Source organism: Leptolyngbya sp. UWPOB_LEPTO1, from assembly GCF_017302695.1.
GTDB classification, from domain to species: domain Bacteria; phylum Cyanobacteriota; class Cyanobacteriia; order Leptolyngbyales; family Leptolyngbyaceae; genus Leptolyngbya; species Leptolyngbya boryana.
The window spans coordinates 115344-172542 of the sequence record NZ_JAFLCJ010000004.1 but is presented as its reverse complement, the minus strand read 5'-3'; the positions used below and the strand labels follow the sequence as shown (position 1 = coordinate 172542).

Here is a 57199-nt window from a genome sequence, read left to right as displayed (position 1 = left end):
TTGCACTTACACTAAACATGCTCGAAAATCCTCTTTCAATGCTGTTTCATCTAAGTTGCGACCAATAAAGACTAATTCATTTTTGCGCGTCTCATTCGGTTTCCAAGGTCGATCGGGCTTACCATCAAACAACATATGCACCCCTTGAAATACAAAACGATTGTCTTCGCTTGCAATGTTTAGAATTCCTTTCATCCGAAAGATATCTTGTCCTTGATAGCGCAACAATCTACCCAACCAGGCATTTAGCTTTTCTCCATCCAGTGCACCAGATTCAACGATCGCGACTGAAGTTACTGTTTCATCATGTTCGTGAGCATCTTCACCGAGGAAATTCGGATCGATTTCCAAAGCGCGATCGAGATCAAATGCTTTCACACCTAGCAACGCATCCATCTCGATTTGAGCATCTCTAGTTCGATAAATTTTTGCCATTACATTCATCGATCGAATCTTCTTTTCAAGCTCATCGAGTTCTGCTACTGAAATTAAATCGATCTTATTCAGCAAAATCACATCCGCAAATGCAATTTGTTCTTGTGCCTCATCTGCTTCCCAATGATGTGCAATATGCTTTGCATCTACAACCGTTACAACTGCATCTAAACTGGTTAAAGATTGCACATCTTCATCCATGAAAAAGGTTTGAATGACTGGAGCCGGATCAGCTAAACCAGTTGTTTCGATGACAATGTGATCAAAGCGATCACGCCGTTTCATCAGATTGCCAATCATCCGGATTAGATCACCCCGCACTGTACAGCAGATACAGCCATTATTCATCTCAAAAATTTCTTCATCGGTATCGATCACAAGCTGATTATCGATTCCGACTTCGCCAAACTCATTCACAATCACCGCAACTTTCTTGCCGTGTTCGTGGGTGAGAATGCGGTTTAACAAAGTTGTTTTTCCTGCTCCTAAGTAGCCCGTCAAGACGGTGACAGGTACGGCCGTTTCTAGTTCAGTAACCATCGCAACCTTTATAATGATAATCGTTATCAAGCTTATTATTAAAGAGATCGTTCGAGTAGGCAAGCAGGCTTATTGAATTTCAACAAAGCACGATCGAAACTCTGCGCTCAATGCTTCTGTCTTCACACGGCGGGGGGGGGTTATTCTGTAAACATACGACACACGGTTTGAGATCGCACCAAATACTTTGCTTGCTCACGATTCATCAGGAAAGAAAAAGTCTGTTGCGTCCTCAGCTGGAAGAGATTGATTTTGATAGTAAAGTTCTAGTTCTTCTGGGCTGATCGTCTGCCGAGTCGGATCAAGAAAAAAAGCTTGTACTTTCAGATAACGCCGCAATCCTTCAGAACTAGCATCTAAATGAGTTGCATCTTTGAAATCTTCAGGAAAAGTATGACTCACTTTCAGCCAAGCCTCTTGTAGAATCTGCTCAATCTCTTGAGTCGGCGCAATTTCCATCGCGTTCTCTAAGTGTTCGAGAACATCAATTGCTTTTAATAATCGCGTCATCAGTTCCGAATCTGCCATACGCTATCGCAACATTAATGCAACTTCTTTCGCAAAGTAAGTCAAAATTAAATCTGCTCCTGCCCGTTTGATGCTCAGCAATGTCTCTAGAATTACCTTTTTCTCATCAATCCAGCCCTGTTGTCCAGCCGCTTTGATCATCGCATATTCGCCGCTCACGTTGTACGCTGCAACTGGAAGATGTGTATGTTTTCGAACGCGGTGAATGATATCCAGATACGCCAGTGCAGGTTTGACCATGACAATATCTGCACCTTCTGCAATATCCAGTGCCACCTCTTTTAAGGCTTCTTGAGCATTGGCGGCATCCATTTGATAAGTCTTTTTATCGCCGAACTTGGGAGCCGAATCGAGCGCATCCCGAAACGGACCATAGTAAGCAGACGCATACTTCGCAGAATAAGCCAGAATGCTCACATCAATGAATCCACGCTGATCTAGAGCTTTGCGAATGGCTCCAACTCGTCCATCCATCATGTCAGATGGAGCGACCATATCTGCCCCTGCTTCAGCATGTGCGATCGCTTGCTTTACCAACACTGCAACCGTCTGATCATTCAAAATCTTGCCATTTTCGACGATGCCATCGTGTCCTTGATTGCTATAAGGATCAAGCGCGACATCAGTAATCACCACAATCTCAGGAGTCTGCTGTTTAATCGCTCGAACAGTGCGAGGAATCAAACCGTCTGGATTGTAGCTTTCGGTGCCAGCATTATCTTTCTGAGCATCGGGAATTAGAGGAAATAGAGCGATCGCACCAATTCCTAGCTCAAACCCCTCCGCCACTTCTTTCAGCAGAAAATCTAGCGAGTATCGGTAGCATCCAGGCATCGACTCGACTTCAACCTTTTGTCCTTCGCCTTCCATCACAAACAGAGGATAGATCAAATCTGCGACTCGAAGCTGAGTTTCTTGCACCATACTGCGTAAGGTAGATGTACAACGCAGACGACGCGGGCGATTGGTCAAATGTAGACTCGATTCAGCAGTCATAACATTCTAAAGAACGACAACGATTATCATTATGAGATATTTTGTGAAACAATGATAATCATTCTCTAAATTGTCGTATTTCTCATGCCCCAGGAAATTGATATCGCGATCGTTGGTGCTGGAATGCAAGCTCTTACGCTCGTTGCTCATCTGCTTCAGAAGCGCGAAAAGATGCGAAATCGGTTTAGGGTGTTTGATCCAAGCGGCAACTGGATACAGCAGTGGAATCATCAATTTGCAGCGTATGAGATTCCGCATTTGCGATCGCCCGCTGCTCATCATCCTGACCCCGATTCGTTTGCACTGCGACGATTTGCAGAGTCCCGACCGAATCAACTATTTCCGCCCTATGATTTGCCGGGAACTGCTTTGTATGAATCGTTTTGCCAGGATGTGATTCGACGTTGGCAGCTACAAGAGTGTGTAATTTCAGCTTCGATCGTGCGAATTGAGCCTTTAGCGCAACGGTTTCGATTATGGCTTCGAGATGGGCGAACAGTTCTAGCACGAAGAGTCATTATGGCAACCGGAAGTGCTGTGACGCAAGTTCCAAGTTGGGTGAACCAGATTTCAACAGTTTATCCAGACGATCGCTTAGTCCATGCAACGGCAATCGATTTACGCCTACTGAAATTAACTGGAGATCGCATTTTGATTGTAGGAGGTGGATTAACGAGCGGACACTTAGCGATCGGAGCAATGAATCGAGGCGCACAAGTAAGTTTAATGTCACGTCGATCGCTCTACGAAAAGCTATTTGACGCTGATCCAGGCTGGACAAGACCGAAGCACTTAAAAGGCTTTTATCGGGAACCTGATTGGTTCGTTCGCTGGCAGATGATCCAACAAGCTCGCAATGGCGGATCAATGACCCCGGCAATGATGACTCAACTGCGTCGTGCCCGTCATGGTGGAAAACTCACGTTTTATCCTAACTGTCAAATCGCTCAAGCAAGTTGGAACGGTCAGCACTGGAAGGTCGTCTGTGAGGATGGCATAGTGCAGGAATACGATCGTATCTGGTTGGCTACAGGAACCCGATTCGATGTGACTCAAGATCCGTTGTTGGCAGAGATGCTAGAAGCTTATCCAATTCAAATTGTGAACGGACTACCTGTGTTAGATCCATGCTTGCGATGGGCAAGTTCTGAACTCTATGTGATGGGCGGATTAGCAGCACTGCAAGTCGGACCAACAGCCCGAAATATTTCTGGGGCAATGTTAGCCAGCGATCGGATGGTTCCAACTTTGATCAAACCGAGAACCGCACTCGGTCGAAAAATCGCTTGATTGATCAACTAAAATGATAATGGTTATCAAGCAATGCGCTCTAAAGCAATGGCAACCCAAACACGACAAACACGCGGACAGGTCAAAGTCTTGGAAGTATTGAGACAGAGTCAGCAACCGATTTCTGCTCAAACGCTCTTCGCAGAACTGAGACAGCGAGATCAACCCTTAGGATTAGCAACCATTTATCGAGCATTAGAAGCGCTCAAGCGTGAGGGGTTAGTCCAGAGTCGAGTGACTCCGCAAGGCGAAGCCCTTTATACGGTTGTAGCTGACGATCATCGGCACTTTATGACTTGTCTACGCTGTGGCACTTCAACCCCATTAGAAACTTGCCCCTTTGAAACATTAGAACAACAGTGGCGACAGTCTCAAACCTTCCAACTGTACTATCACACGCTAGAACTGTTTGGAATCTGCTGGCTTTGTCAAAACAATTCTTAAGCTTTTTAGATTGAGTGAACAAAATCGCTAGAAGCCTGTATAATTTACGAGAATGATTCTCATTCTAATTATGGACTTCCCGGTAATTCTCGTGGCTGGTGCGTCTGGAACAGGTAAGACAACCTGGATTCAGCAGCAAGGTTTGAATTCATCGATCGCGTATTGTTCGCTTGGTAGCGATGGCATTGCGATCGATGCAACGTATCTGACGACTGAAATGAGCAGCATTAATGTGTTCTCTGATCTGACGGAACTCCTATCTTTGAGGGTTCCAGTCTATCTGGAAGTTAGCGCTCAGTTAGATTTAGACTCGCTGACAATTCCGCTAGGGCATTTCCAAAAGCTTGCGATCGTGGCTCCCAATACGAACGACACAGAATGGCATCGATGGGCAGATCGAATTGTCGTAGGAATTCAAGCTGCAAAGGGTTCACAAATTTGGCGATCGAACTTGTCCGGTCAGGTTCTTGATCCCGCAAGCCTCGATACCTTGTGGGATGAACTGATCGAAGGCGCGTACGGAACCATTCAACGTGCAAAGGGAATCTTTGAAGTCGTTGATGGTAGAGCCTTTCACTTTAACTATGTTCAGGGTCATGAAACGAACTACACCGAATTGAATGTTGCGCGATCGTTCAAAGGTAGACCCGATCGCTTTAGTGGCATTGAGGTCGTTGGGGAAGCCTTTGATCAAACTGCTATTAAGCAAACGCTTCAGGACTGTTGTTTGGCAGACGATGCATTGGCATATTATCAACATCAAATTCGGCAGTCGTTAGAAATCCCTGCTTAGAGGAGAACACAATGAGAACAGCAGTTTTATCCTGCATTCATGGAAACTTTGAGGCGCTGAATGCCGTGCTATCAGATATCGATGATCAAAACGTCGATCGAATGTTCTGTCTCGGTGATTTGGTTGGATATGGTCCGTATCCCAATGCAGTTGTGGAAATGATTCGCTCTCTAGATATTCCGACCGTTCAAGGCTGTTGGGATGAAGATGTGGTTGAAGGCTTGAACGCTTGTGAATGTAGCTATCCATCTTTACTCGCTGAAAAACGAGGACGACAGGCGCATGAATGGACAAACCAAGAAATTCATCCAGAAGTGAGAGCATTTTTAGCACAACTCCCTCATACTTTACGGGATGGAAATCTCTGCTTTGTCCATGGAAGCCCGCATAGTAATCATGAATACTTGCTGCCTGAGATTGATGCATTTGTGGCGATGGAACGCGTGCTATCAACCGGAGCCGATATTCTATTTTGCGGTCATACGCATGTGCCCTATGTGCGATCGCTGGACTCTGGAGAACTCCAAATCAAAGTACAACAGTCGAAACAAGATCAATCCATTCGCTTTACTGCGCCCTTAAAGCGCATTGTTAATGCTGGCTCAGTCGGTGAACCTCGACATGGCAGACCCAATGCAACGTATGTGATTTACGACGATAGTACTGATCAAATTGCGCTGCGAGAAGTTGAATATGACTACCAAAAAACCTGTGCTGCAATTGTCGAAAAAGGACTGCCTGCCATCTTTGCCTGGAGACTCTCAAAAGGGATGGAATTTGCAGAACGCGCCGACGATCCGACTCATATCTGTGAGCGATAATTAAATGATGTCATCTTGGGCAATTTTGAGCGGTATTGAAGGTAATCTTGCCGCCTACGAAGCAGTTCTAAAAGATATTCAGCGGCAAAGGGTTGATGCTTTGTTTGTGTTGGGCGATGTGATTAGTCCCAGAGCCGATAATGAGAAATTGATTAATCGATTGACTTCTCCACGTCGAGGTGAACTTGTCCCACAAGTCTGTCAGGGTTGGTGGGAAGAACAATTACTCGTTTTGCATGGTTTAGGGCGTGTGGGAGAACCAACCGAGCTAATTGGGCGATATGGCATTCAGATGACTAAGAAACTCTGGGATTCTGTGCCTCGTAATTTAGTACGGTGGGTACAATCACTAGAATTTGGCATCTTTGAGCTAGATTGCTTACTGATTCATGGCAGTACAGTCAGCGTCAGCGATGAGCTAACCCCTGAGACTGATCCGATTCAAATGCTCGATCGCGCCATGCGAATGGATGCAAACTATCTCTTCTGCGGTCGCTCTGGACTGGCTTTTGAATACGAGATCGAATCTGGAGGAGTGCTGACTTCAGTGACAACGCTCGATCGACGATCAGAACCAGAGCCAACGAGCCTTCATCCGCGTAAAATTATTGGAGTTGGAAACGTTGGGCGAACTGCGGGACAGGCGATTTACACGATCTACAATCCGAATACCAACGCACTCAAGTTTTGCACCGTTCGGTATGATTCAGGAAAAGGATTTCAGATCAAAAGGTAGTGCAATATGACGACTGGTCGAAGATTTGCGCGATCACATTAGCTTTCTCCTAAAGACTGTAGACCCAGAATGAATGACTTTGCTGCATGTCTGATCCGATTTCTCAGTTTACGCTAAAATGAGAATGATTATCATTATTTTGCTTCTATGGTCAGCCAACTTTCTCGCTCCTTCTCCGGTAATACCTGGCAGCAGAGCGATCCGCAACAATTGCTGAAAATTCGCCATACTTGTGCTCACATTTTGGCAATGGCAGTTCAAACGCTGTTTCCTGAGGCGAAAGCGACGATTGGACCTTGGACAGACACCGGATTCTATTACGACTTTGATCGAGCCATTTCCTTTACTTCAGAAGATTTGGTGCAGATTGAAGCAGAAATGCGGCGAATCATTCGAGCCAATCTTCCCATCATTCGAGAGGTGGTGGGGTATGACTCGATTCGAGCCGAGATTGAGCAGTTGAATGAGCCGTATAAGTTGGAAATCCTCGATCGTATTCCTGCTGGAGAACCGATTACTCGCTACTTTATTGGTAACCCTGATAGTGGACGTGCAACTCAGATCGAACCTTCGCTGATTGATGCGATCGCACTGCCGCCTGATGAATATTGGTGGGATCTCTGTGCAGGACCGCATTTAGACTTTACAGGTGAAATTCATCCCGATGCGATCTCGTTAGAAAGCATTGCGGGCGCGTACTGGCGCGGGGATGAAACCAAAGCACAACTCCAACGCATTTATGGCACAGCCTGGGAAACTCCAGAACAGCTACAAGCCTACTTACAGCAACGAGAAGAAGCGAAACGTCGCGACCATCGTAAGCTCGGACAAGACTTGAAGCTGTTTAGTTTGGAGGAAGATGCAGGCGGTGGATTAGTCTTCTGGCATCCACGCGGCGCAAGAATGCGTCGAATCATTGAAGATTACTGGAGACAGTCGCACATTGATGCAGGCTATGAATTGCTCTACACTCCGCACATTGCGAACCTAGACCTCTGGAAAACATCGGGTCATTTCGATTTCTATCGTGACAGTATGTTTGATCAGATGGACATCGAAGAACAGCAGTATCAAATTAAGCCCATGAACTGCCCGTTTCATGTGTTGACCTACAAGCATGAACTCCATTCCTACCGAGAGTTCCCGATCCGATGGGCAGAGCTTGGAACTGTGTATCGATATGAGCGTTCAGGGGCGTTACATGGTTTGATGCGAGTACGCGGCTTTACTCAAGATGATGCGCATATCTTTTGTCTGCCGGAACAGATTGAAGATGAAATTCTCGGCGTTCTCAATCTCACAGAGCAGATTTTGTCAGACTTTGGTTTCTCGAACTATGAGGTCAATCTTTCCACTCGTCCACCTCAATCGGTTGGGAGTGATCAGATTTGGGAGAAAGCCACGATCGCGCTCCAACAAGCCTTAGATAGAAAAGGTTGGAACTATGTTATCGATGAAGGCGGCGGCGCATTCTACGGACCTAAAATCGATTTGAAAATTGAAGATGCGATCGCACGTCGTTGGCAATGTTCCACGATTCAAGTTGATTTCAATTTACCAGAACGGTTTGAGATGGAATATGTGGCGGCAGATGGGACTCGCCAGCGTCCGATCATGATTCACCGAGCAATCTTCGGATCGTTAGAGCGCTTCTTTGGCATTCTCATTGAGAACTATGCGGGAGACTTTCCGCTGTGGCTTGCACCGATTCAAGTTCGATTACTTCCAATCAGTCAAGACCAACGGGACTATGCCGAAGCGATCGCGCTGCAACTTAAGCAGGCTGGATTCCGTGCTGAAGTCGATCGCACCAACGAACGATTAGGTAAGCAAATTCGCACGGCTGAACTTGAAAAAATTCCAGTTGTCGCGGTTGTTGGCAAAAAAGAAGTTGAGTCTCAAACCCTGAGCATTCGGACTCGACACAAAGGAGAATTAGGAGCCTTGACGCTCTCGGCACTCTGCGATCGACTCCAGCAAGCCGTCTTCAATCACGCAACTCTGTAACCATTGCATCAAAAGGCATCAGGCAATGACAACCTTTCTTCGTTCAATCCCTGAAACTATCGAACTGTTTTGTATTTCACGAGGCTTTAGATGACGGATCATGTCCTGTTTATTTGTCGATCGTGTTCTGTTTCCAAGCACCAGCGAGAACATCTCAAACATCGTGGTGGATTCCATCTGCTAGAACACCTCAAGCAGCAATCTAAAACTTGGGAGATGAATGCACCCTTTGTAATTCGAGAAGTGGAATGTTTGAGCGCCTGTAATCGTCCTTGTGTCGTTGTGCTTTCGGCTCCAGGTAAAACGACGTTGATGTTTGGAGACTTATCACCGTTTGAAAGTGCTCCTGCCATTCGAGAACTTTGCCAGCAGTATTTCCGCAGTGCTGACGGCATTGTACCGAGAAGCGATCGTCCAGACCTTCTGAAAAGAGGCATCTTAGCAAGAATTCCACCTGTGACGTAGATTTCTCTCAAATTAATGTAGAATGATAACCGTTCTCAAAACCTCCTCATACTATGAACGCAGCAACTCAATCCCACCTCGAGATCCCGAAGCGGGGGATGCCCGTTACAATCATCACCGGATTCTTAGGCAGTGGCAAAACAACCCTGCTGAATCAAATCCTGAAAAATCGTGATGATCTCAAAGTTGCAGTGCTAGTCAATGAATTTGGAGACATCAACATTGACTCGCAGCTTCTCGTTTCGCTAGATGAAGACATGATGGAACTGAGCAACGGCTGTATCTGCTGCACAATCAATGATGACTTGATCAATGCGGTCTATCGGATCTTGGAGCGAGAAGATCGAATTGATTACATGGTGATTGAGACGACAGGGGTAGCTGATCCGTTACCGATCGTGCTTACCTTTGTTAGCTCTGAACTCAGAGACTTAACGCATCTCGATTCAATTTTGACGGTTGTTGATGCAGAGACATTCACACCGGAGCATTTTGAGAGTCAAGCTGCAATCAGCCAGATTACATATGGCGATATCATTCTGCTCAACAAAACAGATTTGGCAGGACAAGAGAAAGTTGCTGAACTCGATCATTGGATTCGTAGTACTAAAACAGGTGCAAGAGTTCTACAGACTCAGTATGGCGAGGTTCCACTACCTCTAATTTTGGATGTCGGCTACTTCCAACCCGAAGCCTATGAGGACGAACATCACGAACATCACGAACATCACGAACATCACCACCACGATCATGACCACCATCACCACCATTCCAATCACTTAGCCAATGATGGTTTTGTTTCAATGTCTTACCAGAGCGATCGACCTTTTTCGGTTCACAAATTTCAAAGCTTTCTGGATGAATTACCGATCGAGATTTTCCGTGCAAAAGGATTGCTCTGGTTCAAAGAAAGCTATCTGAAACATATCTTTCAGTTGAGTGGAAAACGGTACGACATTCAAACCGAAGAATGGCAAAAATCTCCCTCGAATCAGCTTGTGCTGATTGGTCGAAATTTAGACACTGAGCAGCTGCGACAACAGCTTGATCAATGCTTAGAGCCGATTCCTTCTAAGCTAGTTGCTCAGTAATTTCAGCTTTCACACTCCATGTTAGAGGTGAAAACCGTCAGTGCAGAACTGGCGTAATGTCCGATTGTCTACCCTTCTAGAAATAGCAACATGAACCCACAATCCTCCTCTGATCTTGTCCTGCCCGATTCGTCTGAAACGTTTGCTGCGCTTAAGACTCAATCAAAGCCACCTGTTTCCGATGCTGAAATGATGCAAGCCGTCAGGACTTTGCTGCTGGGATTGGGAGAAGATCCTGATCGAGAAGGCTTACGCGATACGCCGAAACGAGTTGTAAAAGCCTTGAAGTTCTTGACCCAAGGCTACAATCAATCGCTAGATGAATTGCTCAATGGTGCGGTCTTTCACGAGAATGCCAATGAGATGGTGTTAGTTCGTGACATCGATCTGTTTAGCTCTTGCGAACATCACATCTTACCGATTCTGGGACGCGCTCATGTTGCGTACATTCCCAATGGTAAAGTGATCGGACTGTCAAAAATCGCTCGAATTTGTGAAATGTATGCTCGACGTTTACAGGTTCAAGAGCGATTAACCAGCCAAATTGCAGATGCACTTCAGGGCTTGCTCAAGCCACAAGGCGTTGCAGTTGTCGTCGAAGCATCGCACATGTGTATGGTCATGAGAGGGGTACAAAAGCCTGGATCATGGACGGTTACCAGCGCAATGAAAGGTGTGTTTGCGGATGATGCGAAGACGCGGCAGGAATTTATGGATTTGATCCGCCATAGTCCAAAGTTTAACTAAATGCTTTGTCGAGCAATCCATATCCTTAAGCCGATTGGATTGCTCTTTCCTAATCATTTGAGTGTGCCTGTAATGCCAGAAGAATTGTCCATTCCAGAAACTCGCCTACCTGTAACCATCATTACAGGTTTTTTAGGAAGCGGAAAGACAACACTGCTCAATCAAATTCTGAAGAACTATCAGGATGTCAAAGTTGCAGTTTTAGTCAATGAGTTTGGCAGTATCAATATTGATAGTCAGCTACTTATCTCGATCGACGAAGATATGATCGAGCTTTCAAATGGCTGTATCTGCTGTACGATGAATGGCAATTTAGTAGATGCAGTTTACTCGATTTTAGAACGACGCGATCGCATTGACTATCTCATTGTCGAAACTACAGGACTCGCTGATCCGTTACCGATCGCACTAACTTTTTTAAGCACAGAACTTCGCGATTTTACCCGACTCGATTCGATCTTAACGCTGGTTGATGCTGCAACCTTTACACCTGACCACTATGAGAGTGCAATCGCGCTACAGCAAATCTGTTATGGAGATATCATCATTCTCAACAAAATGGATCTCGTTTCAGAAGATCAAGCAAACGAGCTAGAAGACTTTATCCGAGATGTCAAAGAGAAAGCGCGAGTTCTAAGAACTCAACAAGGGTATCTGCCGCTGTCACTCATTTTAGATGTGAATCTATCCCAAAACAGCTTTTATCAAGGAATCCAATCGGCTCCAGAGAGTTTAGAACAATCAAGGCAATTGCGATCGATTGAAGGATTCACGGCGGTTGCTTTCGAGAGCGATCGACCCTTTTCAGTCAAAAAGTTCCAGGAATTTCTCGACTATCAACTTCCTGAAAATGTATTTCGCGCCAAAGGCATTCTCTGGTTTTCCGAGAGTCCAGCCCGTCATATTTTTCAACTGAGTGGAAAGCGATTTCACCTTGAAGACAGCGATTGGGATGGCAAGCCTAGAAATGAAATGGTTCTAATCGGGCGTAAACTCGATGCTTTATTTCTGACGCAAACCCTGAATAATTGCCTCACCCGATGACAACGATCGATCAAAATTACCTGTGGATAGAACGCCTCAAATTTAACGAAGCAGGGTTAGTTCCAGCCATTGCTCAAGACTATCAAGATAGCTCTGTACTCATGATGGCGTGGATGAGCCGTGAATCGATCCAGCGAACGCTAGAGACAGGAGAAGCACACTACTGGAGCCGTTCTCGCGCTGAACTGTGGCATAAGGGTGCAACTTCAGGACATATTCAGAAAGTCAAAGCATTGTACTACGATTGTGATGCGGATGCTCTTCTGCTCCAAGTTGAGCAAGTGGGAAATGTTGCCTGTCACACAGGGGTAAAAAGCTGCTTTTTTAACCCTGTTCGACTTCGCGTTTAAGGCTGTTGAATCACTAAACTTTTACCCCGCTGCCTAGTCTTTGGGGCAACGCTAAATAGGCGCAAATACTGGCGTGGATATTGATGGAGAAGCTGCTCTAAAGTCGCGATCGCATCGCCTTCATGACGAGTCCTAATCAAACCACAATTTGACCAGGAATTTGCTCGAAAGCGTCTATTATCCGCCTGCTCAATTCCAATCTCTAATCCTTGAGCTAATTGATCTTGAACCCAAGCCAATGTTGCAGAATTCAAAGTTGCAGAATTTAAAGTTGTCGATCGTAGCTTTTGAGCACCATTTTCTGGTTCAGACTGTCCATCCACTTCATTCTGAATTGCAGCAATGCAAGCATTATCTTCAGCACAGAGATAACCTTGACGCAGCTTTTGATTGATACTCACCACATGACGTGCAAATGTTGAATCTGTATCCTGAACAGTTGGTAAGCGATCCGCTTGTTGCTGATGCGTGATGATAGAACCAGAAGCAATGTATCTCCCGGCTGGAATTTGAACATTCTCGATCAGCGCATGAGACATTACAATGCAGCCATTGCCCACACGAGCATTAAACACTGTAGAGCGGAAGCCAATAAAGCAATCTTTTCCCACATAAGCAGGCCCATGAATCAACGCCATGTGAGTAATCGAAGCATTCTCACCAATCCACACTGAGTAAGATTCACCATCCTCTCCCGTGATCCGCCCCTGTTCCAAACCGTGAATCACCGCGCCATCTTGAATATTCACATTTGAGCCAATGTAAAACGGCATCCCTTCATCTGCCCGAATCGAGACTCCAGGCGCGATATGAACCTGTGTGCCAATTCTCACGTCTCCAATCACGTTTGTTAATGGATGGATATAGACACTCGGATCAAGGGTTGGCTCAATTAGAGTTTGTGCCCAAGGTGTGGGTGGAGCGGGAATCGAATGAATGTCCATGTTAATATGAGAACGATTATCATTATGAAGTGTACCTGAAAGTTGCTGCTGTTCACGATCGAACTTTATCTGCCATGAGTCTTACCCTCTACAACACCCTGACGCGCCGCAAAGAACCCTTCACGCCACTCAATCGGGATCAGGTGACAATGTACTGCTGCGGAGTGACGGTATACGATGACTGCCACTTAGGTCATGCTCGTTCTTACATTGGCTGGGATGTGGTGCGGCGATATTTACAGTGGCGAGGCTATTCTGTGCGCTATGTTCAGAACTTTACGGATATCGACGATAAGATTCTGAACCGCGCGAAAGCGGAGAAGCTTGCAATGAAAGACGTAGCAGATCGCTATATTGCTGCCTATTTTCGAGACATTCGACCGTTAAACATTCTCGATGCAGATGAGTATCCTCGTGTTACCGACCATATTCCAGAGATTCATCAACTGATTCAAGCATTAGAAGCCAAAGGATATGTTTACGCGATCGAGGGTGATGTCTATTATGACGTGCGGCAGTTTGCAGACTACGGCAAACTGTCTGGACGATCGCTCAACCAAATGCAAGCAGGCGCAAGTAGACGAGTTGACCCTAACGATCCGGAGCGAAAAAAGCGTTATCCGGCGGACTTCGCTCTGTGGAAAGCAGCAAAATCTGATGAATCTGCTTGGGATTCTCCTTGGGGAAAAGGACGACCTGGATGGCATATTGAATGCTCTGCGATGATTCGGGCGCGGTTAGGAGGCACGATCGATATTCATGGTGGTGGTGGCGATTTAATTTTTCCGCACCACGAGAATGAAATTGCTCAATCGGAAGCTCTAACTGACCAGCCATTAGCTCGGTACTGGCTGCATAACGGCATGGTGACAGTAAACGGCGAGAAAATGTCGAAGTCGCTTGGCAATTTCACCACGATTCGAGATTTACTAGACGGCAAATGGTTGGAGTATCCGCGTCCAATTGATCCGATGGCGATTCGATTGTTTGTGCTACAAGCGCATTATCGTAAGCCGCTCGATTTTACGCCAAACGCGATCGAGGCTGCCGAGAAGGGTTGGCAAACACTCAAAGAAGCATTATCTCTCGATCTTCAGTTGCTTAATCTATCCCCTCAGATTCTCAGTCAGCCTGATTCAGCATCAGTAGAGCAATTTCAAACAGCATTGGACGATGATCTCAACACAGCAACAGCCCTAGCGATGCTGTTTGAGTTGGCAAAGTTACTGAAGCGAGAGTTCTACTTGCGTTACTACTGTGAATCGCATAAACTATCCGACATTCAATTGGTTCAGCGATCTCAAGCCTTAATTCAACTGGCTCAAGTATTAGGTCTGGAAATTCAACAATCTCCAGCTAAATTCGCGATTGATGCAGATTGGATTGAAGCACGCCTTCAGCAGCGGCAACAAGCGCGTCAGGCTAGACAGTATGCAGAGAGCGATCGTATTCGGGATGAATTGCAATCAATGGGAATTACTATAATCGATCAACCTGGCGGATTGACTCGCTGGCATCAAACTTGATCTGGCTGCATCGTAGAGTCAGAGGATGCTTTCGAGGGGGTAGAAAAGCTCTCCGGCGATAAGCTGTAAATACACAAAAAACACAGCAGCAAGAGAGCCATCGCGAACTTGGTTGAAGAGTGGGGAGTGGGGAGCTAATTGATTGAGAATGCTATAACTTCTTGAATTGTGATTGAACTAATTGACCTTGGTTGCAGTGCCCTTGTACAAATATGCGGCAACTTTCGGGGCATTTTCTAAATACAATTCTTGTACTCTAACCTGCTCAAACTGATGTTCAATTAACTCTCGAATATTCCGATTGAAGTGACATCCTCCTGCAATTTTCTTCTGAATCGGTGTGAGTCGATTTTGCCAAACTTGCACATTCGGTTCACAACTCAAGCCATGTTCAACAAAAAAGAATTTTCCTCCTGGCTTCAGGACTCGATATATCTCTGCAAGCGCTTGAGCTACATCAGGAATGCTACAGAGCGTAAAAGTACTCACGACACTATCAAAAGAACAATCCGCCATTGGCAAGTTTTCACCACTGAGAATATGGTGTTCTACGGTAATGGGAGAAGCTGCAATCCGTTTTTGAGCGATCGTATGCACGCCAGCATTTGAGTCAACTGTTACGATTTTACGAACACTCTCGGGATAGTGAGGCAAGTTCAAACCCGTTCCAAATCCAATTTCTAAGATGTCTCCTGTCACACCTGCCAAAATTGCTCGGCGATGCTTTTCTATCGCAGATGCAGAGCAAGATAAATCGATGAGATAAGGCAGAATTCGTTGTTCATAAAAACTCATATAGCCGTCCTAAATTAGTTGAGGAGTGGGGAGTGGGGGAACTTACTAGCTCTCTACTCCCTACTCTTTTTTTAGCATTTACAACTCAATCAGGATTACTACAGTGATGTTACATGCTCGATCGACGAATCAATCAAGGCACATAAACGGGCATCGGCTCAATCCCTAACTCGGCTCGCCATTCTGCAACAGGTTTCTCCCAATGATCTTCCCATTTCTGTGCCAATAGTGGTTTCGCCTTTGCACCCATGCGATAGCCTGATGCGACTCGATCGAGCAATCGATCCAACTGTTCTGGTTGATTGAGCAATGTACTCACAAAAGCTGCCGCGATTAAAATTCCAGCGAGTGGACGACGAGTTTGTGCCAATTCAAACGCTTTTAACCCAATTTCGCCAGCTACATCCACACTCATCCCGGTCACCACATGCCAGATGTCATGGGTCTGCCGCAGTCGAAACAATAAGCAAGACGCATCATCCACAACGTCCATTTTGCGGTAGAACCCTGGATCAAATCCCGAGGATGAAATGTACTGTGCAAACGCATAGCCTAAAGAGTTTGGCGGATACGTCATCAGCTTGACTAACTCTGGCTCAGACGGCGAGTAACGCTCTTTAGCAAAAGCTGCAATTTCAGGGCGATTCAGCATGTAATTTAAAGAGGCTGCCATCGTTTGAGGATGCGATCGCAAGAGCGAATCCTCAATGTCATAAATCGAGTCTGTCTGTGTTGGATCGCGCAACACATTCACAACCGACTTTAAGGTATTTAAGTAATTTAAGTTTAAACGGCGTAATTCTTTGAAATGCATAACGCTCCTGATCAAAGGTCATGCCCACCATAATCGATGGCTTCTCAAACGTCCTCGATTATTTAGCTTTCTTTTTACCTTTTTTCGCTTTCTCATCCAATGCCCCTTCGATTTTGGCATTGAATCCATACACCTGACGGGAGCCAACTAAAGGCACGAGTGTCACTTCGCGATCGTCTCCCGGTTCAAATCGTACGGCTGTCCCTGCCGGAATATCTAACCGCATTCCACGGGCGCGATCGCGATCAAATTCCAAAGCTGCATTCACTTCAAAAAAGTGAAAATGAGAGCCAACTTGAATCGGTCGATCACCTTGATTTGCAACCTGTATTGTGACCGTTTCGCGTCCTGCATTCAGTTCGATCTCGCCTTCTTCAATCAACATTTCACCGGGAATCATCGCTTGCTCCTATCGAATCGGATGATGAACTGTAACTAATTTTGTACCATCTGGAAAAGTTGCTTCGACTTGCACTTCATGAATCATCTCTGCCACACCTTCCATCACCTCATCTTGGGTGAGAAGCGTTGTGCCATAGTTCATCAATTCGGCAACCGTTTGTCCATCTCTTGCGCCTTCCAAAATTGCCGCAGAAATCAACGCCACTGCTTCAGGATAGTTCAATTTCAAGCCTCTCGCCTTACGACGCTCGGCAACCAAAGCAGCCGTGAAAATCAAAAGCTTATCTTTTTCTTGCGGTGTGAGTTGCATCGTTTCTTTCTGTCAATTAAGCCAAACAAAGACAGTTTATCAATCGAATTGCTTTGACCAAATTCTGTAATCTTGTCTAAAGGAAGTTCAACGCATTTCCATCTGCCAAACTCTGGGAATACAGGCTGGACGCTGAAAATAAGACACCCGAATCAACTGCCAAACCGCCAGAAACCATCGGCGGGCTTCGCTGCTGGAATGTCCTCGATATCGGCACAGTAGTCCGATCGATAATCGCGTCACCCCGATCTCACCGGATGATCCCGCCCAGAGTTCTCTCGCTTTCTCGACTAATTCTGGTGTGACCACTTGCCCGACCCAAGCAAAACTTCCCACCACAGGACAACCCGCTAAGCCATGCGGACTCGCAAAATTTTCTTCGCTGCCAGGCATCCATTGACGATCGATCCAAATCGGCTTGCCCGCTTGCCAAACTTCAGTTCGCGATCGCCAATTGCCTTCAACAAATTTCTCACCCCGAGCACTGCGCCCAAATCGGGTAATCTCCCATCCGAGCCAGTTTGCTCCCGGAGCTAAATGAATCTGCATTGTTTGCCGATAGAGCGCTTGGTTAAACACGATCGAGTCAAGCGGCAACCATTCTAAGCAAGCCCCTTCGGCAACATCCACCCGAATGACCTGATGAGCCTCGCGCCCATTGGTGCGGTAAATCTTACTGGCTGCCGGAGTTGTGATCAGTGCTTGACTACCTGATGCAAGGTGGAAGTCAAAGGTTAAACGATCTCCCCCGACGATGCCGCCTGCTGTGTGCATAATCACGCTATGACAAACCTCGTCGCCTTCTGGATAAAAAGGGCGCTGCACTTTTAGGGGAGCTTGCCCCTGGTTCCGAATCAGTTGAGTTTTCCCCTGGCGATATTCAAATCCCAATTGCAGGATGCCATGCCAATCGGTCGGGTTTAAATCAGGTTCAACGAGACGAGGATAATTCACGGAATAGAGCAGCTATTAAGGAGTTCATCCTTAGCTTTTCGTAAAATCGCCTCTTGTCTACAAATTCACCGAGTATTTTTACATTTGCCCCAAGAGTATGCGGTTTGGCACAGATGAATCTCTATCTCTTTTCAGATTTGATCGTTAGTGTAAAAATAAGCTGGCAACTTGTTACAAAAGGTAAAGTGAGGAGAAAAGCTTGTGCAATGGAATGTCTCTCAGTTAGCGCTACTGGCTCTCGGATCAAGTGCGATGATCGCAACGGTCGCTCAAGCCAATCCAACCAGTAACTTCACGGTCGTCGTGGGTGGCGTGCAAAATCAGCAGGGTAGAGTCTGTGTCAGCCTATTTGCCAATAGTCAGGGATTTCCGGATCGAGGAGATCGAGCTGTGCGAGCGCAATGTGTTGGGGTTGGAAAAGGACAGACTGCTGTGACCTTCCAGAATTTGCCGTTAGGAAATTATGGGGTCGCAGTGTTTCACGATCGCAATAGTAACGGAAAGCTCGATCGCAATTTTCTCGGCATTCCCAAAGAAGGATTTGGCTTCTCACGCAATCCAACGATTCGCACAGGTGCGCCGAAGTTTAGTGAAGTTGCTGTTTTTGTCGCAGGCACAAACAATACGGCGCAGGTGCAATTGCAGTATTTGCTAGGCGGCTAACCTTTAGAAGCGATGGATTGAGCAGGCATCTGTGTCAGCGTTGGCTTTTTGGTTTGCCGGAAGTGTTTGGGCAAGAAGTAACGCCAGTTGCCTGCTTTGGTTAAATAGCGTAGGACAACTCCCATGCATTGAACTCGTTCTGCTGGAGTCAGGTCTGCCTGAAAAACCGCTTGCATAAATCCGACTGAACCACGTTCCCAGATCGAACGTTTCCGATTGCCGCTGTGCCATTGTTGCCGCTCTTTTGCTGATTGCATACACGTCGATTGCTTGAGATGAAACCGCCGAAAGAACAGCATTTCGGGAACGTGAACGAGCCGACCTTGTAGGCTCAGTTCTGCCAAGATGACGCGATCGCTGCCATAATTACTGCGCCGTAAATTCAGTTTTTTCAGCGCGCTCGAACGGATCAGACCAAAGATTTCATAAGACCAGAACGTTTTTAATACGATCGCCTCAAACCGTTCAGCCACTTCCCATGCATCGATCGGGCGAGGACTATCCGCTTTCGGAGGTTGCTCGTTGCCTGCCCAATCGATGCGTCCTGCTTCAGAAGTGCAGAGAACGACTGAGAGGTCACGGTCTAGAACTTCGATGCAGCGTTCTAAAAAGGTGGGTTTACAGAGGTCATCATGTGCTGCCCATTTGAAGTATTTGCCGCGAGAGAGTTGAAAGACGCGATCGAAGTTTTCTGCGGCTCCAATGTTGTGATCGTTACGGTAGTAGCGAATTCGAGCATCTTTTGCCACGTAAGTTTGGCAAATTTCTGCGGTGCGATCGCTCGAAGCGTTATCGCAGAGAACGATCTCAAAATTAGTATAAGTTTGTGCTAAGAGAGACTCTAAAGCTGCTTCTAAATAGTCTTCACCATTAAAAACAGGCAGCCCGATCGAAACGGTGGGTAGATTACTGTCCATATTGCTGGATTGTCAAAGAATTAAGTCTTAAATGCTGAGGCGATCGGTCAACGATACGGTGCTGACTCTATTGGAGGGTTGACTTAATTCTCTCAATTTTCCAAGCAATTTAGGTGAATTTACAGAGAACTTTTCGTAAATTCTGCTTGAACTATACAGACGGACTAAATTAATGCACCCCCGCAAGAACTCCCAGATCCGGCGGTGCAACCGAAACAGTGCCGACCTGTGATGACAGTTCGGTTTGTTAAGTTTGCTAATTCAAACGATCGAATATGATTGGTTTCGCATTTGAGATCGAGCATTTGATTAAAATCACAATCATAGAGATACCCATCCCAAGAGATTGAGAGCGTGTTGCGACACATTAATCCATTGACGGTCGCTGGATTAAATGAATTGACCAATAGCTCCATGTAGCCTTGCAGATTGCCAGACGATTCTAACCATTCCAGAAATCGAGAAATTGGCATGTTGTTGAGTGTAATTAAGCGATCGAAGCTGACACCCTGATATTTCTTCAATCCAGCTTTCCATTCTTGTTCCAGTTTTGTTTGTCCACTCGCAAGAAAAGCTCCAACCGGATTGCTCATTAAAGTCAGTTGGCGATTTGGATCACCTGTTCCATATCCGACTGCATTTAATCGTTTCAGTGCCTCGATCGATTTTTCAAATGTGCCATCACCGCGTTGTGCATCGGTATTGCGTTGCCGATAGTGCGGCAGAGAACAGACGATTTCGACTCCTCGTTCTGCGAACCATTTGGGTAAGTTTTGCAGCGTTGGGAGCAGGAGAACAGTGAGATTACAGCGATCGATCACATGTTTTCCACGGGCGACACATTGATCAACGAGATAGCGAAAGTTTGGATTCAGTTCAGGTGCGCCACCTGTGAGATCAACAGTGTGAGCAGAGGTTTGATCTAACGCCTGTAAGCAAAGATCGATAGTTTCGCGAGTCATGATCTCTTTGCGATCGGGACTGGCATCGACATGGCAATGGCGACAAGTCATATTACAGAGCTTGCCAACATTGATTTGAAAGATTTCTAGCTCGCTTGGGTGGAGCGATGCTCCTAATCGTTCTGCAAAGTTTGCATTGTTCAGAGGCAGGCTGTTTAAAAGCGTTTGCTGATACTTGGTGGAGGTAAGCGGCGATTGACGGTTCAGTAACGAAGACATAACTCAAGTAGATGGGCGTAATTCAACATTAGTTCGGCACATTCTTTCGCTTCGTTGCTCACCCGCCCCGGAATGAATTCGGGGCTAACGGTGCGAAGTCCGCTCTGGGACTAACAGCCAATGAAAACGGCTTCTTCAGTGGGTTTCAACCCACTTCGCACGGTTAGCCCAAACTTCTAGTTCAGGGCGAGACGCAAACGAGAGCGACGATCTTCCAATTCATTTCACCTCCCGACTTACATTGCGAGTTTGTTCACTTGATCCAACATTTGCAAACCGTGGATTAATGAAGCTCCACCTCGAATTGCAGTCGCAACATGAACTGCTTCTGTCATTTGTTCTAGGTCTGCACCTTGCTGTAAACATTCTTTGGTGTAGGCATCGATGCAGTAGGGACATTGCACCGTGTGAGCGACTGCGATCGCGATTAACGCTTTTTCCCGCTTCGACAATGCACCTTCTTCAAAAACTGAATTGTAGTAGGCAAAAAACTTTTCTGCGAGTTCTGGATTGCCTTCGCCAATTTTGCCAAAATTTGGTAAGTGTTCAGGATTGTAATAGGTCTGCATTGCAACTCTCGGAAACGGATGAGCTAGGTGATAGACAACTTTTCTGTGCCAAGCGTAGGTTTTCACCCCTCGAACTTGGAGTTGCGCATCACGTTGAGTGTTCTCATCATAATCAGAATAATCAGAGATTTGCAGGTTTGCAGGTTATTGCATTCGATCGATGGTTCGATATTGTATCGCTTCTGCAACATGCTGGGTTTGTAGCTGCTCATCGCCTGCTAAATCTGCGATCGTTCTTGCCACTTTGAGAATGCGATCGCTGGCGCGAACCGATAAGCCTAAGCGTCGAATTGCATTTTCAAGCAGCGATCGCGTTGTCTCATCTAAACTGCACCACTGACGAAGATGCGCGCTTTGCATTTCAGCATTGCAGCGTAGAGAAGTGCCTTTGAAACGAACAGAAGCGCGATCGCGAGCGTGCTGAACTCTAGCGCGAACCGTTGCGGAATCTTCTCCAGTCGGTTGTTGAGTAATTTCTTCTGGCTTGAGACGATTGACCCCGACTTGTAAATCAATTCTGTCCATCAATGGGCCGGATAACCTTGCCCAATATTGCTCTCTCGCTCTGGGCGAACAAGTACAAGCTTGCACCGTATCTGCATAAAATCCACAAGGACAAGGATTCGTGCTCGCAACTAATGTAAACTGAGCCGGAAATGACACAGATTGACGAGTCCGAGAAATCGTGACATTGCCATCTTCAAGTGGCTGTCGTAGAAACTCTAAAACGTCTCGTCGAAATTCTGTCAATTCGTCCAAGAAGAGAATGCCTCTATGAGCTAATGAAATTTCGCCCGGACGAGGAAAGCTCCCCCCACCGACTAAAGCTGTCCCTGAAGCTGAATGATGCGGACTCCGAAACGGTCGAACTCCGATTAAGGCTCCTTTATCTTTCAGCAAGCCTGCAACAGAGTGAATTTGTGTAACTTCTAAAGCTTCTTGAAATTGCAAAGGCGGCATAATTCCAGGAAGTCTACGAGCGAGCATGGTTTTGCCACTGCCAGGCGGTCCGACAAAAATTAAGTTATGTCCGCCCGCAGCAGCAATTTCTAAGGCACGACGAGCATGAGCTTGCCCTTTGACATCGCCGAGATCTGGAGCCGAGATCTGCCCCTGCGTCAGTTCCAATTCGCCGTCGATGCAAGCTGGAATATAGCCGTTTGGATCATTGAGGAATGCGCCAACTTCAGAGAGATGCTTGAAACCATATACATTCAAATTTTGAACGACCGCAGCTTCGCGAACGTTATCCGCCGGAATAATCAAGTTCTTAATTCCAAGCTGTTGAGCCGCAGCTGCGATCGCCAAAACTCCTGCGACGGGTCTCAGACTTCCATCTAAAAGAACTTCCCCTAAGAACAATGAATCTTCGAGCAAGTCAAGCTTAATCTGTTGAGTCGCGGCTAAGATTCCAATGCTGATGGGAAGATCAAAACTAGGACCTTCTTTCCTGAGGTCGGCGGGCGATAAGTTGATGACGATGCGACGCATGGGGAAGGTAAATCCGGCGTTTTTGAGAGCGGTTCTCACGCGTTCTTTTGATTCTTGCACCGCCGCGTCCGGAAGACCGACGACTACAATTGCAGGCAATCCTCCAGCTACATCAACTTCGACTCCAACCTTGACTGCATCAATGCCAATCAGTGATGCACTCCAAACTCTTGACAGCATGAACTTTTCCCGCAACTGTTGATCTTCAACATGCCCAAATGCTGAAGAGGATAACGGGGAAAGAAGGGTTAAGGCAGTAACGAGGTCGGTAAGCCGATCGCTTCAATCAAATTCGTCCAAGCCTGCTTCACCATCGGATGATGAGGCTGTTGTTGGTGGAGCATTGCCCATTCTGAGAAAGCGTCGTACCAGAAGCCCTTTCTTGCATACAGTTCGATGCGCTCAATGGGCAGAAGCCGGGAAATATCCTCAGACAGATTGCGATGTTGAATCCAGCCCCCGATAATTTGATCTTCAGTGCGATCGTCGATATTACAAATCACCGCGACTGTCCAATAGTAGTTTTTTCCTTGAACAAGCTTAGGCGCATCGCTCGGGAATGCTACACGAATTAAACCGGATTGATTGTGAATCGAGAGCGTCGTTTGATAAAGTCCGCGCTTTTTTTCATCGAAGAGGCTAAACTCAAGCGCGTGCGCTTCGTTGCGAGGAATATAAACGAAAAGCGTTGGCTGATCTGAACGAGTCAATCCGATTGTTTTACTAGGATTCAGGACCATCAGCCTTTGAGAGACTTTCGGGATGGATTTGAGGCAGGTTTGGGTTGGACGAGTTCCACCGCTTGTGGTTGCAGTAGGGGCAGGCGAACCTTCGGGTGGCTCGATTTGGGCGCGGAGTGGAGCTGCTATTGAAATCAACAGACTTGCTAGTGGAATCGACAGATTTATAGCCAGAAAAAAAGTAGACTTGTTCATTGCATTCAATGCCGGGAGCTTATAGCAGACAATCTTTTTTACTACAGTTTTTTACTTGGTCGAGAAGGTACTAGACATTCATTACCGAATCTTTATATCCATCTTCCTACTAAAACAAAAGATGCCCAGTAGTAAGGATGACGAAACTCCGCTCTCTGTAGGAGTTTCAGTTGGGCTTGACGAACAGCTTCTGCTTTAGAGGGCTTCTCAGTGCTGAGGAAAGATTTATAGAATTCAATCATAAACGATGTCGTTGATGTATCGTTTACTGTCCATAAGCTTGCAAGGGTGCTGCTAGCGCCAGAACGAACTGCGACACCCGCAAGACCGATCGCAGAACGACGATCACCTTGAGCCGTTTGGCAGGCACTTAAAATGAGGAGATCAATAGATGTGGATTGTTCTAGCTCGCGATTGTTCAAGATAGTTCTCAGTTCTTCTAAGTTAATGCGACCATCCCAAGTTAAGAGAAAAGTATCGTCTGGATTGGAGCTAAATTGCCCATGAGTGGCAAGATGTACGATCGAGAAAGGAGAGTCTTCTGTGGTTGTCTTAAACGATCGAGTGGTAAAGGTTTCATTGAGTAGAACCTTTGAGGGTAGCATTGAGCGAATTTGCTCAACTTCTTGCTGAACGCCTGGCAGTGCATCTTCATCTTGCACAGGTTTGCTTAATCCTGCGATTAAAGCTTGCGTATTTTTCGGTTCTGGACTTGCAAAAAGCTGCAGACTTGGGGTCACTGCAATTCGATAGTCTTCGATGAGATAGCGTTGTCCGTTATGCAGGGCTGCCATCGGAATATTGCGGAGCGAGCCATCAAGTACAAACGCAATCGTTTTAATTTGAGCCTTCTCTAAGTCTGCCTGCGTAGGTTGAATGAGCCACGAATATAAGGTTTGAGCCAGTGGAAGCCGCTCTTGATCAAAAGATGTCGGACGCAGAGATTGCCGCATTTTGAAGATAATATCTTCGATTTCGGATTGCGATCGCATGGTGGCAAAGTGCTTCAGAGGTTGATTCGGGAGCGAAATAATAACTTCTAGTCGATTCGGAAGAATGATTGGATAGATGACGGCAGCCGTTGAATCAATCGATTCGATCGGCTGTGTTGAGGCATTTAAGCAAGCTTCTCGGAAGAAATTGTTAAGTTCTGCTAATTGTAAGGATTCAATGGCTTGACGAGCTTTTCTCAGGTTCTCGGGAGGCGTTTGCTCGACGAGAAGCAGATCGACGAATTCGCGGTAGACGGGTTCGATTTGTTCGCGAAATGAGAATTGAATCGATTGATCAATGGCGGCAATGTCTCGACGTAGAGTTTTGAGCGAATCGATTGCATCTGCATAAGCAATCTCAGCAGGTTGGACTTTGCCCTGTGCTTTGAGAATTCTGCCGAGTTGCCACTGCCATTGGTACGCAATTTCTGGAATGTTTAACTGTTTTGCTAATCTTAAAGCTTGCTCAGTCAGTTGAGCGGCTTCTGACCATTGTTTCGATTGTTCATATAAGTGTGCTAAAGTTCCGAGCGCATAAGATTCAACTCGTTTGTTTTTAAGCTGTCTGGCATCTTGAATGGTCGCAGCTAGTAGCTGTGCTGAATTCAGTGTTTCTGATGCGATCGAGGCAAGCTCAATCTTTTCATAGAGGGTTTGCTGAGTGGCAGGGAGGGCTGTAAGTTGAGTTTGCAATGTTTTGATGATAGTTGCGGCTTCAGTTGCGCGATCAAGCTTTTGGAGAACTCTAACTTGTTGAAGTTGTGCTGCATGTTGTAAGTCACCTTCGTAAGTAGTAGCTTGCTGCAGTAAGTTCAGTGCAAGTTCAAATTGTTGTTGTGCGATCGCAGTATTGCCCAATTGTAAAAGCGCTGCTTGAATATCAGAATTTGCCTGAACCTTCTGAGCAATCTCTAAACTTTTCTTTAAAGCTTGTTGAGAGCCTGCAAAGTCTCCGATCAGTCGTAGATTCTTGCCAAATGTTAGAAATTGATTGGCTTTTAGGGTGGAATCAGGTTGCTGAGTGGACGTTAAGCGTTCTAAAAGCTGTTGAGCACGACGGTAGAATCCTAAAGCTTCAAGTGCTTTAGCCTGATTGAGTTGAGAACCGAGAATTCCGGTCTGATCTTTGCGATCGCGATAAGCTTGTTCCGCTTTTTGCCAGCTTTCCAAGGCGAGTTCAGGTTGTCCCTGCTCAAATTGTTGTCGTCCTGTTTCATTCAAAGATTGAGCTGTCGCGAGTTGTGCAAATCCTGGATATTGCAACATCAGTGCTAGAAAACAACTCAGGCACAGAATTAAAACATACTGTTTTTTCACTTCGATTCTCCTGCCGAGCAGTCTATCGTTGTTTGAGGATAAGGAGCAGCAGCAACCAGTGCGATCGTGCCATCGGATTGTCGAATCCATTGAGTTGCTTCGACGATCGCAGATTGTTCGCTCCCATGTTCAATAGCCTTGCCATCTCGTTCATCTCGCCAGATGGGAGTCGATTGCACAACTTCACTGATCGAAGGCTCTAATCCTCCTCGTTCTGTCATTACAAACTGACTGGTTTTGGCAAATCTTGCACAAGTTTGAGCAATCCGGGCAGAATTCTCCATCACGGTAACAGGGAGTTCAGCCGTCACGTTTGGCTCAGTTCCAAAAGTCGTTAAGGTGACTGTTCCATCAAGACCCTTGATCTCAGAACTTGCCGTAATCTCACTTTTTGAGGTCAGCGATCGACTTTGCTGGAAGCCAAAGATTCCTTGAGCTGTAATGTTGATTGCTCCGCCTTGCCGTTTAGCATTTGCAGTGATGTCGCTATTTTCTTTGGGAATCGCTGCCAAAACACCTGTCTTGATATCAATGTTGCCGCCATCCGAATTGTCTGCCCTAGTTGTAATTTGGCTACCATTTCTCAGCAGAATCAACTGCGATCGCAGATCAATATTGCCTTTTCCTCCAGAATTCGTGGTCGCAGTAATTCCGGCATTCTCTAATCGAATGACATTCGCATTCACCTGAATCGTTCCGGCATTGCCACTGCCAATACTGTCAACATTAATTCGTCCGTTATTCTGAATCGATAGTTGTGAAGTGGAGAGTCTCACATCTCCTGCTGCGCCCGTTGCCGTCGGCAATTGGGAGATAGTGAGAAAAGATGACTTACCGGAGTACGTCCCAATTCCAAAGGAATCACTCGGTTGCCCAACAATATTGATGGAATCTAAAGCATTGACCGTAATTGTGCCGCCTTGTCCCGATGCAAATGTAGAAGCCACGACGAAACTCTGACCCAGGCTCACGAAGCGCCAAGTATTGAGATGAATATTGCCTGCGTTCGCACTGCCAAATGTATTAGTCGCGATTAGACTGGCAGAGTCTCGGTTTAATCCAATGCCGTCTAGCCGAATCTCTTCGGAAGCATTGAGGGTAAGATTTCCGCTCGTTCCAGAACTGACAAAAATGCGATCGACCACGGCTGATCCACTTGAAGTTGAAATCGTGCCACCGTTTTCAATCTGAATGCGTCGAGCATTGATCTCTAAATTTCCGGCATTGCCCTTGTCAGAAATTGTCGTGGTGGCAATGTACGATGGCAAGAAGCCATCTCTGACTCCCCCATTAACGATTACGTCATCCGTTGCATGAATCGTAATCCTTCCACTATCTCCGTCACCCAGCGTAATTGCGGTAATAACCCCGGTACGATTTAAGCGCAAACTGCCTGTCTGAATTGAGAGATCTCCGGCTTTGCCGCGATCGATTGCCGTTGTGCCAATTCCAGAGCTAGTCACATCAATGCTCTCAGCCACCCGCATTGTTAAATCTCCGCCTGCTCCTGCTCCCTGAGTCGGATTGCCAAGCACTGCCCCATTTTCTAATCTGACCTGTCGCGCTTCCAGAGTGAGATTGCCTGCGTTTCCCTGACCAAAGGTTCCCGCTAAGATCGCATTTTCTAAGTTGTTCGGTTGCACAGTGCGATCGAAAGGAACCTTGAGATAGTTCCGATCAAAAGCTTCATAGCCTGCTCCGGTGAGTGCGATAGTATCTTTCGCCTGCACTGTAATATCTCCTCCAGTACCAGTGCCGACCGTAAAGGCTCGAACTACAGCCCGATCTTGAAGTCTAAATTGATGGGCTTGAATCTCAATGTCTCGACCGTCGATCGCGCCAACCGTATCCGAGAAAATTCTCGCTTGATCGCGTACGATTACATCCCCGCCCCGAATCTGAACGGCTCCTCCTCGCAATCCACCCACATTCACTGCGGATGTTCCTGACAGTTCAATCTTGCCAAGTGACATGAGACTACTTTCTCCCAGGCTCAAATCGGGTGCGATGCGAACCGTCCCAGGAGCGATCGCGCTCATCAGAAAAATATTGCCGCCAAGGCTGGTGTAGCTCCCCTGATCGAACCGAATGTCTCCGCCTACGAATCCAAGCGTTCGCAAGGGTGGAAGGGTTAGCCTGGCTTGATTGATAATGCTCCCTGGACGAGTGCCAAACTGTAAGCCGATGGGCGTACTAATCCTAAGTAAAGGTGGAGCTTGCGGAGTTCTCGCACTAAATTCGCCGCCATTGGAGAATGTCCAACTGTCAGCCGTACTGGCAATGAATGAACCATTGATATCGAGTCGAGCATCTTGCCCGAAGGTGATGCCATTCGGATTGAGAAAGAAAAGATTCGCCTGACCTTGAATTGAAAGTAAACCGTTAATTTGCGATCGTTCAGTTCCCGTCACGCGAGTCACAATGTTCTGAATTCCGGCATTCGGTAGAAACTGAGCGACTCCCCCAGTCGGAATTGAAAACGTTTGAAAACTGTGAAAAAGCGTTGCTCCTGAAGCAGTCCCGCCTGTGATGGTCTCTTGATTGACGATCGAAGACTGGGGCAGTGTCGCATCTGGAATAATTTGAGCCTGTAACTTTTGAGCCGTTGCAAGCCCGTAAGTCAATACGCCACATAAGACGAGAGAACACGGTATCTTTTTCATGGAGCCGAATCAGCACGAGCAGGAATCAAACAGGGATTCAGAATTGGGCGATTTGCCGATTCTGAGACTAACATAATCTCTCCATCGGCTCGCTTCACCCATCCGGATGCTTCTGTAATTTCAGGGGCAGATTCTTGAAGTATTTTGTGCGATCGCTCACCTCGAACGTCGATCCATACTGGAGTTGATTGCACCGCTTCATTCACATTGGGCTCTAAGCCACTTCGCTGTGTGACGACAAACTGACTGGTGGTTGCAACCTTTGCACAAGTTGGAGCAATTTGAGTCGAACGATCGACCATGCCATTCGGCAAATTACTTCTAATCGTAGGTTCCTGTGCAAAAGATGTAAGTTTGACTGTGCCATCTAGCCCAAGTCCAGAACTCGCATTGATATCACTGAAATCAGAGGTAATTCCTAGCTGAAAGCCAAAAATACCTTGAGTCTTGATAGTGATATTGCCACCCCGACCTGCCTGTGCGTCTGCTGTAATATCACTATTTTCTAATGGAATTGCCAACAGAATTTTGGTTTGAAGATCAATGTTGCCACCATCTGAATCTCCTGCATTGGTTTGAATCTGGCTGCCGTTTCTCAGCACAATATTTTGTGCCTGAATTCCGATATTGCCTTTGCTGCCTGCGCGAGTTGTGGCGCTGATTCGACTGTTGTTGAGTTCGATCGTATCTGCCTGCACATCAATTGATCCAGTTGCCCCTTTTCCAAAACTTGAGACACTAATTTGTCCAAGATTGCTCAGTGAGAGTTTGGACGTGCGAAGTCTAATATTTCCAGCCGAATTGGTGTTCGTGAACGGCTCACCTCCTTCAGCATTCGTATTAATTCCAATCACACGATTGAGATTTCCCACAATTTGGATGGATTCAGAGGCATTAATCGTAATGTTTCCGCCTTTGCCGAAAGTCAAACTCGAAGCCTCGATCAAGCTTTGATCGAAAATCAGGAGCCGACGAGTGTTGATATAAATGTCTCCTGCTTGGGCTGTCCCAAATGTCAGCGTCGAGATTGAACTATTCGGACTTTGAGGTAGACCGACTCCTGATAAGCGAATTTCATCCGATGCATTGAGAATGACGTTCCCCCCTTTTCCAGAACTGACCAAAACGCTGCCTCCGAGATTCACGCCACTTTCGCTGACGATCGAGGCTCCATTCTCAATGTGGATTTGCCGAGCATTGATCGTTAAGTTGCCTGCGTTCCCTGTTCCTGCCAGAGTAGACGTGACAATATTGGATGCGACGACCCCTTGAGGAAATGCGCCACTGACCTTGACTGTATCGGCAGTAATGGTTAGATTTCCGCTATTTCCTGACCCGATCGTCCCGGACGTAATAATTCCCGTGTTACTTACGTTCAAGCGTCTGGTTTGAATCTGGACATCTCCAGATTTTCCATCTCCACTGGCGAGCGTTCCAAGTGAAGAACTGATGACCTCGATCGTATCTGCTCCTCGAACTGATAAATTTCCTCCTGCGCCTGATGCTTGTGTGAGATCGACGATTGCAGATCCTTCTTTTAGGCTGAGTTGTGGAGTTGAGATCGTCAGATTGCCCCCTCGCGCAGATCCGGCGGTTCCTGTCAAAATTGCACTCTCTACAGTACGCGGATCGAGATTGCCAAACAGGTAATTTCCTAAAAGGTTCTGCTCAAAAGCTGGATAGCCCATGCCAGTAAGTGCGATCGCATCTTTGGCTCGAATCGATAAATTCCCCCCGCTTCCAAAGCCAACCGTAAAGGCTCGAACTACAGCCCGATCTTGCAGGCTAAATTGATTGGACTGAATCTCAATGTCTCGACCGTCGATCGCACCAATCGTATCCGAGAAAATCGTGGCTTGATCCCGCAGTGTGACTTGATTGCCGCGAATCTGAACAGATCCACCACCCAAACCACTGGCATTGATCGCACTCGCTCCTGATAGCTCAATATTGCCAAACTGTTCGATGTTCGTTTCTCCAAGCCCCGTTGTCAGCAGTTGCAGCGTGCCTGATTGCATCGCACTGACCAAGAAAATCGTGCCACTCGGACTGTTTAAGCTCGCATTGTCGAGCCGAATCTCTCCGCCTGCGAGTCCGAGTATTTTTCCAGGAGGAAGCGAGAGGTTAGCTTGATGGACAATGTTTCCTGGACGAGCGCCAAACTGTAAGCCGATAGGCGTGCTAATCGTGAGAAGTGGAGGAGCTTGAGGGTTTCTGGCACTGTATTCGCTGCCATTGGAGAAAGTCCAGCTATCGGCGGTACTGGCAATCAGAGAGCCATTGATTGCCAAGCGAGCATTCTGCCCGAAGGTGATGCCATTGGGATTGAGAAAGAAGAGATTAGCGTTGCCATTGACTGAGAGCGTGCCATCAATGAGCGATCGCTGATTGCCTGTGACGCGCAAAATAATGTTTTGAACTTGAGCATCGGGGAGAAACTGAGCTTGGCTATCTGTTGGAATTGAGAACTCTTTAAAGCTGTGAAAGAGGGCTGTTCCAGAGCGTGTTCCACCTTGAATCGTATTGTTGTTCACGATCGAAGGTTGAGACAGTGTTGCATCAGGAACAATCTGAGCGAGTAATGTTTGAGAGCCTGAAAGTAAGGGTAGAAATGAACAGAATGAGACTGGAAAGCCGAGTATCTTTTTCATGAGCCATGAGCAGCACGAGATGGCAAGAGACAGGATGCTAGAATCTGACGATGAGTAGATTCAGAAACTAACATGATCTCTCCATCGGCTCGCTTCACCCATCCGGTTGCTTCTATCATTTCTGGCATAGATTTTTGTAAGCTAAGTGAGTGAGTGCTCGCTCTTTCATCCATCCAAACCGGAGTCGATTGCACAACTTCACTCACAGGCGGTTCTAATCCTCCTCTGGCTGTAATCACAAACTGACCTGTTTTAGCTAAGCGAGTGCAGGTCTGGGAGATCTGATCTGAAGAGATAATCTGAGTCCCTGGAAGATCAGTGCTCACGTTGGGTTCTGTGCCAAATGTCGTCAGTGTTACGGTTCCATCCAACCCAATTCTTGAGCTAGCAGTAATATCGCTGTTAAAGGTCAGAGATCGACTCTGCTGCAAGCCAAAGATGCCTTGAGCCGCAATGTTGATATTCCCACCACGACCGCCTTGCGCAGTTGCAGTAATGTTACTATCTTCGGTTGGCACTGCGAGTAAAAGTCCAGTATTAATGGTGATATTGCCGCCATTAGAGAGATTTGCATCGGTTTGAATGTTACTTCCGCGACGTAAGAGAATGAGTTGCGATCGCAGATTCACGTTTCCGCCTCCCGCAGTCCCAGTTCTGGCATCGATACTTGAGCCATTATTGACGAAGATCCGATCGGCATTAATATTCAGATTGCCAGCTTTGCCAGAACCAATATTTTCTACGGTGACAGTTGCACCATCTCGAATCGATAGTTCTCGCACGTTGAGATTTAAATCCCCAGCATCGGAAGTTGCTTTGGGATTGATGATTGAAGAAAAAGAAAGTTTGCCAGTAGACGCTTGAATTCGACTGGGTAAATCTCCTTTGCGTCCTGACACTTCGATCCGGGTGGCATTAATGGTCAAAGTACCTGCTTGACCAAATCCCAGTGACCCTACCGAAATGTTCGCTCCATCTCGGACTCGCAAAATAGGAGTTTGAATAAAAAGGTTGCCGCTCTGACTACTTGTGCCAGTATCAGTTGAAAGGTAGCTAGAAGTTTGAGTGCCATTTGCTAAGACTTCAGAAATCCCGGATACATCAATCAATTCGGTTGCTGAAATCTCCAAATCTCCAGCTTTTCCACCGGTTGGTGAGATTAAAACTGTACCCGATGCTCCACCGGAACCAGCGCTAATTCCAGCTCCGTCAGAAACTAAGAGTCTGCCCGTCTTAATGCTGATATTGCCTGCTTGTGCTTGATTCTCTCCAAAAGCATTTGATCCGATCGCAGTCTGAATCGCGCTGCCTTTTGGAGTGTCTGCTAGGGTAATTGTATCTTTCACATTCAGATTAATCTTGCCAGAATTACCTCGACCAAATGTACTCGTCGTAATCGCTGCACCTTCTCGAACGGTTAAGCGATCGGCTTGAATATTAATATTGCCTGCTGCTCCTGTACTGCCTCGAAATGTTGAGGTTACGATTGATCCACTTGCAATCCTGATATCTTTTGCCTGTAAATTGACTGCTCCAACTTGTCCGGCTTGTAGCGTGGTTCCACCAATTCCAATGCCATTCTCAAACTGGATTTGATTTGCAACAATTGAGATATTTCCCGCTTGACCTTGACCAAAAGTACTGTTTGTAATGGCGATTGTTGGACTATTCAGATCTAGCACTCCAGTCTGAATGAGACTCGCTACGTCTCTTTGATAAAGTGCAGAATCAATTCCTCGTAGTCTAAAAGACTCAGTTGCAGAAATATCAATATTGCCACCTTTTCCCGATCCAGTTGTGATAGCTGCGATTTGTGCGCCATCTTGGAGTCGGAACTGATTGGATCGGATCGAAATTCCTTGCCCATCTTGATCGCCAACCGTAAGAGAGACAATTCGAGCATTACTCAGGACGACGTTGCCTGCATCAATTTCAATGCGTCCCCCACCCAGCCCACTGGCATCAAGTTGTGCTTGATGCGAAATTTCAAGATTTCCCAGTCGTAAGTTACTCGGTTCAGACAAACTCACGTATTCGGGACGGTCTACAGTCTTTAGCGAAATTTTTCCAGAATTTGCGATGAGACTCCCCCCATTCACCAGCACATCTCCACCCAGTAAAGCTAAAGTTTGCCCTGGTGGCACGAGCAATTGCGAACCCGTTTGCTCAATGCTAGCTGGACGAGTCCCAAACTGTAAGCCAATGGGAGCACTCATCGTGAGGAGTGGAGCTTGAGGCGATTTTGCACTAAATTCACTGCCATCTGAAAATTTCACGCTCTGTGCAGTACTGGCAAAGAATGAACCATTGATGCCAAGTTGAGCATTTTGACCGAAAGTAATGCCATTCGGATTGATTAAGAAAAAGTTGGCTCTCCCGTTAACTGCGAGGATGCCATCAATCCGCGATCGCTGATTGCCTGTGACGCGAGTAATGATGTTGCGAATGTCTGGATCTGGAACGAAGAGAATTGATCCCTTGACAGAAAAATCTTGAAAGCTGTGAAAAAGGTTTGTGCCTGATTTCGTTCCGCCTGTGACTAAGGTATCTGTGACGAGCGAATTTTGCGGCAAGGTACGATCGGGAATAACCTGTGCAAAAGATCGCTGTGCTGTTGAAGCAAAGGCTAACGGATACAAGCCACCTAGCGCAATGACGAGACAAGATCTAGGGGATGCGGAACTTAAACAGGTCAGGAACTCGGATATGAAAAGCATCGGACAGATAAGGGCGACATTTATCACGATCGCACACTAACGAGTTTTGTGCTCGATTAGCGTTGCGATCGTCACCCGTATCTTAGAACGATTTAATCAGGAAAATTAAGGACACTCTAGCGATTCGCGAGTACTGATTCCCGTTTTTGAATTCACACCACTGGCAGTCTTACAAAGTTCGACCACTTGCGGACGATCGAGCACTGCAAAGCTAAAATCTGCGCCCGTGATCTTCGCACCCTTCAATACCGAACCAATCATCATGGCAGAAGTCAGAACGGTATCTGTGAGATCTACACCAGACAGGTCTGTAATGTAAGCAATGCCATCGCTAAAATCTGCTCCACTCCAGTTTGAATTTCTTAAATCTGAACCGCTAAATACCGCACCCCTGAGATCAGCGTTGCTAAAATTACTATTCGGCAATCGCACCGCAGCAAACTCAGCCCGAATTAAATTTTGTCCCGAATAGTCCTTTGTTGTTGCTGCAACATCATCGATCGCGCGAGTTGCATTAGAACTCGCAGCATGAGCCATTCCAGGCATTCCAATCATCACGAGGACGGCAAGACACAGTCCAAAAAACACGCGCAGAGTTTGCATACGATCGCTCAATATCCCAACAGCTTTACATTTCGTAATTCTATCAGGCATTCTCCTCCTTAAGGTTTTCTCTGATTAACTCTGATGGCAGATGGGTAAATCCGAGGCAAATTGATACCTTCTACTCATGGGCTAAAAACTTTTAAGAGGCACTGAATTATGAATCTGATTGCGTGGATTATTTTAGGCTTGATTGCAGGGGCGATCGCGAAAGCAATTTATCCGGGTAGTCAAGGCGGCGGCATTCTCGGAACAATTATCCTAGGCATCATTGGTGCCTTTGTTGGAGGAAGTCTCTATACTTTCCTAACCACGGGCGCGCTGAATCTGACCGCAGCATCCCTCAGTATTGGTGGAATTTTGATTGCAGTCTTAGGCGCAATTGTAGCAATTTTCCTGTGGGGACTCTTAACCCGTCGCGCAGCATAACTGCATGGCTTCAAAAGCAATAAAAGCGCTTTCCAACTGAATTGCCGGAAAGCGCTTTTACTCAACGATGCAAAGGTGCGATGTATTCGGTTTTAGATTTACTCTCCCTTCGGTTTCGCTTTATTGACTCGAAGCTGCCGACCCATCCACTCTGCCCCGTCTAAGTCAGTAATTGCGGCATCTTCTTGCGCGTCTTGTTCCATTTCCACAAATGCGAAGCCTCGCATCCGTCCAGTTTCGCGATCGGTAGGCAGGACGACCCGCTTTACCGTGCCATATTCGGCAAAGACCGATTTCAGGTCGTCTACGGTCGCTTGGTATGAAAGATTTCCAACGTAAATGGTCATGAGAATGTCCGAAACGAAGAGCAAAACTGGATTCTATGAACTGTTGAGCCGGAAGCACTGCGTCCTAGGGCAATTTGCACACGAGCTGATAAATTCTCCAGCTCATTCAGGTCATTGCAGTGTTCATTTTCAAATTCGTCAAGAACCCACTCTGATCATCCCTCTTTTTGAACCATTATTTTTGTTCTTCACACTACATCTTGATAGAAAATTACAACTTAAATCGATTAATTTTTTTGGAATTCAACTTAATCAAGTCTGATGATCGCGTTAAGAGCCTTGGATTATTTGTCTTCTGAGCGTAATCCTTTCGTAATTCGTGACAGATCAACTTTCTCATCGACTGCAATCCGAGTCGGTGAACCGCTAATAATTCGCTCGAAATTTCGGAACGAGTCCCTAATTTCTGGACCTTGAGCACTAATAGTGTATTCGCGAATTCCCTTGTCATGCCAAGATCCCCGCATCTTAAACACGTTCAAGGCACGCGACATTTCGCCCCGGATCTCGACGTATTGCAGCATGATAATCGTGTCGGTGATCGTAGAAATATGCGAATCGGTAATCGAATGCGATCCCATAAACTGATCGGTCGTATTCGTGAAGAATCCAGTAATCTCTTCTTGTTTCGCAAATCCGGTCACGCCAATCACAAACTGTCGGAACGCATTGTTACTGACGCCTCGCGCCAAGGCAGAAAGCGAGTCGATCGCAATCCTGGACGGCTTAAATTCCGAAATTTCCGATTTAATAATCTGCAAGTGATCTTCTAAGCCTGCTGACTCAGGATACGCACAAATAATTTTTAACAATCCTTGTTGTTCGAGTTCTTCAAAGTCGATGCCCCACGAGTAGGCGTTTCGTGACAATTGCGCCCGCGATTCTTCGTAGGCAAACAAGATTGCGCGATCGCCTCTTTGACACGCTTCCTGCAAAAATTTGCTAACCAGCAGTGTTTTTCCGGTTCCGGTTGCGCCCGTTGCCAGAATGATCGAATCTTTGAAGAATCCACCGCCGCACATTTCGTCTAGGGTGTTGACCCCCGACGAGACGCGCACATTCGACGATCGCTGAGTCAGGCGCATCGCACCTAGCGGGAAGATATTGACCCCTTGATTCGTGATCGTGAAAGGGTATTCCCCTTTCATGTGAGTTGTCCCGCGAAGTTTGAGAATCTCGATCGTTCTTCTGCGCCGCTCTCCTTCGAGGACGTTGCGCACAATTACGACATTATCTGAGACAAATTCTTCCACGCCAAAGCGTGCGACCGGACCATATTCCTCAACGCGCTCGGTGGTCATAATCGTGGTTGCCCCGACCTGCTTTAACCGGGCCACGAGGCGAAAAATTTCTCGCCGCACTACCGAAGCGGCATCGTACTGCTGAAATACCGCCGTCACAGAGTCGATCGACACCCGCCGCGCTTTGTATTTCCGAATCGCATATTGAATTCGTTCAATTAAAGCTGAAAGATCAAAATTTCCGACGACATCTTGACCTTCAGGATCAGGAGACGCATCGAGAATAAACAGTTTTCCTTCATCTACAAATCGTTGTAGATCCCATCCGAAGCTATAGGCGTTTTTGATAATGTCAGCAGGGGATTCTTCAAAGGTGACAAACACACCTGCTTCGTCAAATTGAGTGATTCCGTTATAGAGAAACTGTACTGCGAGTAACGTTTTGCCTGTTCCAGAAGTGCCACTGACGAGGGTTGTGCGACCAACGGGCAGTCCTCCGTGACTAATATCGTCGAAGCCTTCGATCAGCGTACGAATTTTTCGCACGCTAGAAAGATCAGCGGGATTACGCGGTTCGGTTTGATTAATCGAAGTCATAGGATTAGGGTCAGACAAAATGGAGCAAGCTCCTAAGTATCAGAGGATCTCAAAGGGTTAGATTATGCTGTTTCACTTATTTACCACAAAACTTGTAAATAAGCCGTTCAATTCCAGAGCGATTACGAGTCAAGCTCTTCTTCTCGCAGTTCTTCATAGAGCAAGTCCAAACCGATCAAGACTCTTTCTCGATCAGACAAATCGCCAATAATTTTGCGCACAGGCGGTGGCAGAATTTTTGCCAAGGTTGGAGTCGCGAGGATTTTGTCTTCTTCTGCAAGTTGCGGGTTTTTTAAAACATCAATGACTTTCAGCGCATAGACTCCTTGAAACTCCTTTTCGAGAATGTTATTTAACGTCTTTAGTGCCCGAACTGAATTTGGTGTATTCCCAGCGACGTATAGTTTTAAGACGTAGGTCTTCTTTAAAGGACTCATAGTTTGATCGATCTCGATTCACTCTAGATTACGACTAGCATTACAGTCAAAATCCGCATTCTAAGTTAAGATTCACGCGGAATAGAACGCCGATACATCTCACATAAATGTGCGATCGTATCAATCAGCGTCAGTCGATAATCCAGCAAAACTTCTTCATTTCTTCCTTCCAATTTTAGCTGTTTGGCAAATTCGTCCATCAGATCCATGTGGATTTCTACAATTTTGGCGACCGAGATGTCTGCGAAAAAGGCGGCATTCACAAAGTTGTCAATGCGCTGATTGAGGTCGTTCTCGTCCGTGAAATAGCTCAAAATAATCGCGCGGTATTCGAGCCGCAGCGCCTCGATCAGTTCATGTTGCTCTTGAGGCGGAAGATTTCTCAGATAAGACTGAGGATTGCGTTTGTAATAGACCCCTAAATATCCAAGCCGCTCATGCAGTTTTTCGGTCAGCCGCCGCTGTTGCAGCATGAGAAAATTCTGGGTCGTCAGATCCCGCGTCAGATCCGGCGGAGCCGTTTCACAGGGGATCTGACAAGACGGTGAGAGATTGAGAAATCCTTCGATCGCGTTTGCGATCAGATTGTCAACCTGTTCGAGGTCAGCTAGAGTCGCCCAAACTTCGCCCGTGTGATACAAAAATGTGAAATCCGGTGCACGAGTGGTGTGGGGTTCAGATTCGACTAAAATCGCAGGTAACAATGTGGCTTGGCTGTGAAGCCATTCAATAATCGCAGGCAGTTCAGAACTGTCTTGCAAAATTAGACAATCGAGCTGCTGTTTGTGCTGCTGAATGAGTTGAAAAAAGTCCTGGGTCGATTCGACCACAGTCATGGCATAGCACTCGTGGCTAGTGAGAATTTGCTCCAGTGATTGCGGCAACGCTGGAGAGTTGAGATATACGCCAATCGAAAGTTGAGGACGCACGATCGAGGAAACTAGGGCTATCAAGGGAGAATTGTAGAAGGAACCGTTAGCGCTTGTTATCTGATCGTTCTATTTTGACACTCCGAGCCAGGACTTGCCTGGGATAAGAGGAAAGTGCCATTAAACTCTCGAATTTGTATTGATATAGATTTACAGACTTGGCGAACTGTTAACTATCATTACATAAACGCTTTCCATTCGAGCGTCAATTACGCTGAATGAGATAGATTTGAATTTCTTTTTGAATTTTCGCTTCGTTTGAAGCATTTACATTTGCACTTAATTAATCTCCATTTCAGGCAGTGCGTTTGTCGGCTAAATTACCGTCTACAGCGGTTGAGAAGCGATTAAGATCAGAAGCAGCACTGGTTTGCGATGCGTTGTGCCGCTCGGCAGGATAGAAGAGAGTGATATATCCACCCTCGATTCGTGAATTTATCGAGCCTGCTCCGGTTTGTTTTCAGTCAGCGACTCTGGCGGAAGCGATCGAGGTCATGGGGCAGTATCGATCCGACCGCTTGGTGTTAATCAATGAGCGGCAATTTCCGATTGGCGTGATTCATGCTCATCGCTTACTGTCTCATGCGCGCCAAAATGACCCCCACTTAGCTCAATGTGTGGAAGAGTTGCCCACGATCGCAGACACTCTCTCTTTCCATCAGCTCGAATTTGTCAGTCCGATGCGATATTGGGCTGTTCTTGATGCAGAACAGCGATTTTTAGGATTAGTCGATAGTGTTTATTTGCGCTTGTGGGTCGAAGTCATTTCGACTCGATCGCCGAATAAGCCTTCATCTGAATCGCTCTGGCGACAAGCAAAAACCGAGGCTTCTGTTGAACCTGAGTCTTCTTCGACTCGCCTGAAGCAAAAAATTCAAGTCCAAATTGCCGAGATGGGTTATTCCAAATCGCTAGAGTTAGGCTTGTCGCCTGCTCAATTGGCCTTAACTGAACTCGAAACGAAGACCACACTGATGCAGTTTTTGGAGCATTTGCCCCTGCCGCTGATGTTGCAGACAAGCACCGGACGGGTGATTGCACGCAATCAACATTGGAGCGAGCAACTGACAGATTTTGTAGATACAGGTTGGGTACAGCGTGATGTTGCATCGGTGCTAGAAGATAGCGCCGCCGATCATCCGTTGCTTGCAAAATTATGTCAGCTTGGATCTGACCCCAATACTTGCGTATGTGTCTGTCCTTTAAAGAATGGGCAGGAACGAATTTTACAGTTTGCAAAAATTCCACTCGGAGCGCTGCTATCGGGTCGAGAGGCGTTGAGTGAAACGGTTCATCAGCCTTTTCATTTAGCCACATTTGAGGGGGGAGAACGGGCAACTGAGCGATCGACGGCAGAAGAGTTGTGGCTCGTTTTAGTGCAAGATGTGACTGAGCAACAGCAACTTTCTCGCGAACTCGCCGCGAAAAATGCGGATTTAGTACAATTGAATCGTCTCAAAGATGAGTTTCTCAATTGCATCAGCCATGAATTAAGAACGCCGTTGACTGCGGTATTAGGCTTATCAAGTCTGCTCAAAGATCAACTGTCGGGCACCTTGAACGATCGCCAAATTCGCTATGCGCAATTGATTCACCGCAGCGGTCGGCATTTAATGGCGATCGTCAATGACATTCTCGACCTGACTCGAATTGAGACGGGTCAGATTGAATTGACGTTGTATTCGGTGAATGTCAAAAACTTGTGTGAGCGCGCCGTTGAGCAAGCCCAGCAGCTTTGTCTTGAAGAAGAAAAGCCAGAGACGCGCACCAAGTTGAACGCGACGGCTGATCTAGCTCAATTCAGCTTAGAAATTGAACCCGGATTAGAAACATTAGTCGCTGATGAATTGCGTCTGCGTCAAATGCTGGTGCATCTTCTGTCCAATGCACTGAAATTCACAGAGCCATCGGGACGGATTGGTTTACAGGTCAGTCGATGGGAAGGCTGGATTGCATTTACAGTTTGGGATACCGGAATCGGCATTCCGGCTGAGAAGCAGCATCTAATTTTCCAAAAGTTTCAGCAGCTTGAGAATCCCCTGACTCGTCGATTTGAAGGTGCAGGATTGGGACTGGTGCTGACCCAGCGTTTGGCGCGATTACACGGAGGAGATGTCTCCTTTGTGTCGCGCGAGCATCAAGGCAGTCAATTTACACTGTTACTGCCGCCAACGCATCCCCAACCGACGACCAGTATTGTGGTGCAGCGCGGTCAGATTCTCAGAACCCCGACTGCGATCGAGAATCGTTTAGTCCTCGTTGTCGAAGCGGTTGTGAAGTCGATCGAGGTGCTGTCTGAGCAATTAGCGGCCCTGGGATATCGAGTGGTGATTGCACGATCGGGAACGGAGGCAGTTGAAAAAGCTCGTCGTCTCCAACCTTGTGCGGTTTTTCTCAATCCCTTGTTGCCGACTTTATCGGGTTGGGATGTCTTGACATTATTAAAAGCAGAACCGCAGACGCGAGAGATTCCGATAATTGTCACGGGAACTCGGGGCGATCGAGAACAAGCTTATCGCAATCATGCCGATGGATTTTTGGCATTGCCGATTCTTCAGAAATCGCTTCAGCAAGTTCTCAATCAACTGACTCCGGATGAAGTGCCGATCTCGATTGTGGAATCCTCTCCTCAAACATTGGTGATTCTCCGTCTTAGTCCGACTCGGTATGGCGAACTTCACCGATTAGGAACCGTTTCAGAAGTCGATCTGAATGCCTTGCTGCATAGCCACAATTATCGGGTGGTCGAAGCGGACGATTTAGAACAAGCTGAACTTTTAGCGCAAGTTTGGAAACCCAATCTTGTACTCCTCGATGCTGCTATCCCTGATCCAATCGGCTATCTCAAACTCTTAGGAGACTGTAGTTTCCTCGCGTCGTTGCCTTTGGTCACACTTGATCCGGCTACAACTCAAGCGGCAAATCAGATCCAAAACTTATCCGTTTTTCCCTGCTTAGCTCCGATTTCAGATGCGTCTGAGCCTTCTGCACTGTTACAAGTGATTCAAGTGGCAGCAGGATTTGCGTGGCGACCGTTGGTATTAGCGATCGAGTCTTCTAAGCTGCGCTCGACCGAAACGACCGATAAGCGCTCAGACTGGCTACAAGCGGTGATGCAATATCTCCAAACGGCTGGATTCCGAGGAATGATTGCGCGATCGTGGCAAGATGTGCTGCAAAAGCTCGACACTCAGAGTATTGATCTCTTGCTGATTCACGCTGAGGATTTAGATGAATCGGCGATCGCGCAACTGTCAAGCTTGAAGAAATTTAAGGAGAAAGTCTCGATTGTTGTGATCGATCAGCAAGCTCAACCCGATCCCGTGTTAGAAGAAATTGCAACGATCGTCTTACCTCCCCTGACAATGGAAGAGTTATTAGATCATCTCAATCAGCTTCTATCGGCATAAGTGGAGATCAATGCGATCAGACGACTACCCCAAAAAAGTTAAATACTCTCGGCTAATTTCTTTCACTGCTAATTGATACAACTGCTCTCCATGTTCTGGAGTAGCCAAAGCCGGATTTGATCCCATACGTCCATCTGGGTAGTTGCGTCGAAAGTCGATCGCGCCATAGATCCGATGTCCTTTCGCGACTGGTTCACTCAACGGTGCAGACTTAATGAAATCGGGATAGACATATTGAGTCACAGCAACTTCGCTCGGTGTCGCATGAGAACCTTCTTGATTGCCATATAATTCTTTTGCCAACTGATAGACAGAGCTACACACATACCAGTTACTCACCACACACTGCACTTCATTGGAAATGCCCAAATTCGACAGATGATCATAAGTCTCTGAAAACGCGGCTTTTAAGGTCGCAACATTTCCACCATGTCCATTGATAAAGAAAAATTTCCGAAATCCAGCTTTCGCCAAACTGGTGAGATAGTCTCGAATCACGAGAATCATCGTGCTTGGTCGTAAGCTCATACTGCCCGGAAAAGCCGTGTGATGCAGTGCCATTCCGACCTGGATCGTCGGCGCAACCAAAGCCTCGATCTCGGCTCCCACTCCTTGCGAGATCGCTTCTGCACAAATCGCATCTGTGCCAATCAGCCCCGTCGGTCCATGTTGTTCGGTTGAGCCGATCGGTAAAATAATTCCCGTCGATCGTTCTAAATATGCTTCAACCTCTAACCAGGTCGATAAGTGCAATAACATAAGAGTCCGCTCAGAGTTGAAAATCCTATTTTAAATTTCGCATTCCGAATCGCGTTATCATTTTCAATATTGATGTTGCTTAGAAAGTCGGTTTTGTGGGCGCTGTGGACTTAAAACAAATATTCAAAACTCCAAATCCTATTATTGGTGTCGTTCATCTTCTGCCCCTGCCGACTTCTCCGCGCTGGGGCGGTAGTTTGAAGACCGTGATCGATCGCGCTGAACAAGAGGCAACCGCCTTAGCCGCAGGCGGCGTAGACGGCATTATTGTTGAAAATTTCTTTGACGCACCGTTCCCGAAAGATCACGTTGATCCGGCTGTTGTCAGCGCAATGACGGTGATTATTCAGCGGTTGATGCAGATGGTGGCGTTACCGATCGGCATTAATGTTTTGAGAAATGATGCTCAAAGTGCGTTAGCGATCGCGTCTTGTACACAGGCTCAGTTCATTCGCGTGAATGTCTGGACGGGCATCATGGCGACCGATCAAGGTTTGATTGAAGGTCGCGCCCATGAGTTGATGCGCTATCGGCGCGAATTGGGCAGTGATGTGAAAATTTTTGCCGATGTGTTGGTGAAACATGCGCGCCCCTTGAGTTCGACGAATCTCACGGTTGCAGTGCAAGATACGATCGAGCGTGGTTTGGCAGATGCCGTGATTCTTTCCGGTTGGGCAACAGGTGATCCGCCTAACTTAGAAGATCTAGAGTTAGCGCGAGATGCGGCTCAGGGCACGCCTGTCTTTGTCGGCAGTGGAGCAGATTGGGAAAATGTGCCTCAGATGATGCAGGTTGCCGATGGGGTGATTGTCTCGAGTTCACTGAAACGGCAAGGGAAACGCGAAAATTCAATTGATCCGATTCGGGTAAGTCGATTTGTAGAAGCAGCAAGACGAGGGGTTCCAATGCCAAAAAATGACAAGGTTCCGCCTTCTGTCAAACTGCATACTTAAGAAATTTTTGAGAAATTTCACAGAAAGCAAGAAATCGGAGCTTGTAAAAACTCCGATTTTTTTGCAGCTTGAGATGTTCTGCGGTTTGAGATTACGTGAACGATCTCGTTACCAAAATTCCCATTGCCAACAAAAATACTAACCCTAATAATCCTGCTAAGGGTTTGCGATCGATGCCCGTTCCCCATTCTGGAGCAGTGGCTTCGTACCTCAACATCTTTGCAGTATCCAGACTCGCAATCATCCAAACCCAGCCCGCATGCAGTCCCCAAGGGAGTCCAATACTATTTTGATCTTGCACAAACGCCAAACATAAAACCACACCCATTAATGCCAACCCTGGCAATTGTGGAATCTGGGCGCGACCCTCCCAAATCAAATGCAGTGCTGAAAAAATGACGCTAGAAACGATCGCCGCACTCCAAAAATCAGACGCAAATTCTCCAAAACAGAACCCGCGAAACACCCATTCTTCCGTAAATCCAATCCAAATCCCTAATACTAACGTCGGCAAACATGCCGCGAGCCATTGCTTCCAATTCTCTAGGTTCCAATGCAACCAACCGATCGCAGTTTGCACGCCAAACAGAATTAAAATTCCGATCGCACCAATCCCCAACCCGATCGCACTGGAACTGAAAAGATGCAAATCCCAACTCACTCCAAATGTCGGGAAATCCCGCTCTTTTACCCGTGAAACTCCCCATAAAACGAGTGGAGCAATTCCGTAAAGTGAGGCGACAAGCGGTAATTTCTGTGACGATTGTAGCGGTTCAAATGGTCTCCACTTCATGGCAATTGCGATCGGAATCGCGAGCGGTAGCCATAACAGGAACCATGCCAAAAAAAAGAATCCTATCTGAATCAGAGGAGGCGCTTGTGAGAGACTCTTAACAAACGAATCCAACGCGATCGAGATAGGAAAATTCATTATCAAACTCAACTGATATTTATTTAGAAAGCGAACTAATCTTCTTCAGCGGTGTCCACTGCGCCATTTTTACTCGCTTTGTCGCTATCGAGTTGAATCAGATGGATATGCTTGTAACCCAGCTTAATTTCAAACTCGTCTCCCGGCTTTAAACCCATTGCTTTTGTATAAGCTGCGCCGATCACAATTTGCCCATTTTGATGCACACTGACGCGATAAGTCGGTTCACGTCCCCGTCCATCTTTTGTGCCTTCTGGGTCGAGAGGTAGCCCTTTCGCAACCAATAAAGCATCATAAAAATCAGTCAAATTGACACGAGTTTGGTTGTTCTTCGTGACAGTGTAATAGCCACATCGCTTAGCCGTTTCTCGACGGGGCAGATGGGACAGTTCTTTTACTTTTTGAAGTAATGCCTTCCCTGTTAATGGGGTGGTTGCAGGTTCACTCATCTGCTACAGGATTTCCCTAACGAATTCTGAAATGGTTATTGAGCGTCAATGTTTGAATGTTTGACTTAATAAAATATATCTCTAAACGCCTATTTTTGAACAGTCACTTTGAATAATTTGCCACACTATCAATATTTTTGATTAAATCTTGCAATTCCATCCGGATATATTTCTAAGAATGCCTTTTTACATTGCTTGATGAAGTAGAATCTATGACTCTGAATGTCAGAAAAAATTCGCGCTCGAATCAAGAATTGTGATCACAATTATGAATTTGAATCGAAAGTTTAAGATCGATTTAATGAAGGCGATCGCTTTTATTTCAGGAGTTTACATCGATCGCCTAGCTTGAAACAACAGTGTTAAACTATGCTTCTGGATCAGCCGTACTCTGAGAGTGTATGCAAGTTGTTTTTAAGATTGTCCGACAGGATCAAAATGCTGCCTCGCGTGTGGAATCGTATTCATTAGAGGTAGAACCCGGAACTACGATTCTCGACTGCCTGAATCGAATTAAGTGGGAGCAAGATGGCACACTTGCCTATCGTAAAAATTGCCGCAATACAATTTGTGGCAGTTGTTCGATGCGAATTAATGGACGCTCGGCATTAGCTTGTAAGGAAAATGTGAGCAGTGAGGTGGCAAGATTTGCCCCCGATGCTGAGATTCCAGAAATTACGATCGCGCCGATGGGAAATATGCCCGTGATCAAAGATTTGGTTGTGGATATGTCCAGCTTCTGGGCAAATTTGAAGGCGGTTGATCCTTATGTCAGTACTGCATCTCGCCAAATTCCAGAACGCGAATTTTTGCAATCTCCAGAGGAGCGTGACAAGCTCAATCAGACGGGCAATTGCATTATGTGCGGAGCCTGTTATTCCGAATGTAATGCCCGCGAGGTGAATCCGAATTTTGTCGGACCTCACGCGCTCGCGAAAGCTTATCGGATGGTAGAAGATTCGCGTGACGATCGCAGCGACGATCGCTTGGATAAGTACAACCAATCGACCGACGGAGTCTGGGGCTGTACTCGCTGTTATTACTGCAATGCAGTTTGTCCAATGGAGGTTGCTCCGATGGATCAAATTGGCAAGATTAAGCAGGAAATTCTCGCGCGTAAAACGACTGAAGTGACTCGTTCGATTCGCCACCGCAGAACTTTAATCGATCTGGTGAAAAAGGGCGGTTGGATTGATGAGCGTCAATTTGGGTTACAGGTGGTTGCCAATAATTTTCGCGATTTAGGTGGGTTGATCAGTCTGGCTCCATTGGGCGTGAGAATGTTGACGAAGCGCAAGCTGCCGATGGGATTTGAGCCGTCTGAAGGCGTGAAGACTGTACGATCGCTGATTGAATCTGTGCAGGCATTTGAGGCACAATCAAAACGTTGAGTTTTCGGAACGATGTAATGACTGAAAGTGCCCCCGAATCCCAGGAAACTGTGGAACAAGAAACCGAGAATCAACCTGCATTGGGTTGGACACCTTATGCCGAGTTAATGAATGGACGTTTTGCCATGATTGGATTTGTGGCATTGTTGATTCTACAGTTTGTCACGCGCCAAGACTTTTTTACCTGGTTAGGCTTTTAATCTCTAGATACAGAATCTAGATACAAAAAAGGAGCGCTAGACTAGCGCTCCTTTTTCAATTCGTTCAATTTAATCGTTACCAGGTGTCTTGCCGATTTCCATCGATCGGGCGGTAGTCTACATAACCGCCGTCTTCGGGTTGGTTGATATCTTCGATCGAGGAAGAATTCCGACGCGGACGAGCGGACTTAGGGGAATTGCGACGCGGCGGACGGGTCGTTACATCTTCTTGAGGTTCATCAAACGATGCATCTCGACGAGGGCGACGACCTGACGGACCTAAACGAGGTTCACCTGCACGCTCCGAACGCACTGGACGCTCGTACTCTTCTTCACGCTCAGGTCTTCTACGCCGAGCTTCGCGAAGCTGCTCACGACGCTCGCGTTCTGCAAAGCTTACGGTATAGTCGTCTTCAAACTCAGCCTGATAATTCCGGCTGACTGGACGACTATCATCGACGATCGGGGTTTCCCGTTTTGCTTGCTCGGTCGAAATTTGACGTAATCTCAAATTCTCAAACACAAAGTAGATAGCAGCTCCCGTCAGCAGGACTTGACCGAACTGCATGATCGGGTCAAACCGCCAGCCGTAAAAAATCAGAATCAACCCGCACAGTAGCCCAACTGCCGAAAAGAAAATATCGGTATCACGAGCAATTTGCGGTCGAAACGATCGAACTGCATACAGGGAAGTCCCGCCGACCGCCAGGACGATCCCAGAGATACTTGCCAAATTGAACTGAAAATTAACCATGTCCGGTCTCCAAGGATAGTCCTATGTTAGCGGCTTCTCCCGCAATTCTCCACGAAAATCTACGTTTAGAATAGGCAAAAACCTCAGTCTGTTCGCAAGCGTCCAGGTTCTGAGGTTCGACTCTAATATAACTGGTTCGGTTCAAATCACCAGTGTTTCTAATTAATTGCGTTGAATTTTGTCTTTTTGGCTAACGAAAATCAAAAATGCAGTTGCGGGAACCACGACGATTACGAGTCCTGCAACTAAGCTCAACAGAAAGTTCATTAAAGAAGGGGTCATAGGTCTTTCAAGTCCTTATCGACAACACGCAAGTCATCATAATTTTAATAGTTTGTCATGTATTTGTATAGCAAACCGTCGCAAAGTCCTGGATTTCTCGATTCAAGAATGAGGAACTGCTTGACTGCTACAATGCTTGCGTCGATTCTCGATAGAATGAGATCAAGTTACAAAGCTTAAAGATTTGGCACGAAAACTTATGGATGCTACAACGATCGCTCTTACTTCTCTCAGCATTGCGTTGGGTGCGATGACGTTTCTGTTTATTGTTCGAATTGTTTTGACTTGGTATCCGCAGGTGGAATTGCAGAAGTTCCCGTTCAATCTAGCCGCGATTCCAACTGAACCTTTTTTAGCGCTGACTCGCAAAGTGATTCAACCGTTGGGCGGAGTAGATATCACGCCAATTATTTGGGTCGGAATTTTCAGCCTGTTGCGTGAAATGCTGTTGGGTCAGCAAGGCATTTTGACGATGATGTTTTAAGCTGAAAGAACTTCAGCACTACCTGAAATGACACAAGCGAAACTTCGATTTAGCACGATCGAGGAATATTTGGCGTATGACGATGGAACTGACACCCGTTACGAGTTGGTGGATGGGGTGTTGGTAAACATGGGATCGGAAAAGAGACTGAATGAGAAAATTGCACTATGGCTGTTGAGCCAATTTCTACAAGTTGTCTCGATCGATTTAATTGCCAGAGGAACGCAAATCGCGGTTAAGAGTTCATCTGTAACGGCTCGGAACCCTGATTTGATGATTCTGACAGAAGACTTAGATCAGATGCTGAGCCAGCAGAATCAATCTCTAATCACGGCAAATATGCCTGCCCCAGTGCTTGTCGTTGAAGTCGTCTCGCCCGGTGAACCTGGAAGCGAAAATTATGACAGAGACTACATCGATAAGCGAAGAGAATACGCAGAACGTGGTATCCCTGAATATTGGATCATTGATCCGGCTCGAAGTGTAGTGACTGTATTGCGCTTAGATGGAAAGCAATATCAAGAAGTCGGGCAATTTCAAGACTCTGATATTGTCCTTTCTCCAAGCTTTCCGCAACTGAATTTAACTGCGATGCAGATTCTAAAAGCAGGCTGAAAGTTTGTCGATCGCTCGAGTTGAGCCGCTCCTAGTCTCTTCTCGAATTCACCAACTTACTCGATACACTTGGCATGGAATGCCGTCTTTATACTAGTCCGTAACTCTTCGCAGACTCCAATGAAATATCTGGCAGATTGCAAAGCATATCGTCCCACGTTTTCTGTGAGTGCAACGAATCTACAATCAGTGGAAGAGGATCTGAAAGAATTGCTGGAAAATCAGCCTCTTCAGGAAATTGAATTGTGAACGCTAACTGCTCTTGAGGAGGAGTAAATTGAGCGTTAACTCCTGCCTTGTTCCCTCTTGCGTCAATCCGATACCAACCAATTTCAGGCAAATAGATTGCATTGAATCCGTGTAAGCTGTACGGCGCACCCTGATCATCAATACTCAAGCGCTGATAACAGAAACCTGTTGGAATCTGGTTTGCCCGTAATAGTGCTGCAAGCAAATTGCTTTTCGCAAAGCAATACCCTGTTTTATGTTGAAGCACATCTGATGCCCGACAAGTCACAGGATTCAGTTGGTAATCATAACTGTGACGAATTTCATCTCGTACCCACTCAAAACACGCTTTTGCAATTGCGATCGGAGTCTCACATTTTAATGCGATCTGATTGGCACATTCCAAGACGTCGGGATGCTGCCAATCGATAATTTCACTAACTTTCAAAAACTCTTCCATCTCAAGCAAAGTAATTTGTCTAGGAGATGATGTCGCCAAAGTTTGTCTATTTTCCCGACATCATCACCTTATCGACGAAATTTGTGTAAATATCGCCTTTCTGAAACTCAGGGGTTTCCAGAATTCGTTGATGGAAGTTGATCGTCGTTGGTAGACCTGTGACTGCACATTCTCGCAGCGCCCGCTTCATCCGCAGAATGGCAGACGGACGATCGTGTCCCCAAACAATCAATTTGCCAATCAAAGAATCGTAATACGGCGGAATCTCATAGTCGGTATAAACATGAGAATCCATGCGTACACCTGGCCCACTCGGCGGAAGATACCCGCTGATGCGTCCAGGGCTAGGTCGGAAATTGTGATCGGGATCTTCTGCATTAATTCGACACTCGATCGCATGTCCACGCAGTTCAATATCGTCTTGAGTAAAGCGAAGTTCTTCCCCTTGGGCGATCCGAATTTGCTCTGCAATTAAGTCGGTTCCTGTAATCATCTCAGTCACAGGATGCTCAACCTGAATGCGAGTATTCATCTCCATGAAATAGAACTCACCCGAACGATCGAGCAAAAACTCAACGGTTCCTGCACCGACGTAATTAATCGACTTGGCGGCTGCAACCGCTGCTATTCCCATTTTTTGACGCAACTCAGGCGTAATTGCAGAACTGGGAGCTTCTTCTAATAGCTTTTGGTGGCGACGCTGGATCGAGCATTCACGCTCACCCAAATGCACTACATTTCCATAACTATCTGCCAAAATCTGAAACTCAATATGTCGCGGATTTTGAACAAATTTTTCAACATATACCCCTGGATTGCCAAAAGCTGCTTCTGCTTCTCCTTGGGCTGCATGAAAGAGCTTTTCAAGTTGATCATCATCGGGAACGAGCCGCATACCACGCCCGCCGCCTCCGGCTGTCGCTTTGATGATGACGGGATATCCGATCGATCTTGCAATCTCTCTCGCTTCTTCTTCGCTATGCACTAGGCCCTTACTGCCGGGAACCGTTGGCACTCCGACTTGCTGCATCGTTTTTTTCGCAGTCGATTTGTCCCCCATCGCTCGAATCGAATCGGGAGAAGGCCCAATAAAGGCGATTTGGTGATCCGCACAAATTTCTGCGAAGCGAGCATTCTCGGCTAAGAATCCATAGCCAGGATGAATCGCTGTGGCGTTGCGAGTCAGAGCCGCAGCAATAATATTGGGAATGTTGAGATAGCTCTTGCTACTGGCAGGTTCGCCAATACAGACCGCTTCATCGGCTAACTGAACGTGAAGAGAATTACGATCGATGGTCGAGTGCACCGCCACCGTCGAGATTCCCATCTCTTCACAGGTGCGAATGATTCGTAGGGCAATTTCTCCCCGGTTTGCAATTAAAATTTTTGAGAAACGCATTTCAGTAGCCTAGATCCGTAAACAGTAGGATAAAGCGAATAGGGGTGCATTGCGTAGATTTTTGTCGATTAGTTCGGGAGTTGCCGCATCACCGCAGGCGCAAGGGCTGACCAGAGCGGCGTATTAATTCCTGCTGCGTCTAAGGCTTCGGCTGACCAACTGTTACAAGTTCGTAATGCAGAATACTGTCCAGTCGCCGCATAAAAGCCATCGGTGGTGGCGGCTCCATCTTTAAGATGGATAACATTGCCTTGAGCATCGCGATCGAAGGAGTTCTGCACGAAATTGACAAACGCAAGATACTGTTCTCGATCGACTCCGACACATCGAACTTCTTTGGGTCGCTCCGCATAGCCTTGCACATACATGACCGAGGCATTGCCCGGTTTGAATAAGACTCTAGCAATATCGAAAACGTTCATACTCTGCCAATCTGGGACTTCTGTGTACCAAATACGATCGCCCCATCCCATTTTCAAATATCGGTAATTTTCATGTGTATCACTGCCAATTTGTTCCAGGTTCAGAAATTTTTGCCAATCATAAACGCCGTTGTCAACTGGCATTATTAAATTCACATGCATCGCATCACCCTCAACATAGATTTGATACGGGTGATCGCTGCAAGATTGTGCAGTGTTCCAGCGACGGGGAGTGAAAAAGCCGATCGTCAAGGCACTGCTTAGTAACAAAACTCCACATATTGCGCTCTGAGCGAGGCGAATAAACGCAGTACGATACTTCATGTGAACTTATGAGTAGAGATTATGGGCAGAAAACCGACTCCCACTGAAAAAAGAGTGACGCTATCGGGGGTGAGTTGGCAAGCATTTGAAGAATTGCTTGGGGAGTTGGGGACAGAGCGCACCGCCCGGATGACCTACGATCGCGGCAAGCTGGAAATGATGACCCCGCTTGAAGAACACGATCGCTGTAATCGCTTGATCGAGTCACTGATTTTGGTGATTGCAGATGAACTCTATCTAAAAATTCAGTCCCTTGGATCGGTGTTGCTGACACTTCCGGAGGTGGGTCGCGCGATTCAACCGGAAGGCGCTTATTCACTGAGTGAGGTGCGCTTGACGAAGCGAGCAGAAATGGATATGAGTCGTGTGGCTCCTCCTGATTTGGCCATTGAAATTGCGATTAATATCGGCAAACTCGATCGCTTTTCGATGTATGCCTCAATGGGTGTGCCGGAACTGTGGTTTTATCTGACTACAGTTGGGGATGATGTGCTGAAAGGGAATTTGCAGATCTTTCAGCTTCAAGGCGATCGCTATGTGGAGACGGCGAATAGTCGATTATTTCCGACGTTACCTGGAAAGCGAATTTTAGAGTTTTTAGAGCAGAGCGATACGATCGGGCTAGCTCAGGCTTTAACTGTGCTACGCGACTGGGCAAAAAAGCAACTTTGAAGCTAGAAGTGCAGTTGTGTGTCTAAGAGGGTGTTTTAAAAGTATTAACTGTTTCCTTGCTCCGTTCTAGCTTGCCCCGGAATGAAATTCCAGGGCTAACAGTGCGAAGTCCACTAAAGGGACTGAAGACCCCATTCTGGTTGGCTGTTAGTCCCTTTAGTGGACTTTGTTCAACTAGCCCCGAATTCATTCCGGGGCGGGTGAGTGTGTCTCAACGATTACTTTGTAAAACATCCTCTAAAACTCTACATCGTCCTCTTCCGCTTCTCCAATGACTGAAAGCTGAAATTGCTGTTTTAAAGCTGGAATGACTGGGCAAGGTGCGCGATCGTCTAAATTTTCTGGCTTGCTCCAACTAAACGGAGCCTGTTTTGCTGCGGAAAGCCACAACAATCGTTTTGCTCGCGTCATCGCAACATACAACAGTCGAAACTCTTCAGCCGTTTTCAGATATCCGGCACGTTCCCAAGCTTGATCATTATCAGGAATCGGTTCTTGATGCACGATCGCTCTAATTTGTGCTCGTGCAACTTCTGGCAAAGTATACTCTCCCAAGAACCTTGCTGCTGGAGGAATGTAGAGCGATCCAGGAATCATATTCTCATGCAAAAAAGGCATGAACACATAGTCCCAATCTAATCCTTTAGCTTTGTGCATTGTAATGATAGTAATCTGACTGGCACGAATATAGCGATCGTCATCTTCTGCTTCGACTGGCTCAAATCGCTCCGAAGTCACAATCTCTGCGAGTACTTCTAAAATAGCAGTCAGCGAATTCTCCCGCGTTTGCTGCATGATGCGTTCTGCAAGCTTGTCTGCGGTTGCTAATTCGGTTTGCTCATAGTTCAGCGTATAAGCTAAAAACGAAATGAGTTGATACAGCGGTAGCTCTAATCTAGCTCGGAGCAAGCTAGTACAGAACCGACTAGCTTGTTGTACTTGCGGAGATTGCGGTGGATCAAGCGGAGCCGGATATAGAAACTGCTCAGGAAAAGCAATCAGCGCATTGAGATCTTGGGCGGGAATGATGCGACGATGCACAAACACTGATAAGGCTGCTTTGAGATTATCCGGTGAATGCGGTCGATCGAGAAATTGCAGCAGTGAGAGCATTTCAGCCGGAATATGCGACTGACGATCGCGCATTCCTACCTCAAAAATTGCAAGCTTTTCATCAAACCAGCGTGTGAGTTCTCTCGCCACAAATCGCCCTTGGTCGTTCGTTCTCACTAACACAGCAGCAGTGCGGTGTGGAAACTGGTTGAATAGTGCGATCGCTCTCTTACCAATCCATTCCACAGTTTGATGCACATCTTCTGGCGTGTGAATCTCAAAGCCTAATCCTTCAGGATTGGGATTGGCATCTGCTTGTGGGTCATTCGCAGCAACAGGGTGAATCATCTGCGATCGAAATGGTGCAGTTTCTTCTTTTGCATAAGTTCGATTCACCCATTTCAAAACATAGTTAGCCGCTTCAAGAATAATGCGACTGCTGCGACCTGCTTGATTCATTTCCGCAAGTCGATTTTCTAAAGAACAAGCCTGACAGAATTCTCGAAAGAAAACCGGATCAGCAGGCGTAAAGGTTGAGTTAATCGCTTGATTCGGATCGCCAACTCGGATCAAATTCTGCTGATCGGAGTCTGCATCAGTTGCTAGTAGTTCTAACAATTGAGTCTGGAGTGGGCTAGAATCTTGGGCTTCATCTTCAAATACTGCAAAAACTTGAGATTGCCAACGCGATCGCACACTTGGATGCTCTAAGACTCTCAACGCACCGAGAATCATCTCATCGTAATCAATAAAATTTCTTTGCTGTAATTGCAGTTGATATTGCTCATACAGTCCTGCTGCGATCGCCAAAATGTCATACTCATCCGAGGTCACTTGATTTCTCAAATCCTCAGGTGCCAATCCCGAACTCTTAGCTTCTCGAATTACGGTTTCAGCTAATGCAGGCAGAACTTCAGTTCTCAAGACAGATTGCCGTCTCAAGCGTTCTGTCTCTTCTCCATCGAATTGCTGCCCCTCTAACAAGCGTTGATACAAGGTTGGATTCATACCAATCCATTGCTCAACACTGGTTCGGATCAGGCGACTGCCTTGTGTTGGAGTAATCAGCACTGCGTCTGGATTCAAGTTCGATCGCTCAGGAGCACTTCGAGCGATCGACCAGGCTAATCCATGCAAGGTATGTACGACGAAACCGCCTTGAGGCAAACTGAGCGTTTTCAGATGCGCTCGAATTTTAGATTTAATATTTGCAGCGGCAGATCGCGTAAAGGTGACGACGACTAACTGCCGCCGACTATGCAGTTGATATTTCGCGATCGTCATTGCTGCTGCAACTGCCATTCCGGTCGATTTTCCGGCTCCTGGCACGGCGGAAACTGCCAACCGACCTTCGCTCCAATCTGCAATCTCTCGTTGCCCAGGACGAAGTGTACTGCGTAATTCTTGCAGTAACTTCTCGCGCATTTCTAAGACCGTTGAAACTACAGGTTCGGTTGTCATCTTGAAGTTAGATAGTTTGTACTACTAATTTAAACGGTATTCCGGTTGATTGCAGAGCTAAAACGAAATCTATGACGCGATCGGAAGTTTAGATTATATTTTCGGATAACTTCTTTGCACCAGAATGTATGCGCTGTTTTACAAATACGGTGAGAGTTGCACATTAAAGTGACCAATCAACAATCCTTAATCCTGGTACTTGACCGAAATCTCGCTGATTACGTGTGACGACTGTGGCATCTTGGGAAAGCGCGATCGCAGCAATTCTCAAATCCTGACGCAGACGCTTCTTGCGTAGGGGTGCATTTTCACGTAGGACTTTAACGTAGCAAGCATCTGCTGCTGCATCAAACTTCAAAACTGGGAATTGACGAACAAAGTCAACGGTTTGCCAAAGATTTTCGTATCGCTCGATCATCAGTGCTGCATCAGTCGTGGTGTTGAGTCGCCCAACCCAGCCATTGAATAGTTCTTGCACTGTAATAATTGTCAAGGAAACGTTGTGCGCTGATTCTGCAACCTTTACCTTCACCAGGGGATGATCTCGCAACCACAAAGAAACATGATCCGTATCGAGAATAAACATAACTCAGCGTGAATATTCCGATTCATCCATTTCTTCATCCCCCCAACTCTCTCTCGCCGCCTGAATTTCTTCTACAATCTCAGCAAAGTCGGCATTGTCCTTAAAGATGCCTGCAAAGTTTAGCCAAGCTGGATTTTCGTCAGAATTATAAATCGGAAGCTGCCAGGTAAATGCTTCTGCATCCTTAACGTGATCAAGCAATGCCGTTTTTAGTGCTTCGATCGCTAATTCTCGCGATGCGGCTTCGACTCGATAAGCAGGCAATTCAAGTACAGAGGCTTCATACTGCCCCGATTCTAGTGATTTGATCAATAAGGTAACATCCATTTTGCGATCGCACTTCCCGTCAGAATGATTTCAGTTTAACGCGATCTCACGACACGAAAATTCAACCTGAAAACTGTACAATTTCTGGTTGCGAGATAGTCGATTCTGAATCAGTCGAACTGCATTTAGCTGAATCGTAGAGACGGTATTCTAAGAGAGTAGAACTAAAATAAAAATTATGACGCGATCGGAAGCTGAGACTATTTTGCGGCAATTTATTTGTAATGATCCGAAGACCGTAACAACCGATTACGCTATCTTACGAAAAGCGGTTTCACAAGTTGTAGAACTTTCGGACTATCAGATTTTTGGAGTCTGTGCAGGAACCGCGAAAGAGGGACTCCAAGCCCTTTCACAGTATGTGAATGCAATCGGCTACGACATGCCAGAGATCCAAGAAATTGCAGGTGAGGTTTATATCAAGTTCAATCCAAATTTACGGCGATCGCACATTGAACCCTATGTAGGCAAACATCGTGGCGTTTTAATTTCTTGCCAGTCTGCTTACGATGACGGGGTGAACGAAACATTCGGACATTTGCCGCTCGATTTGTTTGCTTAAGATCTATCGCAAGATGCTTCGGGATTCACAAGCGAGACGATAATCTGTTCAAAGACGATCGAGGTAATTTATGGTGGATGCAATTTTGGCGCGATCGAAAGAACTCAAACAAGCGCTGACCGATTTTGTTTACGACGCAGAAGGAGAGTTAGCGACTGCATTTGAAAAGTTCGTCGCCGATCGCTTAGAGCAATCTCAAGCACGAGATAGCAAACACCGAGAGACGGTTGTCGATATCTTTCTGAGTCATGGGCAGATTGGCACGAAATCACCCTTGGAATTGTTTGTTGAAAGCGAGCCAGAATTGTCAGCGAGCGATCGACAACTCGTTTTGAACTGGAAACATAACTTTTCAGGATTGTTTGCAATTCAAGAAATCTTACCGGATGGTTTCAAATTAATGAATTGGCTCACGACTAAGCTGTATATCGTGAAGCCGAATGATGAAGACACGCAAAATGCAATGTCGCGGCTCAAACTCGGAGAAATGCTCACAACACGCATTGCACCTGTGGAAGAGTACTGGACGTTTTTTAGTCCGTTTACTCAGCTCGGAAAGCTCGGAAAGCCAAAGCTAGCAGTCGCGATCGGAAATTTTCGCCAAAACTATAAATCTGATCTTTACGGCGATGCACCTGAGTTACTAGAAGAAGCTTGGAAGTCAGTAGAACGCTATCACCAGGACTTTCTCGACTTTTTTGGAAGTGAACAGATAACCTTGTCGGGCTACCATCTGAGCAAGAAAATTTCTGAGTTTCAAGAGTTT

Annotated in this window: 58 protein-coding genes (2 of these 58 only partly in view); 23 read left to right on the top strand and 35 right to left on the bottom strand. The window is 46.5% G+C overall.

What is annotated here, in order from left to right; all coding sequences use genetic code 11:
* The 4 genes from J0L70_RS08320 to hemB all read right to left on the bottom strand — a co-directional run.
* Positions 1-19, bottom strand: the beginning of a protein-coding gene (locus J0L70_RS08320; RefSeq protein WP_287454031.1) for a WD40 repeat domain-containing protein. It extends 1058 nt beyond the left edge of the window; the window shows 19 of its 1077 coding nt (coding positions 1-19); it begins with the start codon at positions 17-19; its stop codon lies off the left edge, out of view.
* Positions 7-975: a CobW family GTP-binding protein gene (locus J0L70_RS08315; RefSeq protein ID WP_287454029.1), complete on the bottom strand. Its 969-nt coding sequence runs from the start codon at positions 973-975 to the stop codon at positions 7-9. The genes J0L70_RS08320 and J0L70_RS08315 overlap by 13 nt, the downstream gene beginning before the upstream one ends.
* 195 nt (positions 976-1170) lie before the next feature.
* Positions 1171-1503 carry a hypothetical protein gene (locus tag J0L70_RS08310; protein WP_268181247.1) on the bottom strand — a complete coding sequence of 111 codons (333 nt, stop codon included), beginning with the start codon at positions 1501-1503 and terminating at the stop codon, positions 1171-1173.
* Between the two features lie 3 nt (positions 1504-1506).
* Positions 1507-2499, bottom strand: coding sequence for a porphobilinogen synthase (gene hemB, locus J0L70_RS08305; RefSeq protein WP_017289921.1), 993 nt, complete (start codon positions 2497-2499; stop codon positions 1507-1509).
* An 84-nt stretch (positions 2500-2583) separates the two neighbouring features.
* Here hemB and J0L70_RS08300 point away from each other — a divergent pair, with 84 nt between their 5' ends.
* From J0L70_RS08300 to hisI, 11 genes are all read left to right on the top strand, one after another.
* Entirely contained in the window at positions 2584-3789 is a 1206-nt protein-coding gene (locus J0L70_RS08300; RefSeq protein WP_287454027.1) for an FAD/NAD(P)-binding protein, read from the top strand.
* A 48-nt stretch (positions 3790-3837) separates the two neighbouring features.
* Positions 3838-4233 (top strand): Fur family transcriptional regulator, encoded by a 396-nt coding sequence (locus J0L70_RS08295; protein WP_036046442.1) that lies wholly within the window; start codon positions 3838-3840, stop codon positions 4231-4233.
* A 52-nt stretch (positions 4234-4285) separates the two neighbouring features.
* Positions 4286-5026, top strand: a complete 741-nt coding sequence (locus J0L70_RS08290) for a GTP-binding protein (RefSeq protein WP_287454024.1) — start codon at positions 4286-4288, stop codon at positions 5024-5026.
* An 11-nt stretch (positions 5027-5037) separates the two neighbouring features.
* Complete coding sequence (locus tag J0L70_RS08285) at positions 5038-5847, top strand: metallophosphoesterase family protein (protein ID WP_017289917.1); 810 nt, start codon at positions 5038-5040, stop codon at positions 5845-5847.
* Between the two features lie 4 nt (positions 5848-5851).
* Entirely contained in the window at positions 5852-6583 is a 732-nt protein-coding gene (locus tag J0L70_RS08280) for a metallophosphoesterase family protein (RefSeq protein WP_242044555.1), read from the top strand.
* A 147-nt stretch (positions 6584-6730) separates the two neighbouring features.
* Complete coding sequence (thrS, locus tag J0L70_RS08275; RefSeq protein ID WP_287454021.1) at positions 6731-8590, top strand: threonine--tRNA ligase; 1860 nt, start codon at positions 6731-6733, stop codon at positions 8588-8590.
* Between the two features lie 90 nt (positions 8591-8680).
* On the top strand, positions 8681-9055 hold the full coding sequence (locus J0L70_RS08270) for a DUF1636 family protein (RefSeq protein ID WP_287454019.1): 375 nt from the start codon (positions 8681-8683) through the stop codon (positions 9053-9055).
* 53 nt (positions 9056-9108) lie between these two features.
* Complete coding sequence (locus J0L70_RS08265) at positions 9109-10146, top strand: CobW family GTP-binding protein (protein ID WP_287454017.1); 1038 nt, start codon at positions 9109-9111, stop codon at positions 10144-10146.
* A gap of 90 nt (positions 10147-10236) precedes the next feature.
* Positions 10237-10893: a GTP cyclohydrolase I FolE gene (gene folE / locus J0L70_RS08260; RefSeq protein ID WP_017289912.1), complete on the top strand. Its 657-nt coding sequence runs from the start codon at positions 10237-10239 to the stop codon at positions 10891-10893.
* A 72-nt stretch (positions 10894-10965) separates the two neighbouring features.
* The gene (locus J0L70_RS08255; RefSeq protein ID WP_287454013.1) at positions 10966-11937 is read left to right on the top strand and encodes a CobW family GTP-binding protein; all 972 of its coding nucleotides are present in this window, start codon (positions 10966-10968) and stop codon (positions 11935-11937) included.
* Complete coding sequence (gene hisI / locus J0L70_RS08250) at positions 11934-12287, top strand: phosphoribosyl-AMP cyclohydrolase (protein ID WP_017289910.1); 354 nt, start codon at positions 11934-11936, stop codon at positions 12285-12287. Before J0L70_RS08255 ends, hisI begins: the two co-directional genes overlap by 4 nt.
* Here hisI and J0L70_RS08245 read toward each other — a convergent pair.
* Positions 12284-13231, bottom strand: coding sequence for a RuBisCO small subunit-like domain-containing protein (locus J0L70_RS08245; protein WP_017289909.1), 948 nt, complete (start codon positions 13229-13231; stop codon positions 12284-12286). The two genes, hisI and J0L70_RS08245, sit on opposite strands and share 4 nt — an antisense overlap.
* Before the next feature lie 74 nt (positions 13232-13305).
* On the opposite strand from J0L70_RS08245, the gene cysS reads away from it, so the two are divergent.
* A complete protein-coding gene (cysS, locus tag J0L70_RS08240; protein WP_026148851.1) occupies positions 13306-14757 on the top strand; it encodes a cysteine--tRNA ligase in 1452 nt (483 codons plus the stop codon).
* Positions 14758-14934: 177 nt separating this feature from the next.
* Here the strand turns inward: cysS and J0L70_RS08235 are convergent, their stop codons facing one another.
* From J0L70_RS08235 to J0L70_RS08215, 5 genes are all read right to left on the bottom strand, one after another.
* Complete coding sequence (locus tag J0L70_RS08235; RefSeq protein ID WP_287454010.1) at positions 14935-15552, bottom strand: class I SAM-dependent methyltransferase; 618 nt, start codon at positions 15550-15552, stop codon at positions 14935-14937.
* A gap of 133 nt (positions 15553-15685) precedes the next feature.
* Positions 15686-16366: a Coq4 family protein gene (locus J0L70_RS08230; protein ID WP_190648650.1), complete on the bottom strand. Its 681-nt coding sequence runs from the start codon at positions 16364-16366 to the stop codon at positions 15686-15688.
* Between the two features lie 58 nt (positions 16367-16424).
* Positions 16425-16766, bottom strand: a complete 342-nt coding sequence (locus J0L70_RS08225) for an urease subunit beta (protein WP_017289905.1) — start codon at positions 16764-16766, stop codon at positions 16425-16427.
* 9 nt (positions 16767-16775) lie between these two features.
* Positions 16776-17078, bottom strand: a complete 303-nt coding sequence (ureA, locus tag J0L70_RS08220) for an urease subunit gamma (RefSeq protein WP_017289904.1) — start codon at positions 17076-17078, stop codon at positions 16776-16778.
* Between the two features lie 87 nt (positions 17079-17165).
* The gene (locus J0L70_RS08215) at positions 17166-18032 is read right to left on the bottom strand and encodes an urease accessory protein UreD (protein ID WP_287454006.1); all 867 of its coding nucleotides are present in this window, start codon (positions 18030-18032) and stop codon (positions 17166-17168) included.
* Between the two features lie 201 nt (positions 18033-18233).
* On the opposite strand from J0L70_RS08215, the gene J0L70_RS08210 reads away from it, so the two are divergent.
* On the top strand, positions 18234-18695 hold the full coding sequence (locus J0L70_RS08210; RefSeq protein WP_017289902.1) for a DUF2141 domain-containing protein: 462 nt from the start codon (positions 18234-18236) through the stop codon (positions 18693-18695).
* Here the strand turns inward: J0L70_RS08210 and J0L70_RS08205 are convergent.
* The 10 genes from J0L70_RS08205 to J0L70_RS08160 form a co-directional block, all read right to left on the bottom strand.
* Positions 18692-19612, bottom strand: coding sequence for a glycosyltransferase family 2 protein (locus J0L70_RS08205; RefSeq protein ID WP_287454004.1), 921 nt, complete (start codon positions 19610-19612; stop codon positions 18692-18694). The genes J0L70_RS08210 and J0L70_RS08205 overlap by 4 nt on opposite strands.
* A 164-nt stretch (positions 19613-19776) precedes the next feature.
* Positions 19777-20793: an arsenosugar biosynthesis radical SAM (seleno)protein ArsS gene (arsS, locus tag J0L70_RS08200; RefSeq protein ID WP_287454002.1), complete on the bottom strand. Its 1017-nt coding sequence runs from the start codon at positions 20791-20793 to the stop codon at positions 19777-19779.
* 236 nt (positions 20794-21029) lie between these two features.
* Positions 21030-21362, bottom strand: a complete 333-nt coding sequence (locus J0L70_RS08195; RefSeq protein ID WP_026148850.1) for an arsenosugar biosynthesis-associated peroxidase-like protein — start codon at positions 21360-21362, stop codon at positions 21030-21032.
* Positions 21363-21506: 144 nt separating this feature from the next.
* Positions 21507-23033, bottom strand: a complete 1527-nt coding sequence (locus J0L70_RS08190) for a YifB family Mg chelatase-like AAA ATPase (protein ID WP_287454001.1) — start codon at positions 23031-23033, stop codon at positions 21507-21509.
* Positions 23034-23101: 68 nt separating this feature from the next.
* Positions 23102-23788, bottom strand: a complete 687-nt coding sequence (locus J0L70_RS08185) for a DUF928 domain-containing protein (RefSeq protein ID WP_287453999.1) — start codon at positions 23786-23788, stop codon at positions 23102-23104.
* 92 nt (positions 23789-23880) lie between these two features.
* Positions 23881-26097 (bottom strand): CHAT domain-containing protein, encoded by a 2217-nt coding sequence (locus tag J0L70_RS08180; RefSeq protein ID WP_190648668.1) that lies wholly within the window; start codon positions 26095-26097, stop codon positions 23881-23883.
* Entirely contained in the window at positions 26094-28760 is a 2667-nt protein-coding gene (locus J0L70_RS08175; RefSeq protein ID WP_287453997.1) for a two-partner secretion domain-containing protein, read from the bottom strand. The genes J0L70_RS08180 and J0L70_RS08175 overlap by 4 nt, the downstream gene beginning before the upstream one ends.
* Positions 28757-31411: a two-partner secretion domain-containing protein gene (locus J0L70_RS08170; RefSeq protein WP_287453995.1), complete on the bottom strand. Its 2655-nt coding sequence runs from the start codon at positions 31409-31411 to the stop codon at positions 28757-28759. The genes J0L70_RS08175 and J0L70_RS08170 overlap by 4 nt, the downstream gene beginning before the upstream one ends.
* Complete coding sequence (locus J0L70_RS08165) at positions 31408-34128, bottom strand: two-partner secretion domain-containing protein (RefSeq protein WP_287453994.1); 2721 nt, start codon at positions 34126-34128, stop codon at positions 31408-31410. The genes J0L70_RS08170 and J0L70_RS08165 overlap by 4 nt, the downstream gene beginning before the upstream one ends.
* 105 nt (positions 34129-34233) lie before the next feature.
* The gene (locus tag J0L70_RS08160; RefSeq protein WP_225885682.1) at positions 34234-34782 is read right to left on the bottom strand and encodes a pentapeptide repeat-containing protein; all 549 of its coding nucleotides are present in this window, start codon (positions 34780-34782) and stop codon (positions 34234-34236) included.
* Between the two features lie 108 nt (positions 34783-34890).
* Between J0L70_RS08160 and J0L70_RS08155 the strand changes: the two genes are divergently transcribed.
* A complete protein-coding gene (locus J0L70_RS08155) occupies positions 34891-35160 on the top strand; it encodes a GlsB/YeaQ/YmgE family stress response membrane protein (RefSeq protein ID WP_017289890.1) in 270 nt (89 codons plus the stop codon).
* A gap of 98 nt (positions 35161-35258) precedes the next feature.
* Here J0L70_RS08155 and rbp read toward each other — a convergent pair whose 3' ends face one another.
* The 4 genes from rbp to J0L70_RS08135 form a co-directional block, all read right to left on the bottom strand.
* On the bottom strand, positions 35259-35507 hold the full coding sequence (gene rbp / locus J0L70_RS08150) for an RNA-binding regulator (RefSeq protein WP_017289889.1): 249 nt from the start codon (positions 35505-35507) through the stop codon (positions 35259-35261).
* A 284-nt stretch (positions 35508-35791) separates the two neighbouring features.
* Positions 35792-37345 carry a circadian clock protein KaiC gene (kaiC, locus tag J0L70_RS08145; protein ID WP_287453992.1) on the bottom strand — a complete coding sequence of 518 codons (1554 nt, stop codon included), beginning with the start codon at positions 37343-37345 and terminating at the stop codon, positions 35792-35794.
* A 122-nt stretch (positions 37346-37467) separates the two neighbouring features.
* The gene (kaiB, locus tag J0L70_RS08140) at positions 37468-37782 is read right to left on the bottom strand and encodes a circadian clock protein KaiB (protein ID WP_287453991.1); all 315 of its coding nucleotides are present in this window, start codon (positions 37780-37782) and stop codon (positions 37468-37470) included.
* 65 nt (positions 37783-37847) lie between these two features.
* Positions 37848-38735 (bottom strand): circadian clock protein KaiA, encoded by an 888-nt coding sequence (locus J0L70_RS08135; RefSeq protein ID WP_353736623.1) that lies wholly within the window; start codon positions 38733-38735, stop codon positions 37848-37850.
* A gap of 383 nt (positions 38736-39118) precedes the next feature.
* Between J0L70_RS08135 and J0L70_RS08130 the strand changes: the two genes are divergently transcribed.
* Complete coding sequence (locus tag J0L70_RS08130) at positions 39119-42121, top strand: ATP-binding protein (RefSeq protein ID WP_287453990.1); 3003 nt, start codon at positions 39119-39121, stop codon at positions 42119-42121.
* A 24-nt stretch (positions 42122-42145) separates the two neighbouring features.
* Here the strand turns inward: J0L70_RS08130 and J0L70_RS08125 are convergent, their stop codons facing one another.
* Positions 42146-42880, bottom strand: coding sequence for a creatininase family protein (locus J0L70_RS08125; RefSeq protein WP_287453989.1), 735 nt, complete (start codon positions 42878-42880; stop codon positions 42146-42148).
* Positions 42881-42984: 104 nt separating this feature from the next.
* On the opposite strand from J0L70_RS08125, the gene btpA reads away from it, so the two are divergent.
* A complete protein-coding gene (btpA, locus tag J0L70_RS08120) occupies positions 42985-43833 on the top strand; it encodes a photosystem I biogenesis protein BtpA (protein WP_026148847.1) in 849 nt (282 codons plus the stop codon).
* Positions 43834-43924: 91 nt separating this feature from the next.
* Here the strand turns inward: btpA and J0L70_RS08115 are convergent, their stop codons facing one another.
* Together J0L70_RS08115 and J0L70_RS08110 are read right to left on the bottom strand one after the other, a co-directional pair.
* Complete coding sequence (locus tag J0L70_RS08115; protein WP_268181297.1) at positions 43925-44764, bottom strand: CPBP family intramembrane glutamic endopeptidase; 840 nt, start codon at positions 44762-44764, stop codon at positions 43925-43927.
* A 35-nt stretch (positions 44765-44799) separates the two neighbouring features.
* Positions 44800-45213 (bottom strand): AbrB family transcriptional regulator, encoded by a 414-nt coding sequence (locus J0L70_RS08110; protein WP_017289880.1) that lies wholly within the window; start codon positions 45211-45213, stop codon positions 44800-44802.
* Positions 45214-45614: 401 nt separating this feature from the next.
* Here J0L70_RS08110 and J0L70_RS08105 point away from each other — a divergent pair, with 401 nt between their 5' ends.
* Together J0L70_RS08105 and J0L70_RS08100 are read left to right on the top strand one after the other, a co-directional pair.
* Positions 45615-46604: a succinate dehydrogenase/fumarate reductase iron-sulfur subunit gene (locus J0L70_RS08105; protein WP_287453987.1), complete on the top strand. Its 990-nt coding sequence runs from the start codon at positions 45615-45617 to the stop codon at positions 46602-46604.
* 17 nt (positions 46605-46621) lie between these two features.
* On the top strand, positions 46622-46804 hold the full coding sequence (locus tag J0L70_RS08100; protein ID WP_017289877.1) for a CAB/ELIP/HLIP family chlorophyll-binding protein: 183 nt from the start codon (positions 46622-46624) through the stop codon (positions 46802-46804).
* A 76-nt stretch (positions 46805-46880) separates the two neighbouring features.
* On the opposite strand, the gene J0L70_RS08095 is transcribed toward J0L70_RS08100, so the two are convergent.
* Both J0L70_RS08095 and psbX read right to left on the bottom strand, forming a co-directional pair.
* On the bottom strand, positions 46881-47558 hold the full coding sequence (locus J0L70_RS08095; RefSeq protein ID WP_287453985.1) for a Ycf66 family protein: 678 nt from the start codon (positions 47556-47558) through the stop codon (positions 46881-46883).
* Positions 47559-47720: 162 nt separating this feature from the next.
* Positions 47721-47840, bottom strand: coding sequence for a photosystem II reaction center X protein (gene psbX / locus J0L70_RS08090; protein WP_017289875.1), 120 nt, complete (start codon positions 47838-47840; stop codon positions 47721-47723).
* Between the two features lie 199 nt (positions 47841-48039).
* Between psbX and J0L70_RS08085 the strand changes: the two genes are divergently transcribed.
* Both J0L70_RS08085 and J0L70_RS08080 read left to right on the top strand, forming a co-directional pair.
* Positions 48040-48324 (top strand): YggT family protein, encoded by a 285-nt coding sequence (locus tag J0L70_RS08085; RefSeq protein ID WP_017289874.1) that lies wholly within the window; start codon positions 48040-48042, stop codon positions 48322-48324.
* A 27-nt stretch (positions 48325-48351) separates the two neighbouring features.
* On the top strand, positions 48352-48939 hold the full coding sequence (locus J0L70_RS08080; RefSeq protein WP_287453984.1) for a Uma2 family endonuclease: 588 nt from the start codon (positions 48352-48354) through the stop codon (positions 48937-48939).
* Positions 48940-49027: 88 nt separating this feature from the next.
* Here the strand turns inward: J0L70_RS08080 and J0L70_RS08075 are convergent, their stop codons facing one another.
* From J0L70_RS08075 to J0L70_RS08065, 3 genes are all read right to left on the bottom strand, one after another.
* Entirely contained in the window at positions 49028-49627 is a 600-nt protein-coding gene (locus tag J0L70_RS08075) for a transglutaminase-like domain-containing protein (RefSeq protein ID WP_287453983.1), read from the bottom strand.
* Between the two features lie 46 nt (positions 49628-49673).
* On the bottom strand, positions 49674-51026 hold the full coding sequence (gene accC, locus J0L70_RS08070; protein WP_017289871.1) for an acetyl-CoA carboxylase biotin carboxylase subunit: 1353 nt from the start codon (positions 51024-51026) through the stop codon (positions 49674-49676).
* A gap of 68 nt (positions 51027-51094) precedes the next feature.
* Entirely contained in the window at positions 51095-51772 is a 678-nt protein-coding gene (locus tag J0L70_RS08065; RefSeq protein WP_287453982.1) for a TIGR02117 family protein, read from the bottom strand.
* 21 nt (positions 51773-51793) lie between these two features.
* On the opposite strand from J0L70_RS08065, the gene J0L70_RS08060 reads away from it, so the two are divergent.
* Positions 51794-52444: a Uma2 family endonuclease gene (locus J0L70_RS08060; RefSeq protein ID WP_287453981.1), complete on the top strand. Its 651-nt coding sequence runs from the start codon at positions 51794-51796 to the stop codon at positions 52442-52444.
* Between the two features lie 237 nt (positions 52445-52681).
* Here J0L70_RS08060 and J0L70_RS08055 read toward each other — a convergent pair whose 3' ends face one another.
* The 3 genes from J0L70_RS08055 to J0L70_RS08045 form a co-directional block, all read right to left on the bottom strand.
* Entirely contained in the window at positions 52682-54958 is a 2277-nt protein-coding gene (locus tag J0L70_RS08055; RefSeq protein WP_287453980.1) for an ATP-dependent helicase, read from the bottom strand.
* A 163-nt stretch (positions 54959-55121) separates the two neighbouring features.
* Complete coding sequence (locus J0L70_RS08050) at positions 55122-55544, bottom strand: type II toxin-antitoxin system VapC family toxin (protein ID WP_017289867.1); 423 nt, start codon at positions 55542-55544, stop codon at positions 55122-55124.
* Positions 55545-55547: 3 nt separating this feature from the next.
* Positions 55548-55871, bottom strand: a complete 324-nt coding sequence (locus J0L70_RS08045; protein ID WP_017289866.1) for a hypothetical protein — start codon at positions 55869-55871, stop codon at positions 55548-55550.
* Between the two features lie 178 nt (positions 55872-56049).
* Between J0L70_RS08045 and J0L70_RS08040 the strand changes: the two genes are divergently transcribed.
* Together J0L70_RS08040 and J0L70_RS08035 are read left to right on the top strand one after the other, a co-directional pair.
* Positions 56050-56433 carry a DUF1824 family protein gene (locus J0L70_RS08040; RefSeq protein WP_287453978.1) on the top strand — a complete coding sequence of 128 codons (384 nt, stop codon included), beginning with the start codon at positions 56050-56052 and terminating at the stop codon, positions 56431-56433.
* A gap of 70 nt (positions 56434-56503) precedes the next feature.
* Positions 56504-57199 carry the 5' portion of a hypothetical protein gene (locus tag J0L70_RS08035; RefSeq protein WP_287453977.1) on the top strand. It continues 630 nt past the right edge of the window, so the window shows 696 of its 1326 coding nt (coding positions 1-696); its start codon is at positions 56504-56506; its stop codon lies beyond the right edge, outside the window.

Coding starts and splice junctions, on each gene's coding strand:
- J0L70_RS08045 (WP_017289866.1), bottom strand. CDS start 55,871: ATGGATGTTACCTTATTGATCAAATCACTAGAATCGGGGCAGTATGAA.
- J0L70_RS08075 (WP_287453983.1), bottom strand. CDS start 49,627: ATGGAAGAGTTTTTGAAAGTTAGTGAAATTATCGATTGGCAGCATCCC.
- J0L70_RS08235 (WP_287454010.1), bottom strand. CDS start 15,552: ATGAGTTTTTATGAACAACGAATTCTGCCTTATCTCATCGATTTATCT.
- J0L70_RS08165 (WP_287453994.1), bottom strand. CDS start 34,128: ATGCTTTTCATATCCGAGTTCCTGACCTGTTTAAGTTCCGCATCCCCT.
- J0L70_RS08315 (WP_287454029.1), bottom strand. CDS start 975: ATGGTTACTGAACTAGAAACGGCCGTACCTGTCACCGTCTTGACGGGC.
- J0L70_RS08055 (WP_287453980.1), bottom strand. CDS start 54,958: ATGACAACCGAACCTGTAGTTTCAACGGTCTTAGAAATGCGCGAGAAG.
- J0L70_RS08050 (WP_017289867.1), bottom strand. CDS start 55,544: ATGTTTATTCTCGATACGGATCATGTTTCTTTGTGGTTGCGAGATCAT.
- J0L70_RS08255 (WP_287454013.1), top strand. CDS start 10,966: ATGCCAGAAGAATTGTCCATTCCAGAAACTCGCCTACCTGTAACCATC.
- J0L70_RS08195 (WP_026148850.1), bottom strand. CDS start 21,362: ATGCAGACCTATTACAATCCTGAACACTTACCAAATTTTGGCAAAATT.
- J0L70_RS08175 (WP_287453997.1), bottom strand. CDS start 28,760: ATGAAAAAGATACCGTGTTCTCTCGTCTTATGTGGCGTATTGACTTAC.
- J0L70_RS08100 (WP_017289877.1), top strand. CDS start 46,622: ATGACTGAAAGTGCCCCCGAATCCCAGGAAACTGTGGAACAAGAAACC.
- kaiC (WP_287453992.1), bottom strand. CDS start 37,345: ATGACTTCGATTAATCAAACCGAACCGCGTAATCCCGCTGATCTTTCT.
- J0L70_RS08095 (WP_287453985.1), bottom strand. CDS start 47,558: ATGGTTAATTTTCAGTTCAATTTGGCAAGTATCTCTGGGATCGTCCTG.
- J0L70_RS08290 (WP_287454024.1), top strand. CDS start 4,286: ATGATTCTCATTCTAATTATGGACTTCCCGGTAATTCTCGTGGCTGGT.
- J0L70_RS08160 (WP_225885682.1), bottom strand. CDS start 34,782: ATGCCTGATAGAATTACGAAATGTAAAGCTGTTGGGATATTGAGCGAT.
- J0L70_RS08190 (WP_287454001.1), bottom strand. CDS start 23,033: ATGCTGTCAAGAGTTTGGAGTGCATCACTGATTGGCATTGATGCAGTC.
- J0L70_RS08125 (WP_287453989.1), bottom strand. CDS start 42,880: ATGTTATTGCACTTATCGACCTGGTTAGAGGTTGAAGCATATTTAGAA.
- J0L70_RS08105 (WP_287453987.1), top strand. CDS start 45,615: ATGCAAGTTGTTTTTAAGATTGTCCGACAGGATCAAAATGCTGCCTCG.
- J0L70_RS08170 (WP_287453995.1), bottom strand. CDS start 31,411: ATGAAAAAGATACTCGGCTTTCCAGTCTCATTCTGTTCATTTCTACCC.
- kaiB (WP_287453991.1), bottom strand. CDS start 37,782: ATGAGTCCTTTAAAGAAGACCTACGTCTTAAAACTATACGTCGCTGGG.
- J0L70_RS08115 (WP_268181297.1), bottom strand. CDS start 44,764: ATGAATTTTCCTATCTCGATCGCGTTGGATTCGTTTGTTAAGAGTCTC.
- J0L70_RS08080 (WP_287453984.1), top strand. CDS start 48,352: ATGACACAAGCGAAACTTCGATTTAGCACGATCGAGGAATATTTGGCG.
- J0L70_RS08300 (WP_287454027.1), top strand. CDS start 2,584: ATGCCCCAGGAAATTGATATCGCGATCGTTGGTGCTGGAATGCAAGCT.
- J0L70_RS08155 (WP_017289890.1), top strand. CDS start 34,891: ATGAATCTGATTGCGTGGATTATTTTAGGCTTGATTGCAGGGGCGATC.
- arsS (WP_287454002.1), bottom strand. CDS start 20,793: ATGTCTTCGTTACTGAACCGTCAATCGCCGCTTACCTCCACCAAGTAT.
- J0L70_RS08040 (WP_287453978.1), top strand. CDS start 56,050: ATGACGCGATCGGAAGCTGAGACTATTTTGCGGCAATTTATTTGTAAT.
- psbX (WP_017289875.1), bottom strand. CDS start 47,840: ATGACCCCTTCTTTAATGAACTTTCTGTTGAGCTTAGTTGCAGGACTC.
- cysS (WP_026148851.1), top strand. CDS start 13,306: ATGAGTCTTACCCTCTACAACACCCTGACGCGCCGCAAAGAACCCTTC.
- folE (WP_017289912.1), top strand. CDS start 10,237: ATGAACCCACAATCCTCCTCTGATCTTGTCCTGCCCGATTCGTCTGAA.
- J0L70_RS08285 (WP_017289917.1), top strand. CDS start 5,038: ATGAGAACAGCAGTTTTATCCTGCATTCATGGAAACTTTGAGGCGCTG.
- J0L70_RS08280 (WP_242044555.1), top strand. CDS start 5,852: ATGATGTCATCTTGGGCAATTTTGAGCGGTATTGAAGGTAATCTTGCC.
- ureA (WP_017289904.1), bottom strand. CDS start 17,078: ATGCAACTCACACCGCAAGAAAAAGATAAGCTTTTGATTTTCACGGCT.
- hemB (WP_017289921.1), bottom strand. CDS start 2,499: ATGACTGCTGAATCGAGTCTACATTTGACCAATCGCCCGCGTCGTCTG.
- J0L70_RS08265 (WP_287454017.1), top strand. CDS start 9,109: ATGAACGCAGCAACTCAATCCCACCTCGAGATCCCGAAGCGGGGGATG.
- J0L70_RS08085 (WP_017289874.1), top strand. CDS start 48,040: ATGGATGCTACAACGATCGCTCTTACTTCTCTCAGCATTGCGTTGGGT.
- thrS (WP_287454021.1), top strand. CDS start 6,731: ATGGTCAGCCAACTTTCTCGCTCCTTCTCCGGTAATACCTGGCAGCAG.
- J0L70_RS08225 (WP_017289905.1), bottom strand. CDS start 16,766: ATGATTCCCGGTGAAATGTTGATTGAAGAAGGCGAGATCGAACTGAAT.
- rbp (WP_017289889.1), bottom strand. CDS start 35,507: ATGACCATTTACGTTGGAAATCTTTCATACCAAGCGACCGTAGACGAC.
- J0L70_RS08060 (WP_287453981.1), top strand. CDS start 51,794: ATGGGCAGAAAACCGACTCCCACTGAAAAAAGAGTGACGCTATCGGGG.
- J0L70_RS08310 (WP_268181247.1), bottom strand. CDS start 1,503: ATGGCAGATTCGGAACTGATGACGCGATTATTAAAAGCAATTGATGTT.
- J0L70_RS08065 (WP_287453982.1), bottom strand. CDS start 51,772: ATGAAGTATCGTACTGCGTTTATTCGCCTCGCTCAGAGCGCAATATGT.
- J0L70_RS08245 (WP_017289909.1), bottom strand. CDS start 13,231: ATGGACATTCATTCGATTCCCGCTCCACCCACACCTTGGGCACAAACT.
- J0L70_RS08295 (WP_036046442.1), top strand. CDS start 3,838: ATGGCAACCCAAACACGACAAACACGCGGACAGGTCAAAGTCTTGGAA.
- J0L70_RS08270 (WP_287454019.1), top strand. CDS start 8,681: ATGACGGATCATGTCCTGTTTATTTGTCGATCGTGTTCTGTTTCCAAG.
- J0L70_RS08185 (WP_287453999.1), bottom strand. CDS start 23,788: ATGAACAAGTCTACTTTTTTTCTGGCTATAAATCTGTCGATTCCACTA.
- J0L70_RS08230 (WP_190648650.1), bottom strand. CDS start 16,366: ATGCATTTCAAAGAATTACGCCGTTTAAACTTAAATTACTTAAATACC.
- accC (WP_017289871.1), bottom strand. CDS start 51,026: ATGCGTTTCTCAAAAATTTTAATTGCAAACCGGGGAGAAATTGCCCTA.
- J0L70_RS08110 (WP_017289880.1), bottom strand. CDS start 45,213: ATGAGTGAACCTGCAACCACCCCATTAACAGGGAAGGCATTACTTCAA.
- hisI (WP_017289910.1), top strand. CDS start 11,934: ATGACAACGATCGATCAAAATTACCTGTGGATAGAACGCCTCAAATTT.
- J0L70_RS08205 (WP_287454004.1), bottom strand. CDS start 19,612: ATGGACAGTAATCTACCCACCGTTTCGATCGGGCTGCCTGTTTTTAAT.